Origin of the sequence: Halobacteriovorax sp. RT-2-4 (genome assembly GCF_047085445.1) — a bacterium.
In the GTDB taxonomy this organism is placed as follows: Bacteria; Bdellovibrionota; Bacteriovoracia; order Bacteriovoracales; family Bacteriovoracaceae; genus Halobacteriovorax_A.
In genome coordinates this window covers 57672-113935 of the sequence record NZ_JBKIXY010000001.1, presented here as the reverse complement: position 1 = coordinate 113935, position 56264 = coordinate 57672, and the positions used below count along the sequence as shown (strand labels likewise).

Sequence of the window (56264 nt, the reverse complement as noted above, 5' to 3'; positions counted from 1 at the left end):
TGATTTCTTCACAAGCGAATATGGCAAGGATTCAATTAAACAACTTATATTTCAAAGAAAGAATGAGTACTTCTCACATATGCAGCACTCAACTTTTATGGATGATATAAAATTATTAGAAAATAAATTTAATGGAACAGCGCTTCGTTTTGGAAATATCGACGACCATCACAATTATATTTATTTTCTAGATCAAGAATACACTCCTTCAGCAGATGATCATACTTATGAGCTTCTAATGTATGAGATCTCTTGTGAAGCAAGAAAACTTCTTACAGATGAGAATGTGACAAAAAATCAAATTAGAGACTTATTAAAGCTTGATAAGATTCTTCCAGGATTTGAACTAGATGATTTTGTTTTCAATCCTTACGGATATTCTTTAAATGCGATTAAAGATGATAACTACTTCACTTGCCATATTACTCCGCAAGAAGAGTGCCCATATATTAGTTTTGAAACTGATATTGATATGAAAGAAATTGCAAGTGTTCTAATCGATGCCATGGAACCAATTTCTTATGACTTCATCGAGTTCTGCCCTAATCAAGACGGGACATGTGGTTTAAATGTTAACCCAGGTGAATACAAGGCAAAGACGCAAGTTGAAAGCTTCTTAAAATGTGGATACATCATGTACTTTTCTCATTTTTACAAGCTACGTACAAACCGCTTAAAACCTTACAAATTACTTTAATTAATTTAAATATTTTAGGAGACAACTATGCACAGTAACCTATGGATTGAAGAAAGATATAAAGATTTTTACGGAATGAGATATAAAGTAGAGAACGTTCTTTACTCGAAAAAAACAGAATTCCAAACGGTAGACGTTGTAGAAACAAAAGGGCATGGAAAAATGCTTCTTAACGACGGTCTAGTAATGGTAACGGAAAGAGATGAAATCGCTTATCACGACATGATTTCTCACGTTCCATTATTTGTTCACCCTAATCCAAAAAACGTTCTCGTTATCGGTGGTGGTGACGGTGGTACAGCAAGAGAAGTTCTTCGCCACGCTTCTGTTGAGAAGTGTACAATGGTTGAAATTGATGGCGCCGTATGTGAAGCATGTATGGAATTCATTCCACAAACTGCTGAAGTACTTAAAGGCCATCCAAAATTAGACCTTATCATCGGTGACGGTGTTAAATTTGTTCAAGAAACTACTGAAAAGTTTGATGTTATCATTATCGACTCTACTGATCCAATCGGTCCAGCGGCCCCTCTATTTGGTCCAGAATTTTACACAAACGTAAATAAGTGTCTTGCAGATAATGGTATCGTTGTTTCTCAAGGTGAATCACCTTGGTTTGAAGCAGAGATTCAAAAGAGTATGCTTGGTGTTTTAAATGATATTTTCAAAAATACATTTATCTATAACTTCTCTAACCTAACTTACCCAGGTGGACTGTGGTCATTTACTTTTGCAACTAAAGGCGACACTCACCCAATTAATGACTTTAGAGAAGAAGCAGTAGCAGAATCTGGACTTGAGTTCTCTTACTACAATGCAGGACTTCATAAGGCAGCTTTCTATCTGCCAACATTTATGAAGAAGAATCTTGAAGGTTTAATCCAAAACCCATAAGGACTTAGTTCATGCAGTACTGGCTCTTTAAAAGCGAACCTGATGCTTTCTCAATTGATGACCTTGCAAGAAGACCGAAACAAACGGAGTCTTGGGATGGTGTGAGAAATTATCAGGCACGTAACTTCATGAGAGATGAAATGAAGCTTGGAGACAAGGTCTTCTTCTATCACTCAAGTTGTAAGGAGCCAGCAATTGTGGGACTTGCTGAAGTTGTCAAAGAGTCTCATCCAGATAAAACTCAATTCGATGAAAAATCAAAGTACTTTGACCCTAAGGCCACGACTGATAATCCTCGTTGGTTTCTTGTGGATGTAAAATTTGTCGAAAAATTTTCAAAAGCACTAACCCTTAAAGAGATGAAAGCAGATCCTCGCTACGATGAGATGCCTCTTGTAAAGAAGGGTTCTCGCCTTTCAATCATGCCTATTCCCAAACAAATTGCGAGCACTATTTTAAAAGATATTTCTTAGAAAATTTTAAAGACTAGAGTTTGTAAAAACTCTCTTCCAAAGGTTGTATAACTAAGGAATAAAGTCACAAATGACAAGATAAGCCCTATTGTAAAAAAACTAAGAATAACAATTCCTGTTCGTCCAATAAGAGCTTTAATAGGTTGTTTATAATAGAGAGAAAGATGTGAGAGGTCGTTATGGCCATGAACACCACCAAATTTATACTCCTGCACACTTGATTCTTGTGTACTATCGGCAGCACTTAGATCGACATTTGATAGGTCCTGAATTGGCATTTCCCGTTACTCCTCACATCAGCTTTGTCGCTGACATGAGAAGTATCGGTAAAAAGATTAAAATATTTTAATATATGAATTATTGAATTATTTGAGAATCTAAATTTTGAGCGTTAGTAGCTGAAATCATTGTATTTTCTTTTACGATTTCAGAGTCTGCATCAACGTCTTCATCGTCTAGAAAGTCAGAAAGAGAATTCTCCTCACTGCCAATAGTTTCTTCAACTAAATCCATTTTAGTTGCAATAATTTCGCTAGCGGCCTCGATTTGTCCTCTTACTTCTTCTATTTCACAAGCAATGTCTTGCTTTGAATCTAGGAAAGAGTCCATTTCATCACGACATTTAGAAAGCTTCTCAATAAGCTCATCTTGATTTCCACGATATGTCTCTTCTAGGTTTGAAAGTAGGCCAATAACATTATTGAAGAATTTAGCAAGATTGCGACTTAGTCCTTCAAGTTCGCTACTACTTTGAGTCATTTCTGAGTCATTTAGAAGACTTGCTTGAACATCAACGCGAAAGCTAAGTGTTTTAAGTTGAAAGATGATATCTTTCATATCTTGGAATTCACTCATGAACTTTTCAAATGTTTCCTTGAACTTCACATCCCCTTGCTCTGCTTGAAGTTGTGCATCTTTTTGCTTTGGTAGCTCTTTAATGAACTCAAGACCTTTCTCTCTTAACTCATTAACTGCATCAACGATTGATTCCATACCCTTATGGCCATCATTAACAACAAGCAGCTGGTCCTTGATATCTTCCATTGTATTTTGAAGTTCAATCGTCATTAGTTCATATTCAGAGATTTGTTCTTTTTGACCAGAAACAATATCCATTTCCTGAGAAAGTTTAATCTGAAGAGACTTCTTACTATCTTTCAAATCCTTGATATCATTTTTTAGTCGATCAACTTCTAAACGAAGTAACTCTGAATCATTAAAGAGTCTTACTTTTGCGTAATACTCTTTGATCATTGGAATCATAGCAAAGATAGCAAAAGCAATGGCAGCAACCATGAAGATTAAGTTATATAAGCTTCTTGTGATGAGCCAATTGTAAATTAATACACCATGTGTCATTAAAGACAGTGTACATATAATGAAATAATTAGTTTTAGATGTTGGTGATTTAGCTGTTTTGGTTGAATTCTTTTCAAATTTTAAAGACATGTTATCGATCCCTGACAAACTTTCTTTTAATAATACAATAATTATCAAACACTAAAGTAAGTAAGTCAATTATCAGGGACCGATAATTTTACAATGTAACTAATAAGTTACGGCCGTTTTATTTAAGATAAGTGTAACTCTTAAGGCAATCCTCATAGAAGTCTACAAGTGATACACCATCACGTGGACGAATGCGGCCACGAGAAACTTGGCGATCGATATAACGCTTAACCTTAAATGCCATAAACTCTGGGTTATATTGCATTGTTGAAAGAACCTGACGAGCAGAGTTTCCTTCAACTGTTTCTTCGATATAGAATCCTTTTGGATCATCGCTATCTGCATAAACGTGAACTTCATTTACACGCCCAAATAAGTTGTGCATATCACCCATTACATCTTGGTAAGCACCTGTTAGGAAGATTCCAATACGGTACTCCTCACCTTCAGTTAGTTGATGTACAGCAATTGTTTTCTTAAACCCTTCATCTGGGTCATAGAAGCGATCAATCTTACCATCACTATCACAAGTAATATCAGCAAGTGTTGATCTCTTACCAGGCTTTTCATTTAAGCGAGTCAATGGAACAACAGGTAGCACTTGCTCAATTGCCCAACTATCACATGCAGATTGGAAAACTGAAAAGTTACAAAGGTATTGGCCACTTAAAGTATTTTCTAAATCTTCCATTAGCTCTGATTGAAAATCTTCTTCTGGAACTAATGTACTAATTTCCTTTAAGATGCGAAGGTGCATTGTCTCAATTTTTGCACGCTCTTCAAGCTCTAGAATACCAAGTTTGAATGCATGAATTGAATCCGACTTAATCTTCATTGCATCGTTATATGCTTCTTGCCAATTTTTAGTCTTTGCAAGAACTTCACCAACTTGTCTCATTTCTGTAACAAGGTTATGCTCACCAGTTTCTTGCTTAGTTGAAAACTCAATTTTTGTATTATCGATTTCACCGATAATATTAGTGATAACACAACTGTGGTGTGCAGTAATTGCACGGCCACTCTCAGTAATAATATGTGGATGCTCAACACCCTCAAGATCACAAACAGACTTTAGTCCATAAACGATATCAGTAATATAATCAGTGATTGAATAGTTAATTGATGAATCATTTGTCGAGTTTGTTCCATCGTAATCAACACCAAGTCCACCTCCAACATCAAAGTACTGCAGAGGAGCTCCAATCTTTTGCATCTTACAATAGATGCGAGAACCCTCTTCAATTGCTTCTTTAATCGAGCGAATATCAGTGATTTGAGATCCAATATGGAAGTGGAAAAGTTTTAGCATATCAAGACGATCATGCTTTTTTAAATATTCAATAGCTAAGATAATTTCAGAAGTCGTTAAACCAAATTTGGCCTTATCGCCTCCACTTGATTCCCATTTACCACGGCCTTTTACAGACATGCGTCCACGAATACCAATAAATGGAATTACTCCATGCTCCTTGCCTAACTCTACAAGCATACGAAGTTCAGAGAATTTTTCAATAACAACAAAAACCTTGCGTCCTAGTTTTGCACCAAGAATAGCAAGCTTTAGATAATCACGATCCTTGTAACCGTTAAGTACAGTAAGAGAATCAGCATTATTATTATATGCAAGTGCAGATAAAAGCTCAGGCTTTGAACCAGCTTCTAGTCCATAATTATAACGAGAGCCTGCATCAACGATTTCTTCTACAACTTCTCTCATTTGGTTTACCTTAACAGGATAAACACCAAAGAATTTTCCGCGGTAATCTTCATCATCAATTACCTTTTGAAAGGTATTATTTAAAAGCTTAACTTGTGAGCGTAAAATATCATGGAAACGAATTACTAGTGGTAATTGAATCCCTTGTTCTTTAGCTTCTTCAATAACGTCATTAATAACAATTCCAACATTCTTATTTGGATTTGGAGTTGCTTTAAGTTGTCCGTTTTCTTCAATTTTAAAATAACCGTTACTCCACTTACTTACGTTGTAGAGGCGATCAGAATCTTGAATTGTCCAAGTCTCATTTGTCATTACTTAAATTTCCTTTTCTTATTAAGACTTCGTTTTACTAGTCAGTAGTAGGATCATCTCTCTTACAACTTTCGCAGCAAAAACAGAACTATTCCCAGAAGAGTCAATCTCAGGGGCAAGCTCAACAATATCACAACCTACTATATTCTTTTCTAGTAGGATTTTAACAAAACTGATGAATGAATGGAAATCCTCTCCACCAGGCTCAGGTGTTCCTGTTCCCGGAAAGAAACTTGGATCAAAATAATCAAGATCCAGAGTTAAATAAACAGGACGATCTGCAGGAATCGCACGAACTCGGTCTAAGAACTCTGCGCGAGACTTTGCAATTGTTCCATGCTCATTCATATAATCATATTCTTCTTTCGTTCCAGAGCGAATCCCATATTGAATGAGGTTATGCTTTGGACCAAAGTGATCAAGACTTCTTTTAATAATTGAAGCATGTGAGTAATGGTAGCCTAAATAACCATCACGAAGATCTGCATGCGCATCAAGATGAATAAGCATTAGATCGTCAAAATCATGAAGGTACTTTTTAATTGGTGCATAAGAAATTGAATGTTCTCCACCAAGAGTCATAATCTTAATATCATTTTCTTTTAAATTAATATGATCGAAGTTTTTTTCGAAACAAGCAGTTGCAACTTTCCAACTCTCTTCTTGCTGATCAGCAACAGGAAGGTTTCCAAGATCATAGAAAGTGCAATCTTCAGTCGAAAGATCGAGATATGGTGAATACGTTTCAATACCGTCCGAGACTTCTCTTAAGGCATCTGGCCCAAGGCGTGTTCCTTTTCTAAAACAGGCCGTTCCATCAAAACCAAAACCAACAAGGTTGACGCTGTGAGGCCTAACTTCGTCAGTAACAATTGCCATATCATAAGGGGTACTTGGAGCCTCTAGGCCCGCTAATTTCCATAAGTTCTTTTCCATAGGCTACTAATAAATCCTAATGGAATTTCAGTCAATTTAAATTGATATGAAAGTGTAAAAAAGTGGCCCCTAAAGGCCCATTAAGTAACTAAAATGACTAAACTTTAATCAATTCGGTTCTTTCTGGCCGTAACGTCCGATCGAGTCATTGGAGCATGGAAAACAGCGAAGTCAATTGACTCACGAAACATCTTCCAATACTTCTTATGATTGCGGTTATCACTTGAAGGAAGTTCAAGTGTGTAAGTAGGAATCTTTCTCTCATTTCCAGCGTAATTCCCTAAGCTTCCAGGAAAGAAAGGATAATTTTTTACGCGGTAACCATTGGCCTTTTCACTCATTGTATTTAGAAGCTCTTCTGCCTTTAGAGCAAGGCCATCTTCTTCATGAATATGATTTGAAACAACCGGTCCATCATAGTCGAGAATAGTTAGAGGTGCGTGAACAGTAATGATCTTATTTGGGTTATAACGAGCAATAATATTTACTTGGAATATTGTTTCCTGCTCAGAATTTGCCACCTTACCAGGGAACCTTCTTTTAGCAGCTCCGTAGCGAGTTTTCCAAAGATGAAGGGCCTTATTCTCCCAATCTTTAGTTGGAAAATTTCTGTTAGGATCAATGCCACGAGAATTTGTTCGAGTTGGTCTTTTCTTAAAGAATGAATCAGGAGAAACAATTGGAACAACTGCCACAAGATTATCCTTAAGCTTTTTTTGACCTTCAATTGTCGCTACTTCGTGATAGAGATGGTGAAGGATATCAAAGCAGAATTTAATTGGAGTGATTTCATCACCATGCACACCACATAGAACTAAAGTCATATTCTTAGGTTCTTGCTTGTGTTCTTCTTCATCACCAAAAACAGTCCACATAATAGGACGGCCCTGATGAGTATCTCTTACATGAATCCATTTATATGAATCACAATGAGACTTACCCCAACCATATTTTTTAAACTTGGCATCAATATCGCCACAAAAAGACTCAACGCGCTTTGTATTCTTTACTGCTGAAAATTCATTCTTATGTGAGTGGTCAGTAAAATTGAACTTATCACTTTTAACATCATTTTTCGGGTGCTCGATTTTCTTTCTGGCCACTTCCCCCTGATGATCACTATGCTCAGCACTATTGGTAACAACAACTTCCTTATTGAGTTGGCCATTTTCAATAACCTCAACACCAGAGCAAGAAAGTAAAAAGATAATTAATGAGAATAAAATTGTGTAATTAAATTTTGATAATCGATTCATAGCTACCATTAAGGCCAAATTAGTATAGTGTTATAATATCATATATAATTTATAGATATTCAATATTTTAGTGAGATATTACGCAATATGGAAAGTCTAAACTTACTCATCTTAACCACGAACCCAAAGCTTTATGCTTGTGTTCAACTCGAAGCAGCGATCACAGAAGCAACTCATTCGTGCCGATTCAGTGATCCTTACTCCGTAAGTTATGAAGAGTTGGCCTGGGCCGATCTCGTGATTAATCGTAACACGGGACTAAGCTATAATGATGATGACCTTGAAAAATTGGCCACACTTAGCAATAAAAAAGTCATCAACCCTATCACTTGTTCACGAATCCTTAGAGATAAGTATAAACAATGGCCGTTTTTTAAGGAAGTTCTAGCGCCTTCACATTTAATACAAACCTATTCACTGCAACAAGAGCCTCATTATTGTGACACGCAATCGAAGTGGATTATTAAAACGACTAGAGGCCTACAGGCAAAGGGAGTTTTTCCTTCAACAGATATTCTAAAAGATCGACAAGAGTTACTGCGTAAGGGAGATCTAAATTATATTATCCAGCCTTATATTGAGTTGTGTGCAGAATGGCGCGTGCTGCTTTTTAAAAATATTCATTCTAAAAGAATTCAAAAGCTCGTTATAAAGAAGACGCCTAAGGCAAGTGAAGAAGCATTTCACATTCTAAACTTTGCCGCTAGTAACACAATTCTAGTTAACGAAGAGAATGTCCCAATTAAGGTTTTAGAATTGGCCACGAGCGTTTCAAACGCCTTAGATTTCTACTTCATCAGCATTGATATTCTTGAGACCATAGATGGCCAATATAAGCTTGTTGAAGTGAACGGATGTCCCGGAATGAGTCACAGCGATGAGCTACTATTATCTTCCCAATACCGTTCAACGATGGCCCAATACTTCGTTGAAAAAGTCATAAACCACTGAAATTATATTAGACTCTCCAAATTTCTATATCATTCTTCAATTTTTTGTTTGATTAACAAAACTTTTGACGATAAGATCAAATGAGGAGACAAGTAAATGTATATTTGTATTTGTAACGCCATTACACAAGATATGCTCGATAATGCGATAAAGCAGGGACAAACAGAGAAAGAGGTAATCAACAGCCTTGGAATCGGTAACTCATGCGGTGTTTGCTTATTAGAACAAGTCTCTGCCGGTCTTGCTAAGAAGAACCTCAAATCGAATCAAAATGAGCAAGGCAATGAGGTTAAGAATAACTTAACTCCAGTCAAAAAATAAAATCCTTGAAACACATCCCAATCTTCTATAGCATTAATCCATAGTAAATTAATGAAAGGGATTAATCATGAAAGGTGATCAAGACGTAATCAAAGCATTAAATAATGTTCTTACAAAAGAATTAACGGCCATTAATCAGTATTTTCTTCATGCAAGAATGCTTGAAGACTGGGGACTCGATAAGATTGGCCATCTTGAATACAAAGCAAGTATTGATGAGATGAAATATGCTGATGAAGTAATTAAGAGAATTCTATTCTTAGAGGGACTTCCTAATCTTCAAAAGCTTGAAAGAATTAGAATCGGTCAAAATGTAAAAGAGATCATCGAAGCTGATCTTGAAACAGAAGCTGAAACTGTACCATTACTTAAAGAAGCAATTGAACTTTGTGAAAAGAAGCAAGATTATGTTTCTCGCGATCTTCTTTCAAAGATTCTTGACTCTGAAGAAGAGCACGTGGATTGGTTAGAGACTCAACTATCTTTAATTGAAAAAGTTGGTATCGAAAATTACATGCAATCGCAAATTGAAATGAAAACGGGACACTAGTCCAAAATGATAAAAGCCTCGCAAAGCGAGGCTTTTCTTTTATCTGTATGGCAGACTATTCGTTTGTTTCTTGTGGACTTGGAAGTCTTGCAATCATAAGAATTGGAATAATCAAAAAGATACTTCCAAGATAGTAAGGTGCTGCCGAACTATAGCGCCAGTAAACAAGAGAGGCAACAATTGGCCCAATCACTCTTGCTAATGCTCCAAGCGATCTAAAAACACCAATAACATGTCCCTGACTCTGTGCCGGAGAATACATTGAAACAAGCGAAGTTAGACAAGGGATAACTAAAGATGATCCCACTGCTAAGAAAAATAAACCTGCGTAAACTAACCAAGAAGATTGTGCAAATCCAATAAGAATAAGACCCGGGATAATTGTCACAAGGCCTTGAAGTGCCATACGCTTCTCACCTACAGTATGTGCCTTACGGCGAACATAACCACCTTGAACAAGAGCTAAGATTAAACCAATAAAGATAAACATATAAGCATTATCCATTGATGAGTAACTTAGTCTTTCTGCTGCAAGGAAAGTTAATGTAAACTCCATCCCACTAAATGCTAGTAAGAATAAGAAGTAACCAAAGTTTGTAAGGTTAACACCTTTGTACGGAAGAGGCTTAAAAAGAGTAATTGGGTTAGCACTTCTTTCACTTTCATGTTTTCCGCGCTTCGCTTCAGGAAGTGTTTCATCAAACTTATTAAATAAATTAATTAAGTTAAATAACGAAAGAACACCAGCGACAATTGCGGCCATTGAAAAAGGATTTACACCATAGTCAGCAAGAACTGGATAAAACTTTGTTAGATCAAATAGAGAAAGAATTCCACCCATTGCTGGCCCAATAATAAAACCTAGGGCAAAGGCAATACCGATTGTTGCCATTCCTTTAGAGCGGTTCTTATTAGTTGTCACATCGGCCACAACAGCAGTTGCTGTTGAGATATTTCCACCCATGATCCCACCAATGAATCTTGCAATAATTAGGATTGTAAAATTACCAGCAACGGCCCATAGGACATAACTGATAAAAAGACCAAACACAGAAACTAGCAGAACTGGCTTTCTTCCAATACGGTCTGAGATCGTTCCCCAAATAGGTGCTGCAACAAATTGTAACAGAGAATAAAGTGCACCAAGCGCACCACCAAAAAGAACGATGGCAGAGAAGTTACTTGCTCCCCCTGCTTGTGTTAGCGTATCAATCGAGCCAAAGATTGCTTTTAAGAAAACGTTATCGGCATCAACTGTTAAATAATACTTAGCAAGTGCTGGAAATAGAGGGAAGATAATTGAGAATCCCACAAGATCTAAGAATAATGTTAAAAAGACAATTTTAAGCGACTTCTTAGCATTATCACTTAATGGCTCTGATTCCATTGTTTGCTTTGGCATATCCATGTATTTTTCCTCTTCTATTTGGTATTCGATTTTTTCAACTTCTTTTGGATTCTCACAAAGAGTTTCAACGTAATTAGCAAAACCCTTGGCCCAATTTTCGTCGTCATTTAAGCATTCAATTGCATGAATGTGAGTACCATACTCTTCAACTTCTTCTTGTAACTCAGTTCCAATCTCATCAATCGTTTCTAAACAATCCGCAACGAACGCTGGACAATAAACAGCAATATTCTTTGCACCAGCTTTTGCAAGGTTGGCCGTATACTCATCTGTATAAGGAGTTAGCCACTCTTCACTGCCAAAGCGAGATTGATAAGTCATATGAATCTTTTCTGGATCAATCCCTACGACGCCTCTCTTGATTAACTCGAAAGTTTCAAAACAGTGTTGATAATATGGATCTTTCTTATAGATGACTCTCCTCTTTGGAATCCCGTGAAAAGAGATAACGAGATCATCGATATTTTCATTGGCCAACTTCTCATTGATCTTTGCAACCGAATTATCAATAAAAGCATGTAGACGATGAAAGTTTGTAATGACTTCAAAGTTTGGAATCCTAACCTTAGTTTCTAAAAGCTTTCCAAAGAAATCGATCCCACTTGCAATTGTCGATTCCGAGTATTGTGGAAACATTGGAATAACAATTAACTTTTGAGCTGGATCTCTTCTCTCATCAAGCTCTTTTTCCCACTTAGCATAAACGTCTGCAACTTTTGGCTCACAAAGTAGAAACGCGTGCTCAACTTCGATATGCTTAGGCGTTAGCTCATTTACTCGATGGGTAAACTCACGTGTGATTCTAGTTAGAGGAAATTCACTTCCCTCCCATATTCTACTATAAAGAGCTGCCGACCTCTTTGGCCTAAAAGGTAGAACAAAGAGATTTAAAATGATTTTCCAAACTCGTGGATCAATATCCACAACTCGTGGATCGGCCAAGAACTCTTTTAAATATTTTCGTACATCTGAAGTTGATGGTGACTTTGGAGAACCAAGTTGAACAAGAACAACTTTAGTGACCTTGTGCTCACCTTTTTTACCAACTGGAAATGTTAAATGATCATGACGCATTGCCATTGTTCCTTGATAATGTTAAATTAAGTAAATATAACCTATCAAAATAATTCAAGAGAGTCGATAAATGTCAGCATCGAAAAAATCTATCAAGAAAACAGAAACAAAATCAAAGTCAAAACCTAAACAATCTCCAAAAGGAAGAAATGTAAAAGAGCTAGACGCATTTGCTCTTGGTTCGGCCAACACTGAATACCCGGATACTTATGCTCCAGAGGTCCTAGAAGCTTTTGACAACAAAAACCCTGGAAGTGATGCATGGACTACTTTTGTCTGTACAGAGTTCACTTCACTATGCCCAAAAACAGGACAACCAGACTTTGCTCGTATCTATATTAACTATATTGCGGACAAGAAGATGGTTGAATCTAAATCATTAAAATTATACCTATTTAGCTTTAGAAATCATGGTGATTTCCATGAAGATTGTGTGCAAAAAATTTGTGACGATTTAAACAAGCTAATGAAGCCAAAATACGTTGAAGTTATTGGTGAATTTACGCCAAGAGGTGGAATTTGCATCTATCCATATGCCTCAAATTCCAACAATAAGAAGATTTATAAGGATATTCGTGCAAAAAGGTTTAGCGAATATGCTCCAGGTAAGTATACAATGGACTTATCTAAAATTTATTAATTTAGCGTAAAATGAGGAAAATATGAGCCTTGGAATTACTGAAAGTTTAATTATCCTAGCTATTATTGTTCTACTGTTTGGAGGTAAGAAGCTTCCAGAACTTGGAAAGTCTCTTGGAAAGGCCATCACAGGCTTTAAGCATGGACTTAAAGAGGAAGATGAGCAGAATAACACTAATACTGCTAGTAAAATCGAAGACCAATCAAATAACGAAAATAAGAATAGCTAGTTTCTAGCTCTGTAGAACAGTTATTACCTGCTTAAGGGTAAATGGTTTTGGTAGAATACCACTAACACCTTTGCCCTTAATCGTATCAGAATTAATCGAACAATCACCTGTTGCAAGAATAAATGGAGGCATCTTCTCCTTAAGAACACCTTGTGCTCTTGTGGCCAATTCCATTCCATTTAATTCGGGCATTTGATAATCAGAAATAACGTGTGAATAAGTATGCTCACCTAGTGCACTTAAGGCAGCACTAGCATCAGCACATGCATCGACTTCATAACCTTCCATACGAAGAGCGTCTTGCAAGAGCTCCAGTATCTCTACTTGGTCATCAACCAGTAAAATACGCTTTACTTCAGGATTCTGTGACATCGTCATTGTTTCAATCATATATGTGCTCGCTTTCGTTTAAACAAAAATAAAAAAACCTATCTTTCGATAGGTCTTTTTAAAACACAATATTTATTGATTCAAGTAAATTATTCTATAATTTCTAAAACAGATCTTTTTTTCAACTTAGTTGAAGCAGCATTAAGAATTGTTCTTAGTGCGCGAGCTGTTTTCCCTTGCTTCCCAATAACTTTACCAAGGTCAGTTTTATCAACCTTAAGCTCGATAACTGTTGTTTGTTCACCAACAATCTCGTTTACTTCTACTTGCTCTGGCATATCAACTAATGCGCGACTAACTGTATTGATTAAGTCTTTTAACTCACTCATCATGAACTCCTTCTACAAAAATGCCGTTTATGCTTTTTTAAATGAAAAACAAAAAATTACTAGTTAAGAGTAACTTTGTTCTTCTTTAGAAGTGTTCTTACAGTATCAGAAATTGTAGCACCTTTACCAACAAGCTCAGTGATTCTCTCAGCTTTAACGTCGATAAGGTTATTTTCTTTAAGTTGTGGGTTATATTGACCTAACTTCTCGCTGAATTTTCCGTCTCTTGCATTTCTTGAGTCAGCTGCAACGATTGTGTAAATAGGCATGTGAGTTCTACCACCGCGTTGTAATCTAATTGTTAACATTAAGTACTCCTACATCAATTTGTAACGCTTATAATAAATATATTAAATAATTCCTAAATAAATAATTGATTTTAAAAAGATAAGCAATATCTTTTTTCAAATTTTTAATTAGAACGGTAATGTATTAAAATATATACCATATGACAAGCAAAGAAAGCGAAAGTGCAAAATTTATCGACCTTCACGGCCATTCGGGACCGAATAAAACGACCTCTATTGAGGATTTCTGCATCTATTCCTACTCACCGCAAATCAATGACTTACCTGTAGATGGTCAATATTATAGCGCCGGAGTCCACCCATGGAAGCTCTCTGATGCCTTAACTAGCTTTGAAGAGGTAAAGAAGCTGTGTCGCTTAGACAATTGCCTTATGGTTGGAGAAGCAGGCCTGGACCGTGCCATTGAAACAGATCTTAGAGAACAAGAAAAAATCTTTAGCTGGCATATCGAGTTGGCCAATGAACTTGGAAAGCCTCTAATTATTCATAATGTGAGATGTCTATCTGATATCTTTCGTCTTCATAAATTCTATCAAGGACATACTGCCTGGGTGCTTCATGACTTTAACGGCACGTTCAAGGATTTGAATGACTGTCATGAGCGCCAGATTTATACAAGCCTAGGTCCACGCTTCTATGAATCCTCTAATGCGAAAATACGCAGCACCATCTTGAATAATAAAGTGGACTTAGAGTATATCTTCTTTGAAACTGATGATCGTAGCGATGTGGAGATTTCTCATATTTATGAAGAGTTTGCCACTAGACAAGAGCTCGAGCTAACAGATCTAAAGGAAAGAATTTGGCACAACCTATCTCGCCTTCTTGGCAGAAATTTAACGACTTAATAGAATTCAAGGCCCTTCTTGCGCCAATGGTTGGTTTATCACATGTCGCCCTTAGAGATGCACTAAGACCTTACTTTCCAAGTGAGATGAAGACCTTGTGGGCCACAGAGATGTTAAATTCAAGAAGGCTCCCTGACCAAATTCTAGGTGAAACTCCTGAGACATTTAAAAGTGAGCTCGACTACGGCCTCTATCCGCAAATTCTTTGCAACGAAGAAAGATATATTGAAAAGGCCATCCCTAAGCTTGAGAGCTGGGGAGCAAGTGCAATCGATATCAACATGGGCTGTCCGGTAAAGAAGGCCTTAAAACACAATTACGGCGTCTCTTTAATGGGAGATACTAAATACGCGGCAAGTGTTGTAGAGATGGTTAAAAGACATGCCACAGTACCTGTTTCGGTAAAGCTTAGGGCGGGCCATCAAAATGACAAGAGCTTTCTTTTAGACTTCTGCCATGCCCTTAAAGAAGCTGGTGCCGATTGGCTTATCTTACATCCAAGACTTGCGGCCCAAAAAAGAAAGGGTGTCGCTGATTGGGAACAAATTAAATACTTACAAGAAAGTATCGATCTTCCTATTATCGGGAATGGAGATATTCAAGATCACGGCGATATTTCTCAAATGCTTATAGAGACAGGTTGCCAAGCAGTAATGCTAGGTCGCTCTTTAACGGCCAAGCCCTGGTTAATAACGCAGTTTGCGGCCCAGCAAGGCCATGAACTAAATGAATTTCAACAGCAATTTCTAAGTGAAGACCCTTATCTTCATGCTAGCTACTATGGTGAGTTTGTGAAGGCTTACGTGAACGCTTGTTTTAAATACTTTGATAAAAAAGCAGCACTTAAACGCATTCGCTTCTTTTTAAAAGTCGGACATGTATGGCTAAACTTCGGGCATAGCTTTACAAAAAAACTCTTTGCACTAGAGACGGCCAAAGAATATAACGATGCCATTGATCTTTATATGAGCAACTCATCGTTAAAAATTTCACAAAGAACAAACTTACGTTATTAGTGCTCGCAGTGGTTACAGCGACATAGTTTGATATTAAGTAAGTGTGCTGCAATAAGAGCTAGACCACCAATAATTGAGGCAACAACTTCTACAGTACCAATTGAATGTGCATGAGTGTGCATATGCATATGACCAGCATGCTCTGCTAGGAAGTACTGGTTAAAGTGACCAACTAAAATAGTGGCCATACCAAGAATTCCAATAAAAAGTGGTCTTCTATCATTATGAACCTTTAGATTTTTTATAAAAGCGTAAAGACCAACAGGCACAATTATAAAAATCGCAAGACTATGAATTAATGGATTTTCGAAATAGCTAGCAAGTGAAGGAACAAAAATAATCAATAGCGGGATTGCCATGCAATGTAGGCAACATAGGACAGAAACAATCAGTCCTGCTCGATCCGCTGATTCGTCATATTTTGTTGTTTTTACTTCTTCCATTTCGTTGTCCATAAGCGTCCAATTGATTGATATAAGTATATATAGAGAATTCTGTGACTCAAAGCAAGTAAATATTAAAAAAATACCATCATTAAAGTGTTGAAAATACTTTCTAATACGTTACACTTTATAACGTAATATTATTTACGTGTATCAAGATAATCTTGCTACAGGGGGAAACAATGAGTGGTTTAGACGATTTTTTAAAAAAGAAGAACAAACAGGCCAAACATGCGCTAACGTCATCAAGTGATGAGATTGTGAAAAAGTGTAGACACCTGTTAGAAAGAATTCAAGAAGAAGGTAGTGAGAAATATGATGAACTCTATGCTCACTTTCGTTTTCGCTATGACAAAGTAAATGTACAAAAGCATAAGGTTGAAAAATTCTTTGAAGAGCTTCAACAAGAACTAGATCGCCTGGGTAAAGATCCAATGAAAGTTCTAGCTGAATACGACAAGCTTATTGAAAAAGAATTAGAGGCCATTGGTCATATTGAAACATATCAGAATGTTAAGAAGTCGACAAAGAAAGCAATTAACAGAGTTGCAAAGGCCGCAAAAGAGATGTCAGATGATGTTGAAGAAGCGGTAAACGAAGTTAAACGAACGACTAAGAAAGTTGCTAATGATCTAACAAAGAAAGCACAAGATGCTAAGAAAGAAGCTAAGAAGGTTGTAAAGAAAGCGACAAAGAAAGTAGCTAAAAAAGCAGAAAAGAAGGTTGCGAAAAAAGTGGCCAAAAAGACTGCGAAGAAAACTGCAAAGAAGACAGCAAAGAAAACTGCAAAGAAGGTAGCTAAAAAGACGGCCAAAAAAGTTACCAAGAAAGTTGCGAAGAAAGCAGCAAAGAAAGTAGCTAAGAAGACGGCCAAAAAAGTTGCCAAGAAAGTTACGAAGAAAACAGCAAAGAAGGTAGCTAAGAAAACAGCAAAGAAAGCTGCACCAAAAAAAGCAGCAAAGAAAGTAGTCAAAAAGACTGCAAAGAAAACGGCAAAGAAAACGGCAAAGAAAAAATCAAAATAAAAAACAAGGCCCTCACTTGAGGGCCTTTTCTTATAAAACTCTACTCTTCAAAAAATAAAACTTTATCACTATTTCGCAGCATAAATCCCTTTATGTGATCATTCATATCAACAAATAACTTAAATACCTTCTCTTCCTGAGGAAGAGAGCTATCAAATGCTTTATTAAATAACTTGATATTCTTACAAACTACAGATGATGCATAATAAGTCTCTGAAGTTTCATAATAATTAAATGTTCTATCCTCACCTTCACCGCTATAGTTACCAAGATAAAAGCTAACTGAAGAAATACTTCCTGACTCTTCTTGTTCGGCCGTATAACAACTCGTTGAAGATACTGTTGCTAAATCAACAATTCTTAAAGTTTGTAGACCAGCTACTGCATAAAAATTAAATGCACTTACTAAAATTACCAAAGCTAATTTCATAAACTCTCCTAAATATTTTTTCTGATATTTAGCATGGTCGATGAAACATAAACACTCCCCCCTGAAGTATTTACCATAAGCTATAGGAGCGCGTGAGCAATAGAGAAATAGATAATGATTCCCGTAACATCGCAAATTGTTGCAACAAACGGAGTCGAGGCCGTGGCCGGGTCAAAGCGAAGCTTCTTAAGAATAAATGGCAGCATTGAACCCACAAGAGTTCCCCACGTCACAATACAAACAATACTGAAGCCAACGATCATGGAAATTCGAGCAAAGTTTAGGCCGTAAATTTCATTTGCATGAGGCCAAAAATAAATTCTTAAAAAACCAAAAACCCCTAGAATAAGCCCCATGAAAAGTCCTGAGCCGATTTCACGGAAAAAGACTCTGACAGTATCAGAATTTTTAACTTCACCAAGAGCAAGGGCGCGAATAACAAGTGTAGAAGCTTGCGAGCCCGAGTTTCCACCTGATGAAATAATTAAAGGTATAAATGTTACAAGAGCAACGGTTTGAGCAATGGCATTTTCAAAGTGAGTCATGGCAGTTGCCGTTAACATCTGGCCAATAAAGAGAATGATAAGCCAGCCTAGACGCTTTCTTGCCATTTCAAAAAAACCAACTTCAAGATAAGGAGCATCAAGAGACTCAACGGCACCGATCTTTTGCATATCTTCTGTCGTCTCTTCTTCTACCGCTTTAATGATATCATCAACTGTAATGATACCTTTCATACGAAATTCTTCATCAACAACAGGAAGAACAACCTGGTCGTGACGGGCAAACACACGCCCAATCTCTTCCTGGTCCATATTATCGGGGATCGCAATTAGATCCTGTCCACTACTCATAAGCTCTGATACTTTTTGACCATCACGTGCACCAAAGAGCTCTCGCAAAGAAACCACCCCTAAAAGCTTTTGAGAAGCATCGATAACATAAGTATAATAGATCGTTTCAACATTACTCAGCGTTTGAGTACGAATATAACGAATGGCCTCTTCCACCATCATATTTGCACGCAGGCGAATATAATTGGAGTTCATTAGACCACCGGCAACGTCTTCGGCATAGGCCATTAGGGCCATTACCTCAACACGCGCATGCTTTGCTAAAAGAGATAGAGTTTCTTCTACTTGGTCTCGATCGAGAAGTTGAAGAATATCGGCCAAGTCATCATAGGCCAAGTCATTTGCCCAACGTCTTTTAAGATCGCGGTCAAATTGTTCAAATAAATCAGCTTGGTAGTTTGAATCAAGAGAGTCAAAGAAGTCCAATGCCTCTTCTTCAGACATACTATTAAAAGTTGAGAGACGCTCAGACTCAGAAAGAGAAGGCCAATCTTTAAGGGCGATACCAATTTTAGTAAATTGCATCGTGTTCTCAATTTCTGGATGAGTTTCGTTTGTCATTTAGTTTGCTCCCACAAAGTACTAATCGACATTCTAAGTATAAACTTAAATAAAATTAGCTAGTTAGATTTTATAATTTAACTGGAACTTTCAAAAATGGTGCCCCATCCTCTTCATTAAAGATAAACTCTCCCCCATTCATATTATACTGAATACTAGGAATCAGTAGCCTTGGAGCGCTTAAGTGTGCATCCCTAGTTGTTCGAAAGCTTAAGAACTCATCTTTAGAAGTACTTGCCTTGCATTGTATATTATTACGCTTTTGTTTTCCTACAGTAGTCTTAAACATAATCTCACGTCCACCAGGCCCATAATCATGACCGACGTAGATGGTACAATTATCATCTAAGGCATAGATTTTTTGTATGGATTCATAAAGGTCATCCGCACTGCCTTTAGGAAAATCACAACGCCCTGTTCCCATATCAGGCATGAAGATCGCATCTCCTACAAATAATGCTTCTTTATTTACATATAAGCTCATACAAGCAGGCGTGTGACCAGGTGTTTCAATAATTTCAACTTCAAGATCATCTGCAACTTTAAAAGTTTCTCCTTCTCGTGTTAATAAATCGAATTGAGAGCCATCCTCTTTAACTTGTGAACGGTAAGCTTGATTAAAGACAACTTGTACCTGCTTTATATTTTCATGAATGACAATTTTTGCATTTGGATAAAATTTCTTTAGGCTCGATGCACCAGATAAATGATCAGCATGAACATGAGTCTCAAAGATATAAGTTAGCTCTAAATTATTTGCTTTTAAAAACTCGTCGATGAGTTCGACTTCTTTTGTTGACACAGATCCACTAGCGTAGTCAAAATTTAAAACGGGATCAACAACCACTGCCTTCTTTGTTGCCAAAGAGTAAATGATATAAGTCAGAGTATTAGTGTCTTTATCAAAAAAAGAGTGGATCAACATTTAAAATTCTCCTAATCCTTGAGGCATATTTACATTGTGCATCACAAAATGAAAATCACTTAAAAATTCACTTAAGTTTTGGTGATTTAAGGATTATAATCCATTCAAATAACATTTTAAAATTTTTATTAAATTAGACAAAGGAAATGTATCAATGTCAGCATTACGCTTTTATTTGACTAACTCCGTTGCTAAAAAGCAAGTAATGGGAGTTACGGGACTTCTTCTATGTGGTTTCCTATTATCACACATGCTTGGTAACTTTTTACTAATGGTTGGAGCAGACGCTTTTAACAAGTACGCTTACACGCTTACTTCAAACCCGCTAATCTATGTTGCTGAAGCAGGTCTTCTAGTAATCTTCTTAACTCACCTCTTTATGGCCCTGAAACTTACGATGGAAAATAAAGCAGCTCGTCCAGTTAAGTACTACATGAAGCAACCAACAGGACGCGGAGCAACTTTCGCATCATCGACTATGCCTTACACAGGTATGCTAATTCTTTTCTTCATCATCATGCACTTAATTAACTTTAAGTATGGTGCTGTATATATGACGACATTAAACGGAATGGAAGTTCGTGACCTTTACAAAACAGTAATCGTATACTTTGCTTCTCCTCTTAATGTGGGAATGTATGTAGTTTTCATGATTGTACTTGGAATCCACGTATCTCACGGATTCTGGTCGGCCTTTCAATCAATTGGATTTAACCACCCTAAGTATATGCCAGCAATCAAGTTTCTATCGAAACTATATGCTGTTGTCTTAACTGTTGGATACTCTACAATTGCAATTTGGTGTCACGTTAAGGGAGGAATGTAATGACTAATATGAATATCAAAAAAATGGATGGAAAAGTTCCAGCTGGTGACGATATCACTAAAGTATGGACTCAACATAAATTTAACATGAAGCTTGTTAACCCTGCCAACAGACGTAAGTTTGAAATTATCGTTGTTGGTTCTGGACTTGCTGGTGCATCTGCTGCTGCAACTCTTGGAGAGCAAGGTTACAATGTTAAGTGTTTCTGCCTTCAAGACTCTGCACGTCGTGCTCACTCGATTGCAGCTCAAGGTGGTGTTAACGCTGCTAAGAACTACCCAAATGATGGTGACTCAATCTGGCGTCTATTTTATGACACTGTAAAAGGTGGAGACTACCGTGCACGTGAAGCTAACGTTTATCGCCTAGCTGAAGTTGCAAATAATATTATCGACCAATGTGCGGCCCAAGGTGTTCCTTTTGCTCGTGAATACGGTGGGACTCTTTCTAACCGTTCATTTGGTGGTGCTCAAGTATCACGTACATTCTATGCTCGTGGACAAACTGGTCAACAGCTACTTCTTGGTGCTTACTCTTCTCTAATGAAAGAAGTTGGACGTGGTAAGGTTCAAATGCTAACTCGTCGTGAGATGGTTGACCTAGTTATGGTTGACGGTCGCGCTCGTGGTATTATCACAAGAAACGTAATCACTGGTGAATTCGAAAAGCACGCAGCTGATGCCGTTCTAATGTGTACAGGTGGATACGGAAACGTTTACTACCTATCAACAAACGCAATGACTTCAAATGGTTCAGCAGCTTGGAAAGCTTATAAAAAAGGTGCAATGTTTGCTAACCCATGTTTCACTCAAATTCACCCAACTTGTATTCCAAGACATGGTGAAAACCAGTCGAAACTTACTCTTATGTCAGAGTCTCTAAGAAACGATGGACGTGTTTGGGTTCCAAAGACTCCAGGTGATCACAGAAAAGCAGCTGAGATCCCAGAAGAAGAAAGAGATTACTACCTAGAGAGAAAATATCCTTCATTCGGTAACCTTGTTCCTCGTGACGTTGCTTCAAGAAATGCAAAAGAACAAATTGACCAAGGTAAATCAGTACGTGCCGGTGAAGAAGCAGTTTACCTAGACTTCCAAGCGGCGATTGAGCGTGATGGTGAAGAAGCGATTAAAGAGCGCTACGGTAACCTATTTGATATGTACGAAAGAATTACTGATGAAAACCCATATAAAGTTCCAATGAGAATTTACCCAGCGGTTCACTATACAATGGGTGGTTTATGGGTTGATTATAACCTACAAACAACAGTTCCAGGGCTATTTGCTCTTGGTGAAGCAAACTTCTCAGACCACGGTGCAAACCGTCTCGGTGCATCTGCACTAATGCAAGGTCTAGCAGATGGATACTTTGTTGCTCCATTTACAGTTCCTAACTACCTAGCAAGTGAAAAACTTATGGGTAATAAAGTTGGAACTGATCACCCAGAATTTGACAAGGCACTTACTGACTCAAAAGAAAGATTCTCTAAGCTACTTTCAATCAATGGAACAAGATCAGTTGAGTCAATTCACAAGGAACTTGGGCAAATCATGTGGAACCATGTTGGTATGGCAAGAGATGCAAAAGGTCTTCAAGAAGGGATTGATAAAATTAAAAAACTTCGTGAAGTGTTCTGGAAAGACGTTAAGGTTACAGGAACAGCAGATGGAATTAATATCGAGCTTGAAAAAGCTAACCGTCTTGCAGACTTCCTAGAGCTTGGTGAGCTAATGGCACGCGACGCTCTTGAAAGACCAGAATCATGTGGTGGTCACTTCAGAGAAGAGTCTCAAACAGATGAGAACGAGGCCCTAAGAAATGACAATGACTTCTGTCACGCAGCTGTATGGGAATACACTGGTGAAGCTAGTGAGCCAATTAGAAACGTGGAAGAACTAGACTTCCCTAACGTTCCACTAACACAAAGAAGTTACAAATAAGAGGTATATGATATGAGTAGCAATAATAATATGACACTTCATTTAAAAATCTGGCGTCAAAAGAATCGTGAAGATAAAGGTCAAATGGCCGACTATACTTTAGAAAACGTTTCTCCGGATGCTTCATTTCTTGAAATGCTAGATCAGTTAAACGAAGAACTAATTCCACAAGGTGTTGAGCCAGTAGCTTTCGACCACGACTGTCGCGAAGGTATTTGTGGTATGTGTTCTCTAATGATCAATGGTCAAGCTCACGGGCCAGAAGCTGAAACAACAACTTGTCAGCTTCACATGAGAAAGTTCTCTGATGGTGATACGATTGTTATCGAACCATTTAGAGCAAGAGCTTTCCCAGTAGAAAAAGACCTTATGGTTGATCGTAGTGCATTTGATGAAATCATCGCTGCTGGTGGTTTCGTATCTGTAAACACAGGAAATGCTCAAGATGCAAACGCTATCCTAATCCCAAAAGAGCAAGCAGACCTAGCAATGGACGCTGCAGCTTGTATTGGTTGTGGAGCTTGTGTTGCTTCATGTAAGAACGCTTCTGCGATGCTTTTCGTATCGGCCAAAGTTTCTCAAATGGCACTTCTTCCACAAGGACAAGCTGAAGCTTCTCAACGTGTTCAAAACATGGTTAAGAAGATGGATGATCTTGGATTTGGTAACTGTACTAACGAAGCTGAATGTGAAGCTTCATGCCCGAAAGGAATTGAAATCACAAATATCGCTCGTATGAACAGAGAGCTTCTAAAAGCTGCTGTAACATCTAAGACGACACCAACTGTTTAATTTAATAAATTAAATTCAAATAAAAATAAGGGCCTACAAATGTAGGCCTTTATTTATTGAATGCTCCTTTTTCACAGCGTAGAATATCCAAAAGGAGCATTTATGAAATTAATCGTCTCTCTCTTTATGACTACACTTACTCTCGCTTTATCTCCAGGAGATAAGGCCCCAAACTTTACTCTTGAAAACCAAGACGGAAAGCAGATTACACTGGCCTCTTTTAAAGGCAAGAAAGTTATTCTTGAGTGGTATAACGAAGGCTGTCCCTTCGTTAGAAAACATTATGATTCACTAAATATGCAGCAGACACAGAAGCTTGCAAAAGATAGCGGCCATTACTGGCTTACAATTAATTCATCTAATATTGGAAAACAGGGTTATATCAGAAACGCCGCTGCTGCAAAGAATCGCCTACAGGTCGAAAAATCAAATGCTTCTCACCTTCTGATTGATACAGACGGAACTGTTGGTAGACGCTATAATGCAAAGACAACGCCAGAGATTTTCATCATTAATGAAAGCGGTATAATTGACTATATGGGGGCCATCGACAGTATTCCTTCGGCCGACAAAAGTGATATTCAAAACGCTCGAAACTATGTTAAAAACGCGCTAGAACAACTTAAGAACAATGAGAAAGTAAATCCAGCGAGAACAAAACCGTATGGATGCAGTGTTAAATATTAATGTTTATTTATAACGAAAATACCCAATTATTTATAAAAAAGATTCGTCTTATGGCCTGTGATATATTCGCGGGAATTGGTCTCTCTTTTAAGCGCTCACGCCTCCACTACAAAGGAGTGATGTACCCGCTTACATTTGTTGTAAATGACTCTGACAAAATCCTAGGCTTCTACGATCCACTTATTTATCAAATTGGAATCAATAGGTGCTTTCTTACAATTAACGATGACAAGCTTCTAGAAAATGTTCTCAAGCATGAGCTTGCCCACTTCTTAGTTCATATTGAATGTGGCATACACGAGCAGGCACACGGTATCGAATTTAGAGGTATTTTTAAACGCTTTGGCTGGGATGATAACTTTTCAAAGTCGCAAGTAAACTTAAGTGCCTTTGTAAAAAGCAATGATAATATCACGGCAAAGATTCAAAAGCTTCTGGAGCTTGCTAAGTCAGAAAATGAATTTGAGGCCAAACTTGCTGCCAAAAAAGCAAATGATCTCATTCAAAAACACAACTTGGACAAACTTAAACTTAATCATCTAGCACGAGATGATTTTGATATGAAAGACTTTGAAGATACTTATGTCAGACGAGTCGCCTCTTTTAAAAGACGCAACCTTCTTCACGATTGCCTCTACGATATACTTAAGGAATATGCAGTCTCTCCAGTCTTCAGCTCTGGACGTGGCGGGGGCTACCTCGAAATTATTGGGGCCAAAGAAAATGTTGAGGCCGCTCACTATATCTATGACTATACAGTAAATGCAATGGAAGGACTTTGGAAGCAGGCCAAGAAAAACTCAAATTTAAAAGGTGTTCGTGCTCGTAATTCTTATTATAAGAGTTTTACGAAATCGTTCCTAAGTGAACTTAAAGGTCATCAGAGCAAGCAAATAAGCTCACGTGAACTAATCCATATTAAAGGTCTTGCCGAGGCCCATCGAAACCGAGTCTACCCTCGTGTCTCATCGCAAACAAGTCAGGCAACTAGCTTTGATGCAAATGCATGGAATCTTGGCGCTAAGGCCGGTAAACAATTTAAAATGGGTAAAGGAATTGGACAAAAATCCTCCACAAAACTTCTAACTAACTAAAAATTGATACGGAATAATCTTTCTAAAATTTCTTAATATTTTGGCCAATAAACCGATATGCTTGATGTTAAGCGGAGATCTAATGGCAAAGATAGCAAATTCTAAAAAAATTATTAAGGGGTTTATTACTCAATGTACGATGGTTTTTAAATCATATGATTATCATGTCGTTGAATCAAAAAATAAATCCAATCTTTGGCACTTTAGCGTTTCTAAAGACGACAAGAAATATGTAGTCTACTGTACAAACTCTCTTGATAAGGTTCAAGGGATTATCAAAATTGCTCTTAAGAAACTTCCTACAGACACAAAACTTGTTGTTATTTGTGATAACTTCTCTCAAGAAGATCGAACTAAGGCCGACTCTAATTCCTACACGATTACAGATTTAGGAACGATTAAAAAATATGGAGTTGATTTACTAGAGGCCAAGCAACGTGAGACCTTAGCAAGAACGAGAAGGGCCGCTTAATTAAACACTCTTTTTATCAGCACCGTAGATCCACTTATGCTGCTGTCCGATGACTCTAAATGGTCCACCCTCTAACTGATTCCAATCCTGAATATCGATAAATCTTTGCATTGGAAATTCTTCACTTGGTTCAAAACACGGTGTTAGCACCCAAGGAAAATCAATTGAACCTAAACTCTCCTCAAGCTTACGATAAGCTCCTAGAGTGTAGTCAAAGTCCTTACGATCAGCAATAACGGCCTTTAGCTGAAACTTTCCATTATAGTTTTGAGCAAGCTTTTCAATAAGTGAAAGACGAGTCTGTACACCTGTCGAAGGTGTTTTTAGATCAAATGAGATGTAATCAAGGTTTTCAAATACTTCATCAACAACTCGTGTCCCTGCAGCTTCAAGATTAAGCTTAAAGCCTTTTTCTTTTAAAAATTTTGATAGAGCAACAACACTTGGAACATGCTTAGGATGAAGAGGGTCTCCACCTGTAATTGAAATCCAATTTATTTTTCCCTGATAAGACTCTTCTAGTATCTTTTCAAAAATCGACTCAATCGAAGTTGGCTCAATATCAAAACTCCAAGTATCCATTGAATCACAATTAATACAACCAACGGCACAACCTTGAAAGCGCACAAAGACCTGAGAGCGTCCAACAAAGACTCCCTCTCCTTCTGTAGCACGGTAAATGTCGTTAATAAGATACTGCTGCATTGAAAACCTTCTTAAAGGGTATTTATATAGCATAAGGCCTTAAAATGTCATATATTTAAAAGTAAATCGAGTAATTGCTACATGAAAAATCGCAAAAATGGCCCAAGGGAAGAAATATGATTGATATAGATGAACAGTTTCGCGTCGTCATCGCTGATTTACAGGCGGGAAAAAGGCCCAACTGCACTTATACAAAAGAAGATTTCAGTGTTTTTAAGCTACGTTTTCAGGAGCTAAATCGCGAAGAAAACTGGGATGCACTTATCCCCCTACTGTGTTTACTTGATAATACCATTACTCTTGATCATATTATCTACCCAGAGATTATGGACTGCCTTGCACTTTGCCACGATCCAGAAGTCCTTACTCTGTGTTTAGGCGTTGCCAGAAAGCAGATAATAGATGAATTCCACAAAAGAGGTGAAAGACTACCTTTTGACTTCTTAGAGGCACTTGAAAAACTTATTGGCCATCAAGACCCTGAGGTCTTTGAATGGACTCTGCGCCTTATTGAATCCCTTGGTTCACAATCAATTTATTTCAAAAAGGCCGTATTAGAAGCAAAACCAGGCTTCTTTGCACGATTTAACCAGCATAAGAAGGCCTGCGTGGAAATAATTGAGCTACTAGAACGTCGCTGGAAGTAGTGTGCTACAATTAGTTTATGGAAAGAAAGTTTAGCGCCAATGAGAATTTTGAATTACTAAAGAACGAACGTAATATTGCAAATAGGCAGATGTATCAAATGCAGCCTTCGCAAGAAGTTCAGGTTCAGATCTTTCCAGACAAGAGCGTAACACCGGCCAAATTCATTCCAAATAAAACCCTGCCTGGAACTTTTAGGGCCCATCCAACAACGATAGCGGCCATGAGAAGCGATCTCTTTGCCAATATGTATGACGAAGCCTTTGAGGAATTAAGCGCACTAATCACATGTTCAAGCTGTCAAAATGAGGTAGATAAGCAGTTTTGGAAGTTTTGCCCTCATTGTGAAGCAGCGTTTCCTAAAAACTAGATCTAAACTGTTGAAATTTCGTGACAAAGTAATCCTTTGTAAGAAAAATACCTTTTACTAACACTTTCCCGACCAGTAAATTCTTTCTACAACACACGAACACAATATTTGTTGTGCGTAATTGTTTTGCCTAAGCGCAAATTAAAGGTTACAAGCAACTTGTTTCACTGGAAGAAACACGGCACAAGGGAGTCGAAATGAACAGAGCTAACTCGTATCTATCGGACAAGCAAATAGCTGCACTAAAAGATGCGCTACTTGCTGACAAAGAAAGAATTCTTAACAAAAACAGTGAGAAAGAGCAGTATTGCATGGACAAGAACGAACTACTTGACCCTCTAGATGAGGCAGTAGCTAACGTTCAAACATCGCAGGAAATTCGTTTCAGAAATCGTGAAAACTTCTACGTAAAGAAAATCAATAAAGCACTTACAAAAATCGAAAAAGGTGAATATGGCCTATGCGATGAGTGTGATATTGAAATTGGTTACGATCGTCTAATGGCGAGAAACACAGCGGAACTTTGTATTTCATGTAAAGAAGAAGCTGAGCACGAAGAGAGATCAAACGTATACTTAAAACGTTCAAAGTCTCTTGGAAAAACAATTGCTGAAATTGGAAAAAGATAATTAAAAAAGCCTCGCATCGCGAGGCTTTTTTATTTGTTTGAGCTACTTTCTAAAGTAGCTAATACTTAATAACTCGAATTCATCTGCAATATGATATTGTCCAGTTGAATACTCCGCAGAGTTAACTAGATTTGATGTGACGATACTCTTTCTTACATCTTTAATTTCATCTCTTTCAACGTTAAAGTATAAAACGTAAACCTTAGATGAGAGTTTATCAACTTTCTTAGGCGACATCCCCTGCTCACCCAAGAGCTTTTGTAGATCGACAATATTTTTCTGATCAATAGAAACTATCAATTTATCACTAGCAATTGACTGGCAAGCTCCTTTGCTATCTTGAGCAAGTCCAATTCCTGAGAAAGTTAACTCAGTATTCTTATTTACATTTGCTCTAAGACAATAATCGACTTTATCGTAAGAGATACGAAAGGCCAAAGAAAGTCTTGGTCCACATAATCCGAACGAATGAATCATATCAATCTTGTCTGCCGCAAATTTTTGTTCATGTAAGTACTTAACAACGTGGCCTAAAATCTCATCACGATTTGTATTAATACTTACCTGATCATTAAAGGAAGCTATTTTAGTGCGCCCCTCATCTTCCTTGTACCAACAAGTGTCGTTATTAACAGAAGTTAATGCTCCGGCGTAAATAAATTTACTAAGTAGTAATGAAAATAAAGATATAATTATTTTGTTCATAAACTTTCATCGGTATTTAAAGCGCAATATTTAGTGTAGACTTTAGTCATGACAGGCAATCAGTTGGAAATTCAATTAATAGAGAAAGTTACTCGGTCATTTTACGAGAAGGCCATTAATGACGTATTCATCGGCTATCACTTTCGAAAGATAACTGCTAATAGCGCTCCACTCTCAAGCATTGATGATTTTCAAGAGCATCTCGTTAATATAAATGCTTTTTGGCAGGCACAATTGCTAGGAATAAAATTTCCTCGTCCTGCGGCACACTTACTTGAGGCACATGAGTACTTAAATATTCATATGGGAGAGCTTGGTCGTTGGGTAATGCTTTTTAAAGAAACATTAAATGAATATAGACAGCAATCCCCTGAGTTTATCAATTCTTGGGAAGTAAAAATTGATGCATTCCAGACGGGCTTTAAAAAGTACTTCTTTAAGGCCTGATAAAGTATAGAGCGTAACGGAGATCGATATGTTAAAACTTGAAACTAATTTTCAAAACTTAACACTTAACTCATTTCCAACTAAGCTAGCACTTATGTGTATCTTACTACTTGTTGTTGGGCTTGGAAGTTACTTAACATTCAATAATAAGCTTGCTCAAAAAGATCTACTTCTATTTCTCTTCACACCCATTGTCGTCTTATCCTTAATAAAATACCGACACTTGGAAATGAGCAAACCGAGAAATACTGCAAGATTAGTCGCTCGCTCATTGCTAAGAAAACAAATCACACAATTTGGACTTGATGAAATTGAACGTGTAGAGCTTTTGAAAACCAAAGGCGCCACAGCTTCTAATCATGCAATTCAAATACGATTAAATAATAACAAGAGTTTTCAAATCACAAGTAGTGACTTTATAGGTGCTAATAAAAAACTAGAACAATACTATGAAGAGATTAGGCAGTGGTTAAAGTAAGTGAGGTTTAATTACACTCTTGTCTTGTCTTAGGACTTTTCGCCTTATAAACCTGTTTAACAAAATCAACAAGAACAGGCTCATCTGCAACGTCATCAAAGAGCCAATTACGAGCATAATATTGACCAAGCTTATAAGCGGCCAAACATGCTTCATTAGATGATAAGTACTGGACAACAATCATTTCAACTAGTCTCACCTTAAAGCGCTTAGGAGAGCCTTCAATACAGCCGGCCGGATAATCCTTGCAGTCAAGGTGTCTCTCCTTCTCCTTCACACTAAGGCGAACTTCTTCAATTGTATTGTCGAATTTATAGGCCATATCAAACATTTCCAAAGGCGTATAAATATCCTTTTCAGAACATGAGGAAGTAATAAGTGAAGTTAATAGAAGAAAGAAAATGCTAATATGTTTAAACATATTAGCATTTTATCATTTAACGGCGTCTGCCGCGAGAAGTTTTTGAAGTACGAGAAGGTGTACGTCCACCTGTGCGAGATGTTGATCTCGTCGTCGTTTTTGAAGTCTTTTTCTGTGGTGCTGGCCCACGTCTAGCAACTTTCTTTGCAACCTTTTTGGCTCCCGATTTCTTTGCCATCGACTTAAGAAAGATTGGATCAATCTTCAAAGTATCTTGATTCTTAATGGCATCATTAATTTGCCCAATAAGTTTTTGATCTTTCTTAGTTACAAAGTTATAGACACTTCCGGCCCTTCCAGCACGACCTACACGTCCCGAACGGTGAATATAATAAACTGCTTCAAATGGAAGATCGTAATTTAGTACCCATTGCAGAGTCTTAATGTCGATCCCACGGGCCGCCATATCAGTAGTGATAAGAATACCACCAGTTGATTTAAACTTTTTAAAATTCTCACTTCTTTCTTTTGCAGTAATATCACCATGAGAAACATAAAGGTTTTTATGAAGTTTTGCTTGCTTCATATAGTTATAAACTTCTACCGCCTTCTCTTTTTGGTTAACAAAAATAATCCCACTGCCCTTTGCTTCTTTTTTAACGAAAACATCAAGCATGGCATTCTTCTCTGTATATTCGAGAGCAATATTGAAAGTTTCAATAGTTTGAGAAAGTCCGTGTGAGCCAACTAGGCTTACTGATTTAAATTCCATACCTGAGAAGAAGTCGGCCTTTAGCATATCAAAGTCATCGGCCATCGTTGCAGAAACAAGGCATGCTTGGTACGAAGACGTAAGATGACGACGAATGGCCTTAAGCTCACGCATAAATCCCATATCAAGAAGCTGGTCGGCTTCATCAATAATTAGATACTCAAGTTCATCTAGACGGATCTCTTTTTTCTCAATCATTGATTTAATTCGGCCAGGGCCTCCAATAAGAATATCAAAAGTTTGTTTTTTAAGTGTACTTACCTTCTTGCCTTTTTCACCACCAAGGGCAAGACGAACACGCATCTTTGCATGGTGAGAAATCTTCTTACACTCATCAGAGACTTGCATCGCAAGCTCTTTAATTGGTAGAAGAATAATCGCGCGAGGCGAGCCTGCCTTTTGATTTTTTATGTCTGCTTCTGTTTCTTTTAGCTTTTGAAATAGTGGTAGAAGATAACTTAGTGTTTTACCACTACCAGTTTGGGCCTGTACTTGTAGGTTGTGACCTTCTAGAAACTGAGGAATTGCTTCAGCTTGTACTTCAGTTGGTTTTGTTAGTTTATTCTCTTTAAGGAAACCTGCAAATAGGTCCATATCAACAATATCAACAAATTCTTTTGTGTTTTTTGCCATTTTATACTCTCCTAAATAGACATATCCACTCACGGTCCCCTGGCCTAACGTGGACAAAATAAAAAAGGGGATCAATTTGATCCCCGATATTTAACACAATGTTTCTTAAATTAGAAGTGAAGTCTGAAGTTTACAGAGTGAATTGTCGAGATTTTCACACCTTTTACTTCAGAAGTGATTGGTTGCTTAAGAGAATACATGAAATCCATGAATCCAAGCTTAACTCTTGGAGTTAGAGTTAGGTGTTCAGAGTCAACCATCCCTCTTACTGTAACAGCTAGTCTCTCCTTCCAAACATGGAACATTAGATCAGTACCAGCATAAACTCCATCAGCAAAATCATAACCATCTCTCATGTGGAAACCTACGAATGGACGAAGTCTCATATTTGAAAGATTAAAGCTATAATCTGTGTGCATACGGTAGCCAATTTCTGGCTCATACAATGGAAGATAACCTTCATCATTTTCAATCACTGTTGCAAGAGCAATATCTTGGATCTTAAACATCGTTCTGAAATTTGATAGCCAGTGGAAACCATAAGTAATGTCGGCCATCGCATAAAGAGTCATATTTTGATCAAGGTTTTCAGTATCAATTACATCACCGTCACCAGCAATTGCATCTTGATCAAGAACACGTCTTACGTCAGCTCTATATAAACCATATAGAGAAAATGAACCGAAGTGTCTCTCATTCTTATAATCAAAGTTTAAACCAGCAGTAACGTCTGCCTTAACATATGCATCGATAATTGGAGCAGTTGAACCTGAACCAGCAAATGGAATAGCTTCACCACCAAGGGCATCTCTTAGGGCCGTTTCTTCTTCAGTACTTAAACCTAGTGTCGCTGCTAAATCTGTAACATTTTGGTAACCCGCTGTACCACCGATAATGTCATTTAATACACCTTGTGTGATTTTATCTTGAAGAACTGTTTTAAGTTCAGCATCACCAGGAACTGCAGAGATGAAAGTATCAATCATGATATCCTCTTCACCAATTCCAATTAGTGATCCAACATTTACACCTAGCCTAACACTTGGACTAATTGTCCCTTTAAAAGCATTAAATGATGGAAGTGGAACACCTACTTCTACATTCAGTCTAAGGTTTTGTTCAGTATCAGCATAAGCTGAAAGAACATCAGCAGCTGCTTGATCTGGGTCAGCAGCATCTGAAGCATCAGATACATCACCAACAAGTTCCATTAGATCCGTATTAGCATAAACAGACATATCAATAAGAAAGTCATGTCCTGGTTCTCTTAGAAACTCTTGAGTTTGGAATTTGTCTTCCATTAGGCGAAAGCGTTCCTGTACATTGTAATCTGCATCGGCCGCAAAAGCCACTTGTCCTGCTAAGAGCGTAGCAAACGTCGCTCTTACTAAAAAAGATTTTTTCATCTATTTGTCCCCTTCCGTGGTTAAATCTTCTTAATTCTCTTTACCAATATTAACACGGAATCAATTCTAAAAATTAGTAGGAAAATTTATATAATCCCTTTAAAATAAAAAGGAATTTAATTGAAAATTAACAAAGGTTGACTATGCAAGTTGGTTTTATCCACAGCAACTCTAACGAAAATCAAGAAATCACAATCTCAAATAAAGAGTTTTTTTTTAAAGAAGAAAATAATGAACTCATTATTTCTGAAAACGGTGGTAGCATAAAAGTTCATGTCGATGACGATTGCCTAGTTTTAAAATTAATTCAAAAAATACAAGACGCTAAATTACAAGATACTCCACTGCAAGAAGGATCAACTTACTTCATGGAGATTGGAGAAAAACTTAGCTACAAAAGTAGCGAATTTAAACTCAAGTCTCTATCTCTTGAAAAACAACTTCCTGATGAATTTGATATTGCCTCAGCAAATGATGAGGATGATCTTGAATTTGATGACTTAAGTAATTTTGCCACGAATGAGCAAGAAGAAAGCGTTGAAGAAATAAAGGCCCAAACACAAGGGCATACACCTTCGTTTGAAATGACAAGTAGTGATATGCTTAATAGAGATGAGTCAGATGACGAATCAGATAGCGATGAAGATGATATCTCCTTTGTCATTGATACAAATGGTGATCAGCCTTCACAACCTCGAATGAAAGAAGACACTGACTCCTTAAGTATTACTCAAGTTCTAAACGTTGCCCGTCTTCAAAGTGCAGAGGCAGAGCAAAGTAAGAAGTCGGTAAAATCTAATGAACACGTAAGCCGACCACTTACGAGTCAAAAAAAGAAGAAAGCGAAGAAGAAAAAAAAGAGTACTAAATCAACGAATAAAGACTCTGATCTAAAACTTGGTGTTGCCCGTGACTACGAAGGTGCGAAGATCAGAAAAGCACAACAAAAAAAGAAAAAAATTAAACAGTCTGAAGGAAAACTAGTAGGCCCTTTTACTCGCTTCGTTAGTGCATTAACACTCGTCTTTGCAACAACGATAGTTTCAACTCAGATTGATGTTGAAGCAATAGAGAGCCTAAGTGACAAACTCGCAACTCTACTAAATTCAGAAATTGCAAAATTTGTCGAATTTAGTGTAAGCCCAGATATTGCAAAAATTGTAATTGTACTTTTTGGTATTCTATTTATTTCAAATTTAATTCTAAGTGTTTCACCAACCCTTTTTATTAGTGGTGCAACAACAACAGGATCATTTCTTACAAAAAGAGCAAAAGCTGTTCTTAGAACTCCACTAGATCTTATTGCTCACCTTATTCCATTATTTGAGCTCCCTGTTATCTTTGATTCACCATCTCTTAAAGAATTGATCACTCAAGGGCGAATTACTTATCGTATAAAGGGATTTAAGTTCATCTCACTTATCAACTTAGCAATCTTTACAATGCTAGTAATTGGTTATCCTATTATTCAGGAAAGCTTTTCGGACACGCCTGTTCCTAAACAAATCAATGTGCCAAAAGAGCTAGGTAAACGACCGCTGAAAATTAAAGAGGTTTTAGTTTCAAAAAAATTCTCTCAGGAAAATATTATCTTAAGAATTGCAGGGCAAAGGCCAAGCTACTTTATCATCAATAAAGAAACAGCAAATACATATGTTTTAAAATTAACAGATGAAATGTCGTTTAGAAATTTTCAAAAAAGCTTTAGCTCAATTCCATTCTTCAAGTATCGCTATCCTTATTTAAGCTCTTTCTATAAAGATGAAAAATCGAGCTATTTAACGCGAGAAGATTTTGGAAAATTATTTTGGGCCGGAGAGATCATCAAAGGACGATCGACAAAAGATTTAGTTCATGTTGACCTACTTGCCATTGGCCAATCAAAGAAGGCCTTTGCAGAGTTTAAAATGAACTATAAGCAATATCGTAACTTAAATAAATTCACGTCTTTCTATAGAAGCAATCTTGATGAAGTCTATCTCTATATTTCAGATGACTCAGTTATGCAATTCTCAAAGGTTGGCGGCAATATGAAATCAAGTGAACTTGAAGGCCTAACATTCTTAGCAAAGCCAAAAGTTAAGATTGAATATATTGATAGTGTTGAAAAGGCATTTCTCGGTACAAATAAATCAATTTTAATGAGTCAACTTGACGAGATCAATCAGCTCGTTTCAATTAAGGATAACGGAGAGAACCGTGCTTCATTTACAAAATTTGCCCGAGATCTGGCCAAATTTTTACAAGGTAGCACAAATACTGTTGGACAAGAAGCAGCAAAAGAAATATTAAAGCTAAGTACTTTAAATAATTAAAGTTAGTAGAAATATTTCAACAGTCGAGTTACGACAAAGGGTGATCTATGCGCATTCAAGATCAAGTCAAAGAACACTTCAAATTCAAAGTTGTCCACGAAGATAAGAATTCAGGAGCAAGAGCAGGTGTTATCACTACTCCTCATGGTGAAATTCCAACTCCAGTATTTATGCCAGTTGGTACGCACGGTGCAATTAAAGCACTACCACCAAACTTCCTAAAGGATCTGGACACTAAAATTATTCTTTCAAATACGTACCACCTTCACTTATCACCAGGTTCAAAACTGGTTGAAAAAGCAGGTGGACTACATAAGTTTATGAATTGGGATCGTCCAATTCTTACAGACTCAGGTGGATTCCAGGTTTTCTCACTTCAAAGAAAGGCCATTAAAGAAGAAGGAGCTGAGTTTAAGGACCATAAAGGTAAATCAATTATGCTCTCTCCAGAGACATCAATTCAAATCCAACAAGAGCTTGGATCAGATATCATGATGGCCTTTGATGAGTGTATTCCATACCCAGCGACTCGCGAGTATACAAAGAATTCAATCGATCGTACTCACCGCTGGCTAGATCGTTGTATTGATGCTTGGACAAATCCAAAGCAGGCCCTTTTTGGTATTATCCAAGGTTCTACTTACGATGATTATAGAGATGAGTGTCTTGATGAACTTGTTAAGCGCGATCTTCCAGGTTATGCCATTGGTGGTGTATCCGTAGGAGAAGGGCCTGAGCTTATGGAAAAAATCGTTAAGTACACAGGGCCTAAGATGCCAAAAGATAAACCACGCTACGTTATGGGCGTTGGTAATCCAGAAGACCTATGTATGATCTGGGAATATGGAATTGATATGAGTGACTGTATCATTCCAACAAAATTTGCACGTGGTGGAACGCTATTTACGAAACGTGGAAAGATTAGAATTCGTCACAAGAACTATCGTCGTGACTTCTTCCCTATTGAGCCAAATTGTAAGTGTTACTGTTGCCAGAACTTCACTCGTGCCTATGTTAAGCACCTTTTTGATTCAAATGAGATCCTAGGACAAGTTCTAGCGACAATGCACAATATTGAATTCTATAAGAATATGGCAGAAGAAGCTCGTGAAGCAATTTTAGATAATCGCTACAACGAGTGGAAAACTGAATTTTTAAAAAATTACAATAAAGATGATGGTGCTAAAAACTAAAAAATAAAACCATATAGAGGGACATTTCGGTGTCCCTTTTTCTTATAAACTTTTCACATTTCTAGACCCAAAAAATAATCTAAGCTAAAACCCTACTATGGGGAAGATCAAGATAATTCTTATACTTACATTGATATTGTTTTCTAATCTAACAATGGCCAAACGCTACGTTGGTGGAGATGAATGGAGTAGGCCAAGGGTTACAAAGAAGCTCTTTCAAACACTTGATACAAACACAAAGAGCTTAGTTCTTCGTACCGCCAAGGTCGTTAACAAAATAAAGAGAAAAATTGGAACTGCTTTTCTTTACCAAGAAGAACTTGAGCATTATATCTTTCTCACTAATTATCATGTAATAAGTGGCGAGAAAGAATGTAGCGAATCCTCCCTTTTACTCATTAATGAAGGCCACAATAAGATAGTAGCAAAGTGTGATCGTGTTATAAGCATAGGCTCAATTAAATCAGGTAGCGATTATCTTTACTTTCGAATTAAGAAAAGTGAGAAGCTAAACTTTCTCTCAAAACTTCCATCGCTTAATACTAAATTTTCAAATCCTGTAGCTGGAGATCCTCTCGTAACTGTTGGTTTTGGTGGTGGCAAGGCCGATCTGAGAAGGTATGATGCTAAGATAGCACAAGATACTGACTGCATTTATCTTACAGGGAATATGGATATTAGATTCAACAAGGATAAGGTAAGAGATGTTTTCTTTACTGCCTGTGATGCTCAATCCGGAGATTCCGGAAGTGCTATTATGAATCGAGATACAGGAGAGATCATCGGACTCTTCTTTGGTGTAGCTGATCAAAATAGAAAGAATCCTCTATCAACCCAAGAGATTTGGGATAACCTAGGAAGCGATTACTTAGAGTTTTACACTAACTCTTCCATGTCAATTGATCTAAGAGCGATTTCTTTGAAATAAAAAAGGAGCACTTAGTACTCCCTTTTCTTTATTAATTAATTATTTGCTTGATTAACAGCGCTTGAAATAATTTTGGTTAGCTTTTGTAGATCTTCAAATTTCACATTATGGAAAAGAGAAATTCTAAATTGATTCTTTCCTAACTTTCTGTACGAATCAATTCCGTTAACTGCATTTTGTTGCTCAAGTACTTTAATGAGTGCTGCAGCTTCATACTTATCATCGATATTAATCGTCGCAACAGAAGTTGAACGATACTTCTCATCAGAAACGTATGTCTCAAGAAAGCTTTCTTCCTTTGCCCAGCCGTAAATCATATCAGCTTTCTTGCGTGCAAGTTCTACTGCATTCTTTTCTCCGCCTTGAGAATTCATAAGCTTTACCTGCTCATTTAAGTAGAAAAGAGTTGAGATACTTGGTGTATTATAAGTTTGATTCTTAAGAGAGTTATCAATAGCAACAGTCCAATCCATAATACCAGGAATATAGCGATCAGTCTTTGCAATCTCTGCAGCACGCTTTAGTGCTTTCGGTGACATAATAGCGACAAAGAGACCACCTTCAGATGCGAAAACTTTTTGCGGTGAAAAGAAATAGCAGTCTACTTTAGTTAGATCAAGAGGAATTTGCCCTGCACCACTTGTTGCATCCACAGCGACAAGTGTCTCATCATTAACACTTGGGATTGTCGTCGTTTGAACACCTGTAGAAGTTTCATTAAGAGTAAAACAAATCATGTCAGCATCAGCATGAGCATCTGAGCCTTGTGGCTCACAACCTTGGCCATACTCACTTGCAATTTCCTGTGCTTCAATCCATGGAATTGCATGATGTGACTTAAACCATTTATTTGAGAATTCACCACATGTGTAGTGAACACTTTTTTTATTAACGAGACCAAGACCGATCATATCGAAAAGAAAAGTTGCTCCACCGTTTCCTAAAACGACTTCATAACCTTCAGGTAAGTTGTAGAAATTTTTTAATCCCTCTTGTACTTCTTTTACAAGATTTTTCACTGCCGGTTTTCTGTGAGAAGTCCCAAGTAGCGTTGCTTTTGTATCAGCAAGTCTTTGAACGAATTCAGTTGGAACAAGTGATGGCCCAACACCAAAGCGTGGATCACTAGGAATTAATTCATTAGGTATCTTATAATTTTCGAACATATTTAAAATCCTTTTTAAGTTTCTTTAAATCTCTTGGCATTTTAAATAAAATGCCAGTATTTGGAAACAAATAAGAAGTTGTCAAAGCTTGAAAACTTCTTAACAATTATTACATGAAAGCAGCCCATTCTTTACTTCTGTGCATTATATGCATACTTCCATTTTCTATAAAGGCACAGGAACTTAATATTCCTGGCGAGTTCTCACTTGGTGTTGGGAATTTGACGAAATACGTCGGTAAAATTCAAACCGATATTGATGGCGGGAGAAATTACTTCACTTTCAATCCATTTATCAGGGCCAATTATCGCACAGATATTGCTTGGGAAAAAAAGCTAAATATTGAAACAGGTTTAACTCTTCCAAAATCGAGTGAAGATAGTGCAGTAACTGTTACAAACCTTTGGATTCATGCACTTATCGAACACACCTTCAATCAAAGCTTTAGAGTACAAGCAGGAGTTGGTATTTTCTTTACCTACACAGCAATGGATGGAAAAATGCAAACTCTTGGCAATGGAACATCAACACAACAATTCTACACACCGGATGATTACCAAACAGCAGTTAATAATATTGTCATTCTTGGTGCAGATTACCTCTTCAATAAGACTTACTTTGTAAATGGACAATTAAGCGTCTTCAACCTTGAAGATGGTGATGAGCGCGCATTTAGTTATGCATTATCTCTTAACTATACTTTTGGAAATAATTAATGAAATTTATAATAAGCTTACTTCTTTCAACATACACCTTAGCATTTACGATCAACGCAAATATTCCTATTCGCTTTGCAAGTCCAGAAATTCGTGTCGATATAGCGGATAATGCTTGCGCAAATATTACAGACTCTGCTGATGAAATCATGGATATGGTAGAGATTGCAGTTAGTGATTATTGGAATAAGATTGCGACAAGTAGTTTACACCTAAAAGGTGGCGATATCTTAACGGTTAACAATGATTATACAACTGAACAAATCTGTGCTGCAGGAGAAGCTGGTTGTGTCAGCCAAGTACCAAGTACTAACACACAGATTCTGATCGTTTGTAATAGTAATAATACAGTTTTTACTTCCACAGGAATTTTAGCTGTAACACTACCAAATAATCTAAACGGAACAGTTATCCAAGGCTCTGTCATTGGCCTAAATGACATTGCAGGAACTCGCTACAACGACCAGACAAGGGCCCAGAAGATTGCTCTTTTTGCCCATGAAATCGGACATGCCTTTGGCCTTGGCCACTCTTCAAAAGAAAGCTCACTTATGTACTTTAGAAACCTCACAGGTAGAGAAACGATTGGGCAAGACGATTGGGATGGTGCCACTTACCTTTATCCTAAGGAACAAATACCAATGTGTGGCTCAATTGCACCGATAAAAGATAGTGCCAAGTATGATGGCCATATTTATGAGGATATTGAGAAAAAGATAAGTACGGAATTTTCTGAACACCCGCCAGCAAAGGATTCCGCCGCCTTGATCGCAGGGCTGTGCATGCTATTATTGGTCTTAGTTTCAACAAAGAGATTTGCGCAAGCAAAAATTTATTAACAAAAGATAATATTTACTAAAGTATTATCACTAAGTACCGATAATCACATTATGGAATCAAAGTCAGGTAAATTTATTATTGGAATTCTCATTATTTTCTTATTTAAGATTGCTGTTGCAGATAATATGAGGGATTCCAAGTCGCAAAAAGTAACAATTTCAGTTCTTAAGTAAGTGCTAATTTCGTAAAGTGCTCTCCTCTTTTGACGTAATTTGCATACTGATCAAAAGAAGGAAACGCTGGAGAAAATAGAACGACACTTGTGCTAAAGCCTGCTTTAAAAATCTCATCCAAATTTTCAAAATACTCAGATTCAATTTCAAAATTTGATTCACTTAGAACCTTTCCAGATTCACCAAAGAAGAGAATCTTCTTAATCTGACTCTTAAAAGGAAGAAGCTTCTCAAGCTGGTTATCACCATGACCACGAAGCTGACCGCCAATGATCAGCTCAACTTCCCCTAACTCCTTCACACCGTTTAAGGCCGTAAGAGTTGCCTCCCAATTTGTGGACTTGGCATCATTAAAGAAATAGCGTCCTTCTTGCGTGTGTCTTATCATCTGCAAGCGGTATTCCACACCACCAAAGACTTCACAGGCATTTTGAAATGCCTTGATATTGCCAGTAAAGGCATCCCACATAAGATAGACAAAGTATGTATTGACGAGATTGTGTTCACCGTAGATTTTAAGTGAACCAATATCAATAACCTCAGAAAGCTCTTCTTTAACCTTAGCAATAGAGAGATCAAGTTGATGCTCGTTGCGAATTGGGTATTCATTTTTAACTTCTAAATTATTCGGTAAGAATCCAATTCCTTCATTGGCCATATTCTTAAAGATTTCGAATTTATCAAGTGCATATGATCTTAGATCATCATAGCGTTCACCGTGGCTGAAAGTCAGGTTTAAGATTCCCGCAACATCACACTGAAATTCTTCAATGAGATTTAGTTGAAAACTTGAAAGCTCTAGAATAATACCTTGGGCAGGTTCACGCTCTCCACTCATGCGCTCATAGATATAGTCACAAAATGGTGTTCCAATATTACCACCAACAAAGTAGTCACCAGTTGGATCCTGCTTGCCACATTCTTCAAGGAAAGAGACAACTGTTGTCTTACCATTTGTTCCTGTCACTCCAAGAATTGGTGCATCAGCAAATTTATAAGCAAGTTCAATTTCACACCATATTGGGCATGATGCTTTTGAAAATAATGGCAACTCCTTAGACATCCCCGGTGAGAGAATAATCAGATCCATCTCCCCTAGCATATCGGCAGCTTCATCTTGAGGAAGTCTCGCCTTAATACACGTCGAATCTTCAAAGGCAGGCCACTTATCAATAGGTCCTTGATTAACTAAATAAATATCCTTACCTAGGAAGGCCAGCAAGCGAAGTGCTGAAACTCCAGAAACCCCAAGGCCTACAACAGCTATCTTATTATACTTATTTAACGATTCATTGATGATCATATGACTATTACCTTCCAAAATATGGATAAAAGTGCTACATTGCTGTGCATGAATTATCAGCAGCTTTTTTTAAATCTTGCCACTATTTTAAGGCCATACACTAAGCTATGGCAAAGAGAAGTTCTCCAAGCATGGCGCGCTGGAGAAATCGACGAGCTGTATCCTGAAGAATTCCTCACACCTCTAAAAAAGCTTACTCACGAAGAACTCTATGAGATGGACTGTCTTCGCGATTACTCGAAATTAGAAGATGGCCCCTTAAAAACTTTACTATGCTCTCTTAGAGAAAATGAAGTTTATGAAACGGTGGATGAAGAACTCATTCGCGGCGTGGATGAGCTTCCGAGTTGGGCATTTAATAAAGTTAAGGGAAAGAAGCAAGACGAAATTTTAATCATTGCAAATTTTCTTAAGAAACTTAGAAATAAGGAAGGCGATTTTAAGCATACTGTTGATATTGGCGGTGGTGTTGGTCATCTTTCGCGCACCCTTGCCCACTACTTTGGCATGGAAATGATTAGCCTTGATATTAATAGTGAATTTCAAGAAATTGGAAAAAATCGTTTAAAAAAGTACCCAAGGCCAGACCTGGCAAAGGACGTAAACTTCATCAATCATGATTTTAGTATTGATCTTGATGGAGATGAGAATGCGCGTATTTTTTGTAATGACTCTTTCTCCCTAGGACTTCACACTTGTGGCTCTCTTGCGGTTAAGCATATGCAGGTGGCAAGTAGAAATCAAACTCGTGGACTTCTAAATTTTGGTTGTTGCTATAATAAACTTGAACCAAGTAAGCATATTAATATTTCAAATTATGCAAAAGAAATTGGGCCACTAGAGCTTGAGAGTAATAGCTTAACTTTGGCAACTCGCGGCCATCAAAGCATGAGCCTCGAAGAATTCGAGCAAAAGAAAAAAGTTAAGAACTATCGCTATTGCCTTCAAATCTACATTGATAGTGTACTAGGAAGTGATATTGATGTGATCTCAATTGGTGATGCTCATAAAAGACTCTATGCTAAATCCTTTAGTGAATACGCTATTTCAAAGCTAACAGAAAACAATATTCCAATTAATTTAACAGCACAGCAACTTGATGAACTCTATGCAAAAAATCAAGAGTTATTAGAAAAGCTCTTCTTTGCCAATATTGTTCGCTGGCAGTTTGGCCGTGCTCTTGAGCTTTACCTTCTCTATGATCGTGCTATCATGTTACAAGAGCGAGGCAAAGAAGCAAAACTAATGGCATTCTTCAATGAAGTAGAGTCCCCTCGAAATATTGGAATTTGGTATCATGAACGTAAGCAATCATAGAGATAAAAAGACAGTACTTATCACGGGCGCAACAACAGGTATGGGTAAGGCCTTTGCTGACTATTTTGCCTCTCTTGGATACGACCTCTATCTTCATGGCCGAAACCTTACTCTTCTCGATCAAAATGCTAAAGAGTACCGAGAGAAATACCAAGTAAATTGTGAGATCATTATTAAGGATCTGTGCGAAAGTGAAGCTTGTGAATACGTAATCTCTAAGATCAAAGAACCTTTGTCATACCTTGTTAATAATGCAGGCTTTGGAGTAGCTGGAAAATATCCTGAAACAGATATTGAAAAACAAGTAAGCATGCAAAGAGTACATGTCGAAGTACCAATGCGCTTAAGCCATCACTTTTTACAGCAAAAAGAAGAACTTAAAATAATCAATATCGCTTCACTCTATGCCTTCTTCCCTGTTCCAAGACAAAGTGTCTATGCGGCCTCAAAGAGCATGATTCATTCATTTAGCTTGGCCCTAGGAAGAGATCTTAGCGGGACAAACAAACAAGTTATTTCAGTTTGCCCTGGACTTGTTTACACTCAATTTCGAATTAACCAAGGCAAGGCCGAAAAGCAGCACTTCAGTGGTATTTCATCAGAGCAAGTGGTGAATGAGACGATAGGCGCACTTAGCAAAAACAAATTTTATATTGTCCCAGGTTTTCTAAACAAAATCTTCAAAACCCTATTAACCACTATACCTCACACACTTACACTGAGAATAATTGAGCGCGTCAACACAGGGCGTGGTTACTAAAAATACCTTACACCTCTAGTCAGATATACATTTCCCTATTAAACTAGGGCCCACACAACACACAAATTTTTGAAAATTAAGAGGACTCCATGCAAACAACAACTGTTAATATCAATGATATTAAACTTAATAGTGAATACCTAAGAACAAATACTGATGTTGATACATTAAAAATCAGTATCGAAAATATTGGTCTAATTAATCCTCTAACAATTAATAAAGATAATGAATTACTAGCAGGTGCTAGAAGATATCAAGCACTCAAAGAACTCGGTATTGAAGAGATTCCTGTTCACGTAGTTGATAGACAAAGCCTTGAGCAAGAACTTATTTCAATTGATGAAAACTTAGTGAGAAGACCACTTGATAAACTTGAATTTGAAAAGTGCCTTAATCGTGGGCGCGAAATATTTGAAGAGCTTAATCCGACAGCGACTAAGATTGAAGTTGATGTAATCGCAACAACAACAGAAGAGAAGAAGCTGGAAAAAGCTAAAGAAGAGCAAGATCAAGATTCATTTGCTGCCATTACTGCACAAAAGACTGGTCTTTCAAAGAGTGTTATTAAAGGAGCAATCAAAAGAGATGCTCTTGCTTCAGAACATGTTAAGAAAGCACGCCAGCTTGGTCACATCAATGCAAGTGTAACAAATGAAATCATCAAATTAGACAAGGAAGTGCAAGATAGCGTTCTTCCAATGATTGCAGATAAGACAGTAAAAGAAGTAAAGCAAATCGTTGCAGCTGCAAAACGAGGTGGAGTTCAAGAAGCAGAACAGGAAATGGAGACAATGGAGCCATTACCAGCTGAATACGCACACCTTAGAAACCTATCAAAGAGAATGAATAAAAACCTTACTCGAATTCTTTTAGAAGAATTAACTTATGAAGGTAAAGAAGCAGACTCAATTATGAAAGAGCTTAGAAAGATGCAAGAAAATCTTGAGCGCTTTTTTAACATGGGAACGACATCAAATCATACATCTTCTGCAGAAGTACAAGATGAAGATATCGTGGCGGAGCCTACAGTTGTACTTGAAGAAGGACAACAAGAGTTCAATCCTGAATATTCTCTTTAATAAAAACCACTTTACAAAAAATTGACAATATAACGCTTTAAGCAGATGACGAATTACTTGGTCATCTGTTTAAAGTTTCGTTATGATTATTGTCATGAAATTAATCAAAGAAAACACTCTCTTCATTATGTGGATTGTTGCAGTACTTGCAACAGCTGGCTCGCTATTTTTTAGTGTGATCATGGAATTTGTTCCATGTGCACTTTGTTGGTGGCAAAGAATTGCAATGTATCCTCTTGCGGCCATATTATTAATTGGCTTCTATCAAGATGATAAGCGCAGCATACTTTATAGTGCACCATTCATTTTTGCAGGCTGGCTCATTTCGATTTATCACAATCTTGTCCAGCTTAAAGTCATTCCTGAAAGCGCTAGCCCATGTGTTAGTGGTGTGCCGTGTTCAGAAAAATGGATTAATTGGTTTGGTTTCATCTCAATCCCAATGCTGGCATTCTTTGCTTTTACAATTTTATTATCACTATTCTTATTAGAAATTTATAACAACAAGGAATTTTTAAATGCAAAAAAGTCATAAGATCATAGCTGCGATTATTACAGTTATTGCAGTATTTGCTATTAGTGCAACATTTTACAAGAAACAGCAGGCGGCCAAACTAGGCTTTATGGCCAATGAAAACCACAAGCTATTTGTACGTGATTACTCTCCATCAATGGGACCAGATAATGCAAAGGTTGTTCTCGTAGAATTTCTAGATCCGGAATGTGAATCATGTCGTGCGTTTTCTCCATATGTAAAAGAAATCATGAATAAATATGAAGGTAAGGTAAAACTAGTCGTTCGCTACGCTGCATTTCATAAGAACTCTGCATATGCAATCTCAATTTTAGAAGCCGCAAGAAAACAAGGAAAGTATTGGGAAACACTTGATCTATTATTTAAAAGTCAGCCAGCATGGGGAAATCATCATAACCCGAGACCAGATCTTATTTGGAACTACCTTACAACTCTTGATTTAGATATCGACAAAATTAAGAGTGATATGCATGATCCAAAGTTTATGGAATGGATTAGACAAGATGCTGAAGACGGTAAGGCCCTTGGAGTTCGTGGTACACCAACATTTTTTATCAACGGCAAGCCACTAGAGCGCTTTAGCTACCAACAACTTGAATTACAGATCCGAGAAGAATTAAATAAATAACATGCATACATTTGCCAACTCCCACTTTCTAAAATTAATTGAAGATAGTGGGAGTGCATGCCCTCAAAGAGGCTGGGAGCCTGTCCACATTGAGGGAGAAAATAATCAACTCATCTCCTATATAAAATCTCACAGCTATGGTGAATATATCTTTGATTGGGCCTGGGCAGATCTTTATCACCGTATGGGAATTGAATACTACCCAAAACTAATTCATGCCATCCCTTTTACACCAGTAAATAATAGTAAATTCACTCAAGAATTTGATAGTAAACTTCTAACGAAGTCTTTTGATATGTATCAAGGACTCGAGCTATCAAGTGAGCACTACTACTTTACAGATGAGAGCTATCTTGAACTTAAGGAGCTTGGTTTTTTTAAGCAAATCACAACACAGTATCATTTTATTAACGAATTCGAATCGTTTGACGACTATCTTTCTAAACTTAAAAAGAATAAAAGAAAGAGTATTAAGAAAGAGCGCAAGGCCTGTCACTCTTACGATATTGAGATAAAAAAAGTTTTCGCTAAAGAGCTTTCATCAGATGAGCTTAAGCAAATTTATGGTTTATATCTAACAACAATTGATAAGAAATCGGCTTACGCCTATCTTACACTTGCCTTCTTCTTAGGTTTAAACACACTAGATAATTGTTTTTTTCACCTCGCCTATAAAGAAGACTCAATTATTGCAATGGCGCTCTTTTTTGAATCTGAAACAAAACTCTACGGACGCTACTGGGGAATTCACCCTCTACACCAACACAATTTCGAATTTCTCCACTTTGAAATGTGTTACTACAAAGCAATTGAGTATACGATTGAAAATAACCTAGCGATCTTTGAAGCTGGTGCTCAAGGAGAACAAAAGCTCTATCGTGGCTTTAGGCCAGTGGAGATTGAGTCATGGCACCATTTAAAAAATGTACAATTACATGAAGCGATTGCCAATCATGTACATAATCAAAACTTGAGTGTGAAAAAATATCATGAGGATTTAAAGGGACTACTTCCTTTCAAAAGTAGTCCCTAAGTTTTTAATTAATTGTAAACTGAGAATCTTTATAATCAATCTTTAAGTCTTTTTCTTCTAGGTCATGTGCCATTATCTCTTTTGATAAAGGCCTAGTAACGAGTCTGTTAAAGATTGATGCCAGAGGTCTTGCTCCATAGGCTTCGCTATACCCTTGCTCATTAAGTTTCGCACGTACACTTTCAGATAGATCAACTTTAAGTTTACGTCCAAGAAGTCTCGAGTTAAGTAAGCGTACTTGCTTATCAATTAGCGAGTTCATAATTGAGCGATCAAGAGCATTGTATGTCAGAACAGCATCAAGACGTCCCAACACTTCTGGTTTAAATGCCGTTTCTACTTCTTTCGCATTTGTAGTGACAAGAATAATCGTATTTTTAAAATCAATCGTGCGACCTTTGTTATCTGTGAGCCTTCCATCGTCGAGAATCTGTAACAAGATATCGCCAAAATCATGATGGGCCTTTTCAATTTCATCAAATAGGATCACTGAATAAGGGTGACGTCTTACTGCTTCAGTTAGAACACCACCCTCTTCATAACCAATATAACCAGGGGCCGCTCCAATGAGCTTACTCACAGAGTGTTTTTCACTAAACTCTGAGAGGTCAAAGCGAATTAAGTTATCTTGTGTATCAAACAAGAACTCACAAAGGGCCTTTGCTGTTTCCGTCTTTCCCACACCACTAGGACCTTTTAGGAGGAATGAACCTAGTGGTCGAGAAGGGTCAGTAAGACCAGCGTGGGCCGACACAATGGTATCAGCTATTTCAGTCAAGGCTTCCTCTTGTCCGTAAACACGAGACTTTAAGAATCCTTCAAGCTGTAATATTTGCGCTTGTTTAGATTTAAGGATTTTCTCAACAGGAATCCCTTTTTGTCTTGAGATCACAAGTGCAATATCCTTTGTCGCTAGAACCCAATCATGATGGCAAGCTTCTAGTTCTTTTTCAACTTCAGGAAGTTGAGAATATTTAATCATTGATGCCTTTTCATAGTCCTGATTTCTTTCAGCTGCCTCAAGCTCAAAATTTAAGCGATCGCGCTGATTCTTTAACTCGGAGACTCTTTTAAGAGAAAGAACTTCTTCTTCCCATGTACTTTTTTGTGCATTGAAAGTTTTTTCTAACTCTTCGACTTCCTTAGCAAGCTTTTCATTATCCTTATCAATCTGCATATTAACTTTCTTAGAACGAATATCCGCTTCTAATTCAACCAGCTTAGCAGGCATAGCTTCGGCAGAAAGTTTAAGAGCACTTGCTGCTTCATCAACTAAGTCAATTGCCTTATCAGGAAGGTTCTTATCCGTAATATACTGATCAGATAAAATGACAGAGTTATAAATTGCATCATCAGAGATCTTAATTCCATGGTGGATTTCTAGCTTCTCACGGATACCCATTAATATTTCAATTGCATCTTCTTTTGAAGGCTCATTTACAGGTACCGCACGAAAGCGCCTCTCAAGTGCACTATCACCTAGAATATACTTTTGATATTCTTCATCAGTCGTTGCACCAATACAATTTAGCTCACCTCTTGCTAGAGCTGGCTTTAAAAGATTGGCCGCATCCATCGCGCCATCTGTCTTACCAGCACCAACTAATTGGTGTATCTCATCGATAAATAGGATTGAAGTGGCCGCATTTTGCTTAATATACTTTAAAAGCTTTTGTAGACGTTCTTCAAATTCACCACGAAATTTTGTTCCGGCCATCAAGGCCCCCATATCAAGGGCATAGACAGTTTTACCTTCTAGTACATCGGCGACAGTCCCTTTAACAATCATTTCAGCAAGGCCTTCAACGATAGCTGTTTTACCAACACCGGCCGGCCCAACTAAAACAGGGTTATTCTTTCCACGACGTCCTAGGATTTCCATCACGGCACGAATCTCTTTAGAGCGACCGATGACAGGATCAAGCTTGCCTTCTTGGGCCATTTCATTCAGGTTCGTCAGGAAGGCAGGAACCTCTTCTTCGTCTTCATTCATAGCAGAGTTAAAGACATTCGGATCGATATTGAGACTGGAGAGGGTTGTCACAATATGCTTTAGAAGATCAGTTTCTGTTACTTCCTGACGGCCTGATTGAATAGCATTGGAAGATGCCAATGTTAGCCACTTACTTAGGCCAGCAGTTGGTCTAACATTATCAAGTGAAACTTCTTGAGAAGCTTGAGGTAAGCGCTCAACTTCGGCCTTAATATCTTTTAATTTATTCTTTAGTGCTCTTGATGAAAAAGAAGAAGGATTTTTCACCAGCCCGTAAGCAAGGTGCCACTCAGATAGTTGAGTATTCTTCTTTTCCATAAGAAGAGATTGGGCAATATCGAGACTGCCTGCAACGATTGAATCGTACTTATTCATAAAAATTCCTCCACGCAATTTTATGGGTATAAACACCTAAAATTATGAGGTATTTTTCCCCTTCTACTATAAAGATGGGACGTGTTTTATAATTGTCAAGGTAACCAAAATATTTTTTTCGAAATAAATGAGATTATTATGAATAAATTTTTTCTTCAGATTTTTCTAATCCTAGTTTTAATTTTAAAGGCACAGGTATTTGCCCAAAAACTACCACCTCTTGATCTAAGCTCACCACGATCGACGATGAATTATTTTTTAAAGTCAATGAAGGCCTACAAGCTTGGAAATGAAAGAGGACTCGATCAAGCAATACTTGCGCTTGATGGCCGCCATATTCCAGAGACAGTAAAAGATTTTAAGCTTAAAGATTTCTCACGAACTCTAATCACTATTTTTGATCGTATTGAATATATAGATGTAAAGAAGATCCCACGAAAGGTAGATGATGGAGTTTGGTACTACCGTAAAGAAGTCGTCCAAGTAGAAAATAAAGATCACAATGTTGAGATATCAATTCGCCAAGTACAACGTGGCGATAAGATGGTGTGGCTATTTACAAAGGAGACGATGAACTCCCTTCGCTTCTATGACCTCTCTCTTAAAGGTAAAAAAGTTGCTAAGGATGTCGTTTACAGCCAATCCCCTAAGGATCGATTAAAAGAATACCTTCCAGCATGGACATTTCATCAGCGCTTTCTGCTTTTAAATATTCACTGGATTCTGCTTCTTGTAATTACTCTTTTAAGCTTTATCGTTGACCGAATCATTCGCTACTATATTGCAGCAAAAACAATTTCAATTTTAAAGAAAAGAAATATCACTTTTACAGAGAAACAACAAAATAGACTAACCTCTCCTTTTGGTAGTCTTGCTTTTGCCTATGTGTTTCAAACGCTAGCAACATGGATTGATCTCCCTGCAGATGCACTCGTTCTTGTTGTTAAGGCCTGTGATATTGTCATGGCAATCTCTGTGGTATTTATTCTAAATCAACTTCTCACTGTTATTTGTCTCTATCTAGAGGACAAAGCACGTGAAACAGAAAATAAATTTGATGATATTGTCGTTCCACTTATCAGAAAGACTGCCAGATTTTTTATTTACGCAGTTGGAATCATCTTCATTGGAGATGCACTCGAGCTAGATATGAAATCAATTCTTGCTGGTATGGGGATTGGTGGTATCGCCTTCGCTCTTGCTGCCAAGGATACAATCTCTAACCTATTTGGTTCATTTACAGTTCTCTTTGATAACCCATTCACAATTGGAGATTGGGTGAAGATTAATAATGATATCGAAGGTATTGTTGAAGAAGTTGGTATGCGCTCAACTCGTATCAGAACATTTCACAACTCCCTGCTATCAGTTCCAAACGGAAACCTTATCAATGCCAATATCGACAACCTTGGACGCAGAAGATATCGTCGCTTTAATACAACTCTAGGTATCGATTACGCGACTCCTCCAGAAAAGATTGAAAACTTTTGTGAGAGTATCCGTCAGATTATCGTTGCTCATCCAATGACAAGAAAGGATAACTTCCAAGTATATTTTAATTCAATGGGAGCAAGCTCTCTAAATATTCTTGTCTATATGTTTTGGGAAGTTCCAAGTTGGGATGACGAATTAAATGAAAAGCATAAATTCTTATTAGATATTTTAAGAGCGGCCAAGAAGCATGGTATTAACTTTGCCTTCCCGACCCAAACTCTTCACGTTCAACAAGACCCAGGCGTAACTTATACGCCAGAAAATGTGGACTTCAGTCGTTCTCAGCAGGTTGCAAGTGAGCTTGTGAGCGATAGGTGGAATGCACCTAATCGCTCTTCACAATTTAGACTTAAATAAACTTCTATAATGGCCTTAGAGTTAAGACTTTAGGGCCTGATTTCTTCATTAAATCAAAACTAAAGATTTGTGTACGATACTCATCATTCATAAAGCGTTCTCTCTGATTATCATAATAAGGAGAAAGCATATGCCCAGAGTTTCCTAATGGAAGGATCCCGTAAGAAATATCGACATTAGCAAAGTCAATTAGTCGACGAGTACTTGGTCCTGTCACCGGAGTGTGTCCTGCTTCACATGAGACACGACGAATATGGTTGATACTATTGATAGATCCGTTGGCCTCATATGGGCCCTGATTGAATATTTTCGCAAGAAACTCATTTTTTCCAAATGGGTGAGGCATTGTTAGCTGATGAATAAGTCCCCAGCGCCACTTGCTGACATCATCTCCAAGCTCTTGCTTTAGATAGTTCACGGCCTCTTTAAATGCCATTGAAATGACCTGGTCACGATCTTCAATTGGTGCAGTCTTTTCAATATCCCACCAAGAGTTATCTGGCATTTCAAGTAAGCGGTAATAATAAATCCAAGAGTTAATGGCCTTACAATACTTAACGTAGTCCTCACCCATCTCATCCATTAGAAGCTTACGAATACGCATATTTGTTTCATGAAATATTGTCGGTCCAACCTGTTCTTTGCGAGAATGACCTTTCCAATCCATAAAGAATTTTAAGGCCTCTTCTTCAAGAGCAGTCATTGGATATTTCTTTAGCGCATTATTAATAATTTTTTGCATCCTACGATTATTCGTACTGAAGCTTGCAGTTTGAACCATCTTTTGAGAATCCATATCCCAATTATCTCGAAGCTCAAGTGACTTTAAAATAGTATTATAGCGATTATCTGAATGCCAACCACCACGGTGATAGATACCACTTTTCATTGTCTTTGGTGCATCATTAGCGGAAACAACAAAACCATTTTCAGGATTAATCTCATGAGGTTTCTCATCAAATGTATAGACCCCTAGAATCTTGCGATCAGGTGTTTGAACAAGATCTGATTCAAATGGATGTGATCTTTTGTAACTATCCCCCATGATAAGTCTTGCCACATTCCCATCAGCATCCGCATAGACAATATTAAGGCCAGGTGACTTAACGATACTTGTGGCCTTCTTTATCTCTTCAAAGTTTTTTGCACGGCCAAGACCATAAAATCCCTCAATAGGCTTGTTACCTTCTTGAAAGAAACTGAAGTGGGCCGCAATATTCTTTGCGTCTTTGTTTACGGCCTGAACGATCTCATTAACAACAGGACCCTTCTTACTCCACTTGATTTGGAAATCGATTGACTCTTCTCCCTTCACTTTAATCAAAGAGTCTTCAACTCGTACAATTTCAAAATCATCTTCTAACTGATAAAGATCAACATCATCTGTGTAACTAATAGTTAATCCCCAACCAAGTTTTCGATTGTGGCCCATGGCCGGAAATGGAATAAGTGGTAGGAAGTGGCCATACATATGAAAGCCCTCTTCCTTATTCTTAATATTTGCTTCATACCAAATATTAGGTGCAGAAAAATTGATATGCGGATCACTTGCTAGGATTGGTTTTCCAGACTTCGTCTTCTTTCCAGAGATCGCCCAAGCATTTGAGCCAGTAAAAGTACCAATTCCTTTTAATAATGATTCGTAGTCAATAAAGCTTGCATCAACGACACGTCTTACACGCTTAGAGAAATCAACCTCATTATTAGCAAAGAGATACTTAAAATCACGATGCTTAACATTTGCCATAATATTTTGATAAGCAACTTCATTTCTCATAAATGGCGAAAAGCTATAATTTAAGTAAACGAAGACACCATAGATATCTTCGATATCAATTTTCTTAGGCTTTATTCCCAGTAAGAAAAATTCAATCGGCCTAACATTATTTTCAAGATAGTAGTTATAGCCGGCCATAAAAGACTCAAGATCTTTTCTCACAACCGGATCAAGAGAGGCCAAGATGCCATCACGAATATACTTAGAGTTTAAAGTACGAAATAATTTATCAACAGCGACAAGATCTGGCCCAAGAATTTCTGCAAGTCTTCCCTGGCCAGCACGACTAATTAGCTCATATTGAAAGCTTCGATCACCGGCCATTGAAAAGCCTAGAGCATAATTCATATCGTGACGAGAGTCTGCTTCGATATGAACAACTCCTTCATGATCACGGTAGATCTTAGTGAGACCATTTAGGCCATCAACTTTAAGACTACCATGCATTACTGGAAAAGATCCCAATAGCATAAAGTAGACGCTTGCTATGATTAATATAAGAAGGCCTGCAATAATACTTAGAATCTTTTTCATGATGTTCTCTTAATTTTTAAATAAATTATTACTCTTAACTAATTCAACGACTTCTTCTGGAAGCATTTTTTCCCAGCCGCTCTCGCCGCTTGAGATCATCTCAATAACTGTACGAGACCAGATTCCTGATGCTTCATGATCATAACCTTCAAGATCGACAATTAACTTATTTTCACGAAGATACTTAACAAGAAACTCAAGAGACTTGTCATAAGTTACATCAGCAAAGCTTAGGCGATTTTTTGCATCATTATCATCTGCACATGGATAAAGATACAATTTAGTATTAAGGCCAAATAATTCACCTAATCCACCTAGGATCCCAAATGAAGTATCCTCATAATGCTTGATATTTAAAATCTCATTTAAATTATAAGTGTTAGTAATAAATGCAATTTGATTCTTAGCAATTGGCTGTAAGAACTGATTGAGTTCGAAGTAAGAAGCGAAATTTGTAATTAAAACTTTTTGCTTAATTTTTGCAAGTAAATCAACACGAGCTAAAAAATCAGCGTTATCAATTGAAGATGAACGAGAAAGTAATTTTGACATTGAGATCTCAGAAAGAGTCACAACATTCTCACACTTCTCACTTGTGCATAAAAGCTCACGCCCTACTTTAAGCGCATCAACATTTCCCTTTGTTGGCGGCCTAAAAGAGCCTCTTAAAACAACAAGTGGCTTTCGATATAAGTAATCTTTGATTTGAACAACTTTACCATTCTCATCAAACATAACAGCAGAAGTAAACTTTCTCTTAACAAGTTCTAAAGAAAGAATACGAGGATCAACTCCATCAAAGGCCGGACCTTTAACGTCAATCATATCAATCTTAAGACGACTAGCAGATAAGTTATCCATTAGAGATGAAACAAGATGAGATGAATCATTTGAATTATAAAAACAGCTGTGGATCATATTCACACCAAGAAAACCAATGGCCTCTTGTTGCTGAAGATTTTCTTGATCAAGCATATTAACGTGAATGATTAAATCAGAAGGAGCTGCCCCTGCTTGATGTTGGAAACGTACACCAAGCCAACCATGACACTCTCCGCGACCAGAGTAACTTTTTGCTGCAACAGTATCAGCAAAGCAAAAGAATTTTGTTCCCTCTTCTCTTTGATCTTTAAGACGCTTGTACATTTTTGTGAATTCTGTCTCTAACATCGTATGTAGACGTCCTTGAGAAACATAACGTCCAGATGTCTCGACACCGTAAATAGCATCCGAAATTTGCATATCATAAGCAGACATCGTCTTAGCAACAGTCCCCGCTGCACCGCCAGCTCTAAAGAACTCACGAGCAACTTCTTGTCCTGCACCAATTTCTGCGAAACTGCCGTAAATTTTATTATCTAAATTAATTTGTAATGCTTTTTGTTTTGCTGATAGAATTTGGCAAAAATCCATAGTATAAATCCTTAAAATTTTTTAATTATAATAACAGCTTAGGACTCTATATGGCAAAAGAACACGACACGAATCTCTTTAAAAAACACATCTTTATTTGCAAGAGCTGTAAGAAGAATGATTGCCCTATGCTTGATGATGCCATGGCATTAAAGAGCGAGTTAAAGACATATTTCAACGAAAAATATGGAAAAGGTGTCGTTAGAGTTACTTCAAGCGACTGCCTTGGAAAATGCCGTGAAGGTATCCATATTGTCAGTTATCCAGAGGCAAAGTGGTTTAAAGATGGCACTAAAGAGTCGGCCCAGAGCCTAAAAGACTACGTAGATTCAAGCATTTAGAGTAAGTTCACAAAAAATTGACTTAGTTTTATCAAATATTATCCGATAATAATGATATAATTTCCTTAGGAAAGGAACCAAGGAGTGATTATGTGGATTCCTGTTATTATCGTTGGTATTTTAGTTGGAATTGCTTCAGTGAAAGAGAAGCAGGCCCGCGAGAAAAGAGCTAAGGCCTACATCCCTATTAAGGTCAAATAAATTTAGTTTTTGGCAAATTGAACGGCCACTTCTTTAGCGAAATACGTTAAAATCATATCGCATCCAGCGCGCTTAAAGCTCGTAAGCATCTCCATTGCTACGGCATCACCATCAACCCAGCCATTTTGAGCTGCTGCTTTAACCATGGCATATTCACCAGATACATTGTAAGCGGCAACAGGTAGATTAGTGCGCTCTTTCATTTTAGCAATGATATCTAGATAGCTAATACCTGGCTTAACCATTAAGATATCTGCCCCCTCTGCTTCATCAAGCTCAATCTCACGTAGAGCTTCGATAGCATTGGCCGGATCCATCTGATAAGTCTTCTTATCACCTGCTTTAGGAGCACTATCCAGAGCGTCTCTGAAAGGCCCATAGAAGGCTGAAGCATACTTGGCCGTATACGACATAATTTGTGTATTTGAGAAACCTTCACTATCCAAGGCCTCACGGATAACAGCAATTCTTCCATCCATCATATCTGATGGACCAATGATATCACTTCCCGCTTGGGCCTGAGCAAGTGCCATCCCTGCTAGAATATCCAGAGTTTCATCATTTAAGATCTCACCTGTTTTTTCACAAACAAGTCCATCATGACCATCACTTGAGTATGGGTCCATGGCAACGTCAGTCATGATAAGCATATCAGGACATGCGTTTTTAATATCTTTGATTGTTTTTTGTAGAAGCCCATTTGGATTCTTTGATTCTGTTGCAAAACGGTCTTTAATAGAATCATCAAGCGCAGGAAAAAGAGAAACGCATTTAATGCCAAGGTTCCAAAGC

At 37.5% G+C, this 56264-nt stretch carries 60 protein-coding genes (2 of these 60 cut by a window edge); 36 read left to right on the top strand and 24 right to left on the bottom strand.

Features of this window, described 5'->3' with window-relative positions; all coding sequences use genetic code 11:
* The 3 genes in view from ACMAYL_RS00560 to ACMAYL_RS00550 are tightly spaced (at most 27 nt apart) and all read left to right on the top strand, a layout consistent with a single transcriptional unit that may run on beyond the window.
* On the top strand, window positions 1-697 hold the 3' portion of the coding sequence (locus tag ACMAYL_RS00560; RefSeq protein ID WP_103217050.1) for an adenosylmethionine decarboxylase. The gene continues 236 nt to the left of window position 1, outside the view; the window shows 697 of its 933 coding nt (coding positions 237-933); its start codon lies beyond the left edge, outside the window; the stop codon is at window positions 695-697.
* Between the two features lie 27 nt (window positions 698-724).
* On the top strand, window positions 725-1591 hold the full coding sequence (gene speE, locus ACMAYL_RS00555; protein ID WP_103217049.1) for a polyamine aminopropyltransferase: 867 nt from the start codon (window positions 725-727) through the stop codon (window positions 1589-1591).
* 11 nt (window positions 1592-1602) lie between these two features.
* Entirely contained in the window at window positions 1603-2064 is a 462-nt protein-coding gene (locus ACMAYL_RS00550; RefSeq protein WP_103217048.1) for an EVE domain-containing protein, read from the top strand.
* On the opposite strand, the gene ACMAYL_RS00545 is transcribed toward ACMAYL_RS00550, so the two are convergent.
* From ACMAYL_RS00545 to ACMAYL_RS00525, 5 genes are all read right to left on the bottom strand, one after another.
* A complete protein-coding gene (locus ACMAYL_RS00545) occupies window positions 2061-2342 on the bottom strand; it encodes a hypothetical protein (protein WP_103217047.1) in 282 nt (93 codons plus the stop codon). The two genes, ACMAYL_RS00550 and ACMAYL_RS00545, sit on opposite strands and share 4 nt — an antisense overlap.
* Window positions 2343-2421: 79 nt before the next feature.
* Complete coding sequence (locus ACMAYL_RS00540; protein WP_146037782.1) at window positions 2422-3423, bottom strand: hypothetical protein; 1002 nt, start codon at window positions 3421-3423, stop codon at window positions 2422-2424.
* A gap of 208 nt (window positions 3424-3631) precedes the next feature.
* Window positions 3632-5545, bottom strand: a complete 1914-nt coding sequence (gene speA, locus ACMAYL_RS00535; protein WP_103217045.1) for a biosynthetic arginine decarboxylase — start codon at window positions 5543-5545, stop codon at window positions 3632-3634.
* A 21-nt stretch (window positions 5546-5566) separates the two neighbouring features.
* Window positions 5567-6481, bottom strand: a complete 915-nt coding sequence (gene speB / locus ACMAYL_RS00530; protein ID WP_199177519.1) for an agmatinase — start codon at window positions 6479-6481, stop codon at window positions 5567-5569.
* Between the two features lie 104 nt (window positions 6482-6585).
* Complete coding sequence (locus ACMAYL_RS00525; RefSeq protein ID WP_412469462.1) at window positions 6586-7737, bottom strand: M14 family zinc carboxypeptidase; 1152 nt, start codon at window positions 7735-7737, stop codon at window positions 6586-6588.
* Window positions 7738-7824: 87 nt separating this feature from the next.
* On the opposite strand from ACMAYL_RS00525, the gene ACMAYL_RS00520 reads away from it, so the two are divergent.
* The 3 genes from ACMAYL_RS00520 (at window position 7825) to bfr (ending at window position 9559) form a co-directional block, all read left to right on the top strand.
* Window positions 7825-8688 (top strand): ATP-grasp domain-containing protein, encoded by an 864-nt coding sequence (locus ACMAYL_RS00520; RefSeq protein ID WP_412469461.1) that lies wholly within the window; start codon window positions 7825-7827, stop codon window positions 8686-8688.
* A 96-nt stretch (window positions 8689-8784) separates the two neighbouring features.
* On the top strand, window positions 8785-9009 hold the full coding sequence (locus ACMAYL_RS00515; protein WP_103217042.1) for a bacterioferritin-associated ferredoxin: 225 nt from the start codon (window positions 8785-8787) through the stop codon (window positions 9007-9009).
* A gap of 67 nt (window positions 9010-9076) precedes the next feature.
* Window positions 9077-9559, top strand: a complete 483-nt coding sequence (bfr, locus tag ACMAYL_RS00510) for a bacterioferritin (protein ID WP_103217041.1) — start codon at window positions 9077-9079, stop codon at window positions 9557-9559.
* A gap of 55 nt (window positions 9560-9614) precedes the next feature.
* Here bfr and hemH read toward each other — a convergent pair whose 3' ends face one another.
* Window positions 9615-12047, bottom strand: a complete 2433-nt coding sequence (gene hemH / locus ACMAYL_RS00505; RefSeq protein ID WP_412470568.1) for a ferrochelatase — start codon at window positions 12045-12047, stop codon at window positions 9615-9617.
* A 64-nt stretch (window positions 12048-12111) separates the two neighbouring features.
* Between hemH and queF the strand changes: the two genes are divergently transcribed.
* A complete protein-coding gene (gene queF / locus ACMAYL_RS00500; RefSeq protein WP_392992166.1) occupies window positions 12112-12681 on the top strand; it encodes a preQ(1) synthase in 570 nt (189 codons plus the stop codon).
* 22 nt (window positions 12682-12703) lie between these two features.
* Entirely contained in the window at window positions 12704-12910 is a 207-nt protein-coding gene (locus ACMAYL_RS00495; RefSeq protein ID WP_103217038.1) for a twin-arginine translocase TatA/TatE family subunit, read from the top strand.
* 3 nt (window positions 12911-12913) lie between these two features.
* Here the strand turns inward: ACMAYL_RS00495 and ACMAYL_RS00490 are convergent, their stop codons facing one another.
* The 3 genes from ACMAYL_RS00490 to rpsP all read right to left on the bottom strand — a co-directional run bounded on the left by ACMAYL_RS00490 (window position 12914) and on the right by rpsP (window position 13937).
* Entirely contained in the window at window positions 12914-13300 is a 387-nt protein-coding gene (locus tag ACMAYL_RS00490) for a response regulator (protein ID WP_412470567.1), read from the bottom strand.
* Window positions 13301-13389: 89 nt separating this feature from the next.
* Complete coding sequence (locus ACMAYL_RS00485) at window positions 13390-13629, bottom strand: KH domain-containing protein (protein WP_392992169.1); 240 nt, start codon at window positions 13627-13629, stop codon at window positions 13390-13392.
* 59 nt (window positions 13630-13688) lie between these two features.
* Window positions 13689-13937, bottom strand: a complete 249-nt coding sequence (gene rpsP, locus ACMAYL_RS00480; RefSeq protein ID WP_392992170.1) for a 30S ribosomal protein S16 — start codon at window positions 13935-13937, stop codon at window positions 13689-13691.
* Between the two features lie 140 nt (window positions 13938-14077).
* Between rpsP and ACMAYL_RS00475 the strand changes: the two genes are divergently transcribed.
* Both ACMAYL_RS00475 and ACMAYL_RS00470 read left to right on the top strand, forming a co-directional pair.
* Entirely contained in the window at window positions 14078-14785 is a 708-nt protein-coding gene (locus ACMAYL_RS00475) for a TatD family hydrolase (protein ID WP_412470566.1), read from the top strand.
* Window positions 14740-15801: a tRNA-dihydrouridine synthase family protein gene (locus tag ACMAYL_RS00470; RefSeq protein WP_392992172.1), complete on the top strand. Its 1062-nt coding sequence runs from the start codon at window positions 14740-14742 to the stop codon at window positions 15799-15801. Before ACMAYL_RS00475 ends, ACMAYL_RS00470 begins: the two co-directional genes overlap by 46 nt.
* Here the strand turns inward: ACMAYL_RS00470 and ACMAYL_RS00465 are convergent.
* Window positions 15798-16244, bottom strand: a complete 447-nt coding sequence (locus tag ACMAYL_RS00465) for a MerC domain-containing protein (protein WP_412469459.1) — start codon at window positions 16242-16244, stop codon at window positions 15798-15800. The two genes, ACMAYL_RS00470 and ACMAYL_RS00465, sit on opposite strands and share 4 nt — an antisense overlap.
* 182 nt (window positions 16245-16426) lie before the next feature.
* On the opposite strand from ACMAYL_RS00465, the gene ACMAYL_RS00460 reads away from it, so the two are divergent.
* Window positions 16427-17269, top strand: a complete 843-nt coding sequence (locus ACMAYL_RS00460) for a hypothetical protein (protein WP_412470565.1) — start codon at window positions 16427-16429, stop codon at window positions 17267-17269.
* Window positions 17270-17309: 40 nt separating this feature from the next.
* Here the strand turns inward: ACMAYL_RS00460 and ACMAYL_RS00455 are convergent, their stop codons facing one another.
* The 3 genes from ACMAYL_RS00455 to ACMAYL_RS00445 all read right to left on the bottom strand — a co-directional run bounded on the left by ACMAYL_RS00455 (window position 17310) and on the right by ACMAYL_RS00445 (window position 20039).
* A complete protein-coding gene (locus ACMAYL_RS00455) occupies window positions 17310-17699 on the bottom strand; it encodes a hypothetical protein (RefSeq protein WP_392992177.1) in 390 nt (129 codons plus the stop codon).
* 80 nt (window positions 17700-17779) lie between these two features.
* Window positions 17780-19114 carry a magnesium transporter gene (mgtE, locus tag ACMAYL_RS00450; RefSeq protein WP_103217031.1) on the bottom strand — a complete coding sequence of 445 codons (1335 nt, stop codon included), beginning with the start codon at window positions 19112-19114 and terminating at the stop codon, window positions 17780-17782.
* Between the two features lie 70 nt (window positions 19115-19184).
* Entirely contained in the window at window positions 19185-20039 is an 855-nt protein-coding gene (locus tag ACMAYL_RS00445) for an MBL fold metallo-hydrolase (RefSeq protein ID WP_412469456.1), read from the bottom strand.
* Window positions 20040-20193: 154 nt separating this feature from the next.
* Here ACMAYL_RS00445 and ACMAYL_RS00440 point away from each other — a divergent pair, with 154 nt between their 5' ends.
* The 6 genes from ACMAYL_RS00440 to ACMAYL_RS00415 all read left to right on the top strand — a co-directional run bounded on the left by ACMAYL_RS00440 (window position 20194) and on the right by ACMAYL_RS00415 (window position 25850).
* Window positions 20194-20865 carry a succinate dehydrogenase cytochrome b subunit gene (locus ACMAYL_RS00440; RefSeq protein ID WP_103217029.1) on the top strand — a complete coding sequence of 224 codons (672 nt, stop codon included), beginning with the start codon at window positions 20194-20196 and terminating at the stop codon, window positions 20863-20865.
* Entirely contained in the window at window positions 20865-22805 is a 1941-nt protein-coding gene (locus ACMAYL_RS00435) for a fumarate reductase/succinate dehydrogenase flavoprotein subunit (protein ID WP_412469455.1), read from the top strand. Before ACMAYL_RS00440 ends, ACMAYL_RS00435 begins: the two co-directional genes overlap by 1 nt.
* Before the next feature lie 30 nt (window positions 22806-22835).
* On the top strand, window positions 22836-23597 hold the full coding sequence (locus ACMAYL_RS00430) for a succinate dehydrogenase/fumarate reductase iron-sulfur subunit (RefSeq protein WP_103217560.1): 762 nt from the start codon (window positions 22836-22838) through the stop codon (window positions 23595-23597).
* A 102-nt stretch (window positions 23598-23699) separates the two neighbouring features.
* Window positions 23700-24284 (top strand): redoxin domain-containing protein, encoded by a 585-nt coding sequence (locus tag ACMAYL_RS00425; RefSeq protein WP_412470564.1) that lies wholly within the window; start codon window positions 23700-23702, stop codon window positions 24282-24284.
* Window positions 24285-24334: 50 nt separating this feature from the next.
* Window positions 24335-25378, top strand: a complete 1044-nt coding sequence (locus ACMAYL_RS00420) for a DUF2786 domain-containing protein (protein WP_158246800.1) — start codon at window positions 24335-24337, stop codon at window positions 25376-25378.
* Between the two features lie 82 nt (window positions 25379-25460).
* Window positions 25461-25850 carry a hypothetical protein gene (locus ACMAYL_RS00415; RefSeq protein WP_103217026.1) on the top strand — a complete coding sequence of 130 codons (390 nt, stop codon included), beginning with the start codon at window positions 25461-25463 and terminating at the stop codon, window positions 25848-25850.
* Here ACMAYL_RS00415 and ACMAYL_RS00410 read toward each other — a convergent pair whose 3' ends face one another.
* Window positions 25851-26555: a 4Fe-4S cluster-binding domain-containing protein gene (locus tag ACMAYL_RS00410; RefSeq protein WP_412470563.1), complete on the bottom strand. Its 705-nt coding sequence runs from the start codon at window positions 26553-26555 to the stop codon at window positions 25851-25853.
* 116 nt (window positions 26556-26671) lie between these two features.
* Between ACMAYL_RS00410 and ACMAYL_RS00405 the strand changes: the two genes are divergently transcribed.
* The 3 genes from ACMAYL_RS00405 (at window position 26672) to ACMAYL_RS00395 (ending at window position 28199) form a co-directional block, all read left to right on the top strand.
* Entirely contained in the window at window positions 26672-27202 is a 531-nt protein-coding gene (locus tag ACMAYL_RS00405) for a hypothetical protein (protein WP_103217024.1), read from the top strand.
* 17 nt (window positions 27203-27219) lie between these two features.
* Window positions 27220-27570, top strand: coding sequence for a hypothetical protein (locus tag ACMAYL_RS00400; protein WP_412462523.1), 351 nt, complete (start codon window positions 27220-27222; stop codon window positions 27568-27570).
* Window positions 27571-27767: 197 nt separating this feature from the next.
* On the top strand, window positions 27768-28199 hold the full coding sequence (locus tag ACMAYL_RS00395) for a TraR/DksA family transcriptional regulator (protein ID WP_103217022.1): 432 nt from the start codon (window positions 27768-27770) through the stop codon (window positions 28197-28199).
* Between the two features lie 42 nt (window positions 28200-28241).
* On the opposite strand, the gene ACMAYL_RS00390 is transcribed toward ACMAYL_RS00395, so the two are convergent.
* Window positions 28242-28904, bottom strand: coding sequence for a hypothetical protein (locus tag ACMAYL_RS00390; RefSeq protein ID WP_103217021.1), 663 nt, complete (start codon window positions 28902-28904; stop codon window positions 28242-28244).
* 48 nt (window positions 28905-28952) lie between these two features.
* Between ACMAYL_RS00390 and ACMAYL_RS00385 the strand changes: the two genes are divergently transcribed.
* Both ACMAYL_RS00385 and ACMAYL_RS00380 read left to right on the top strand, forming a co-directional pair.
* Window positions 28953-29351, top strand: a complete 399-nt coding sequence (locus ACMAYL_RS00385) for a hypothetical protein (RefSeq protein WP_412462522.1) — start codon at window positions 28953-28955, stop codon at window positions 29349-29351.
* 28 nt (window positions 29352-29379) lie between these two features.
* Window positions 29380-29829 carry a hypothetical protein gene (locus tag ACMAYL_RS00380; RefSeq protein WP_103217019.1) on the top strand — a complete coding sequence of 150 codons (450 nt, stop codon included), beginning with the start codon at window positions 29380-29382 and terminating at the stop codon, window positions 29827-29829.
* Window positions 29830-29836: 7 nt separating this feature from the next.
* Here ACMAYL_RS00380 and ACMAYL_RS00375 read toward each other — a convergent pair whose 3' ends face one another.
* The 3 genes from ACMAYL_RS00375 to ACMAYL_RS00365 form a co-directional block, all read right to left on the bottom strand.
* Complete coding sequence (locus ACMAYL_RS00375) at window positions 29837-30250, bottom strand: hypothetical protein (RefSeq protein WP_103217018.1); 414 nt, start codon at window positions 30248-30250, stop codon at window positions 29837-29839.
* A gap of 16 nt (window positions 30251-30266) precedes the next feature.
* Window positions 30267-31595 carry a DEAD/DEAH box helicase gene (locus tag ACMAYL_RS00370; protein ID WP_412462520.1) on the bottom strand — a complete coding sequence of 443 codons (1329 nt, stop codon included), beginning with the start codon at window positions 31593-31595 and terminating at the stop codon, window positions 30267-30269.
* 110 nt (window positions 31596-31705) lie between these two features.
* Entirely contained in the window at window positions 31706-33001 is a 1296-nt protein-coding gene (locus ACMAYL_RS00365; protein ID WP_412462519.1) for a hypothetical protein, read from the bottom strand.
* Window positions 33002-33144: 143 nt separating this feature from the next.
* Here ACMAYL_RS00365 and ACMAYL_RS00360 point away from each other — a divergent pair, with 143 nt between their 5' ends.
* From ACMAYL_RS00360 to ACMAYL_RS00350, 3 genes are all read left to right on the top strand, one after another.
* The gene (locus ACMAYL_RS00360; protein ID WP_412469449.1) at window positions 33145-35316 is read left to right on the top strand and encodes a hypothetical protein; all 2172 of its coding nucleotides are present in this window, start codon (window positions 33145-33147) and stop codon (window positions 35314-35316) included.
* Between the two features lie 47 nt (window positions 35317-35363).
* On the top strand, window positions 35364-36509 hold the full coding sequence (tgt, locus tag ACMAYL_RS00355) for a tRNA guanosine(34) transglycosylase Tgt (protein ID WP_103217014.1): 1146 nt from the start codon (window positions 35364-35366) through the stop codon (window positions 36507-36509).
* A 97-nt stretch (window positions 36510-36606) separates the two neighbouring features.
* Window positions 36607-37437: a S1 family peptidase gene (locus ACMAYL_RS00350; RefSeq protein WP_412470562.1), complete on the top strand. Its 831-nt coding sequence runs from the start codon at window positions 36607-36609 to the stop codon at window positions 37435-37437.
* A 35-nt stretch (window positions 37438-37472) separates the two neighbouring features.
* Here the strand turns inward: ACMAYL_RS00350 and ACMAYL_RS00345 are convergent, their stop codons facing one another.
* On the bottom strand, window positions 37473-38603 hold the full coding sequence (locus tag ACMAYL_RS00345) for an aminotransferase class V-fold PLP-dependent enzyme (protein ID WP_412470561.1): 1131 nt from the start codon (window positions 38601-38603) through the stop codon (window positions 37473-37475).
* Between the two features lie 113 nt (window positions 38604-38716).
* Between ACMAYL_RS00345 and ACMAYL_RS00340 the strand changes: the two genes are divergently transcribed.
* Genes ACMAYL_RS00340 through ACMAYL_RS00330 form a run of 3 tightly spaced genes read left to right on the top strand, consistent with a single transcriptional unit; the run spans window position 38717 to window position 40332 of the window.
* On the top strand, window positions 38717-39319 hold the full coding sequence (locus ACMAYL_RS00340) for a hypothetical protein (protein ID WP_412470560.1): 603 nt from the start codon (window positions 38717-38719) through the stop codon (window positions 39317-39319).
* A complete protein-coding gene (locus ACMAYL_RS00335) occupies window positions 39319-40158 on the top strand; it encodes a matrixin family metalloprotease (RefSeq protein ID WP_392992198.1) in 840 nt (279 codons plus the stop codon). The genes ACMAYL_RS00340 and ACMAYL_RS00335 overlap by 1 nt, the downstream gene beginning before the upstream one ends.
* A 51-nt stretch (window positions 40159-40209) precedes the next feature.
* Window positions 40210-40332 carry a hypothetical protein gene (locus tag ACMAYL_RS00330; protein ID WP_255407609.1) on the top strand — a complete coding sequence of 41 codons (123 nt, stop codon included), beginning with the start codon at window positions 40210-40212 and terminating at the stop codon, window positions 40330-40332.
* On the opposite strand, the gene murD is transcribed toward ACMAYL_RS00330, so the two are convergent.
* Entirely contained in the window at window positions 40325-41635 is a 1311-nt protein-coding gene (murD, locus tag ACMAYL_RS00325) for a UDP-N-acetylmuramoyl-L-alanine--D-glutamate ligase (RefSeq protein ID WP_412469447.1), read from the bottom strand. The two genes, ACMAYL_RS00330 and murD, sit on opposite strands and share 8 nt — an antisense overlap.
* Before the next feature lie 48 nt (window positions 41636-41683).
* Here murD and ACMAYL_RS00320 point away from each other — a divergent pair, with 48 nt between their 5' ends.
* The 6 genes from ACMAYL_RS00320 to ACMAYL_RS00295 all read left to right on the top strand — a co-directional run bounded on the left by ACMAYL_RS00320 (window position 41684) and on the right by ACMAYL_RS00295 (window position 46987).
* The gene (locus tag ACMAYL_RS00320) at window positions 41684-42952 is read left to right on the top strand and encodes a methyltransferase (protein ID WP_392992202.1); all 1269 of its coding nucleotides are present in this window, start codon (window positions 41684-41686) and stop codon (window positions 42950-42952) included.
* On the top strand, window positions 42933-43712 hold the full coding sequence (locus tag ACMAYL_RS00315) for an SDR family NAD(P)-dependent oxidoreductase (RefSeq protein WP_103217007.1): 780 nt from the start codon (window positions 42933-42935) through the stop codon (window positions 43710-43712). Before ACMAYL_RS00320 ends, ACMAYL_RS00315 begins: the two co-directional genes overlap by 20 nt.
* Before the next feature lie 89 nt (window positions 43713-43801).
* A complete protein-coding gene (locus ACMAYL_RS00310; protein WP_412470559.1) occupies window positions 43802-44791 on the top strand; it encodes a ParB/RepB/Spo0J family partition protein in 990 nt (329 codons plus the stop codon).
* 94 nt (window positions 44792-44885) lie between these two features.
* On the top strand, window positions 44886-45326 hold the full coding sequence (locus ACMAYL_RS00305) for a disulfide oxidoreductase (protein ID WP_103217559.1): 441 nt from the start codon (window positions 44886-44888) through the stop codon (window positions 45324-45326).
* Entirely contained in the window at window positions 45310-45954 is a 645-nt protein-coding gene (locus ACMAYL_RS00300; RefSeq protein WP_233189690.1) for a DsbA family protein, read from the top strand. The genes ACMAYL_RS00305 and ACMAYL_RS00300 overlap by 17 nt, the downstream gene beginning before the upstream one ends.
* A gap of 1 nt (window position 45955) precedes the next feature.
* Window positions 45956-46987, top strand: a complete 1032-nt coding sequence (locus ACMAYL_RS00295) for a peptidogalycan biosysnthesis protein (RefSeq protein WP_412462514.1) — start codon at window positions 45956-45958, stop codon at window positions 46985-46987.
* Between the two features lie 4 nt (window positions 46988-46991).
* Here the strand turns inward: ACMAYL_RS00295 and ACMAYL_RS00290 are convergent, their stop codons facing one another.
* Window positions 46992-49355, bottom strand: coding sequence for an ATP-dependent Clp protease ATP-binding subunit (locus ACMAYL_RS00290; protein ID WP_412462513.1), 2364 nt, complete (start codon window positions 49353-49355; stop codon window positions 46992-46994).
* A gap of 138 nt (window positions 49356-49493) precedes the next feature.
* On the opposite strand from ACMAYL_RS00290, the gene ACMAYL_RS00285 reads away from it, so the two are divergent.
* Window positions 49494-51206 carry a mechanosensitive ion channel family protein gene (locus ACMAYL_RS00285; protein ID WP_412462512.1) on the top strand — a complete coding sequence of 571 codons (1713 nt, stop codon included), beginning with the start codon at window positions 49494-49496 and terminating at the stop codon, window positions 51204-51206.
* Window positions 51207-51210: 4 nt separating this feature from the next.
* Here ACMAYL_RS00285 and ACMAYL_RS00280 read toward each other — a convergent pair whose 3' ends face one another.
* Together ACMAYL_RS00280 and ACMAYL_RS00275 are read right to left on the bottom strand one after the other, a co-directional pair.
* Window positions 51211-53517: a penicillin acylase family protein gene (locus tag ACMAYL_RS00280; protein ID WP_412469444.1), complete on the bottom strand. Its 2307-nt coding sequence runs from the start codon at window positions 53515-53517 to the stop codon at window positions 51211-51213.
* 9 nt (window positions 53518-53526) lie between these two features.
* Window positions 53527-54930 carry a TonB-dependent receptor gene (locus tag ACMAYL_RS00275; protein ID WP_392992213.1) on the bottom strand — a complete coding sequence of 468 codons (1404 nt, stop codon included), beginning with the start codon at window positions 54928-54930 and terminating at the stop codon, window positions 53527-53529.
* 50 nt (window positions 54931-54980) lie between these two features.
* Between ACMAYL_RS00275 and ACMAYL_RS00270 the strand changes: the two genes are divergently transcribed.
* Entirely contained in the window at window positions 54981-55271 is a 291-nt protein-coding gene (locus tag ACMAYL_RS00270; RefSeq protein ID WP_103217000.1) for a (2Fe-2S) ferredoxin domain-containing protein, read from the top strand.
* A gap of 203 nt (window positions 55272-55474) precedes the next feature.
* Here ACMAYL_RS00270 and hemB read toward each other — a convergent pair whose 3' ends face one another.
* Window positions 55475-56264, bottom strand: the 3' portion of a protein-coding gene (gene hemB, locus ACMAYL_RS00265) for a porphobilinogen synthase (RefSeq protein ID WP_412462510.1). Its footprint extends 200 nt past the window's final position; the window shows 790 of its 990 coding nt (coding positions 201-990); its start codon lies off the right edge, out of view; the stop codon is at window positions 55475-55477.

Excerpts from the sequence above, each read along its gene's own strand:
- speE (WP_103217049.1), top strand. The coding sequence starts at position 725 with ATGCACAGTAACCTATGGATTGAAGAAAGATATAAAGATTTTTACGGA.
- ACMAYL_RS00550 (WP_103217048.1), top strand. The coding sequence starts at position 1,603 with ATGCAGTACTGGCTCTTTAAAAGCGAACCTGATGCTTTCTCAATTGAT.
- ACMAYL_RS00545 (WP_103217047.1), bottom strand. The coding sequence starts at position 2,342 with ATGCCAATTCAGGACCTATCAAATGTCGATCTAAGTGCTGCCGATAGT.
- ACMAYL_RS00540 (WP_146037782.1), bottom strand. The coding sequence starts at position 3,423 with ATGACACATGGTGTATTAATTTACAATTGGCTCATCACAAGAAGCTTA.
- speA (WP_103217045.1), bottom strand. The coding sequence starts at position 5,545 with ATGACAAATGAGACTTGGACAATTCAAGATTCTGATCGCCTCTACAAC.
- speB (WP_199177519.1), bottom strand. The coding sequence starts at position 6,481 with ATGGAAAAGAACTTATGGAAATTAGCGGGCCTAGAGGCTCCAAGTACC.
- ACMAYL_RS00525 (WP_412469462.1), bottom strand. The coding sequence starts at position 7,737 with ATGAATCGATTATCAAAATTTAATTACACAATTTTATTCTCATTAATT.
- ACMAYL_RS00520 (WP_412469461.1), top strand. The coding sequence starts at position 7,825 with ATGGAAAGTCTAAACTTACTCATCTTAACCACGAACCCAAAGCTTTAT.
- ACMAYL_RS00515 (WP_103217042.1), top strand. The coding sequence starts at position 8,785 with ATGTATATTTGTATTTGTAACGCCATTACACAAGATATGCTCGATAAT.
- bfr (WP_103217041.1), top strand. The coding sequence starts at position 9,077 with ATGAAAGGTGATCAAGACGTAATCAAAGCATTAAATAATGTTCTTACA.
- hemH (WP_412470568.1), bottom strand. The coding sequence starts at position 12,047 with ATGGCAATGCGTCATGATCATTTAACATTTCCAGTTGGTAAAAAAGGT.
- queF (WP_392992166.1), top strand. The coding sequence starts at position 12,112 with ATGTCAGCATCGAAAAAATCTATCAAGAAAACAGAAACAAAATCAAAG.
- ACMAYL_RS00495 (WP_103217038.1), top strand. The coding sequence starts at position 12,704 with ATGAGCCTTGGAATTACTGAAAGTTTAATTATCCTAGCTATTATTGTT.
- ACMAYL_RS00490 (WP_412470567.1), bottom strand. The coding sequence starts at position 13,300 with ATGATTGAAACAATGACGATGTCACAGAATCCTGAAGTAAAGCGTATT.
- ACMAYL_RS00485 (WP_392992169.1), bottom strand. The coding sequence starts at position 13,629 with ATGAGTGAGTTAAAAGACTTAATCAATACAGTTAGTCGCGCATTAGTT.
- rpsP (WP_392992170.1), bottom strand. The coding sequence starts at position 13,937 with ATGTTAACAATTAGATTACAACGCGGTGGTAGAACTCACATGCCTATT.
- ACMAYL_RS00475 (WP_412470566.1), top strand. The coding sequence starts at position 14,078 with ATGACAAGCAAAGAAAGCGAAAGTGCAAAATTTATCGACCTTCACGGC.
- ACMAYL_RS00465 (WP_412469459.1), bottom strand. The coding sequence starts at position 16,244 with ATGGAAGAAGTAAAAACAACAAAATATGACGAATCAGCGGATCGAGCA.
- ACMAYL_RS00460 (WP_412470565.1), top strand. The coding sequence starts at position 16,427 with ATGAGTGGTTTAGACGATTTTTTAAAAAAGAAGAACAAACAGGCCAAA.
- ACMAYL_RS00455 (WP_392992177.1), bottom strand. The coding sequence starts at position 17,699 with ATGAAATTAGCTTTGGTAATTTTAGTAAGTGCATTTAATTTTTATGCA.
- mgtE (WP_103217031.1), bottom strand. The coding sequence starts at position 19,114 with ATGACAAACGAAACTCATCCAGAAATTGAGAACACGATGCAATTTACT.
- ACMAYL_RS00445 (WP_412469456.1), bottom strand. The coding sequence starts at position 20,039 with ATGTTGATCCACTCTTTTTTTGATAAAGACACTAATACTCTGACTTAT.
- ACMAYL_RS00440 (WP_103217029.1), top strand. The coding sequence starts at position 20,194 with ATGTCAGCATTACGCTTTTATTTGACTAACTCCGTTGCTAAAAAGCAA.
- ACMAYL_RS00435 (WP_412469455.1), top strand. The coding sequence starts at position 20,865 with ATGACTAATATGAATATCAAAAAAATGGATGGAAAAGTTCCAGCTGGT.
- ACMAYL_RS00430 (WP_103217560.1), top strand. The coding sequence starts at position 22,836 with ATGACACTTCATTTAAAAATCTGGCGTCAAAAGAATCGTGAAGATAAA.
- ACMAYL_RS00425 (WP_412470564.1), top strand. The coding sequence starts at position 23,700 with ATGAAATTAATCGTCTCTCTCTTTATGACTACACTTACTCTCGCTTTA.
- ACMAYL_RS00420 (WP_158246800.1), top strand. The coding sequence starts at position 24,335 with ATGGCCTGTGATATATTCGCGGGAATTGGTCTCTCTTTTAAGCGCTCA.
- ACMAYL_RS00415 (WP_103217026.1), top strand. The coding sequence starts at position 25,461 with ATGGCAAAGATAGCAAATTCTAAAAAAATTATTAAGGGGTTTATTACT.
- ACMAYL_RS00410 (WP_412470563.1), bottom strand. The coding sequence starts at position 26,555 with ATGCAGCAGTATCTTATTAACGACATTTACCGTGCTACAGAAGGAGAG.
- ACMAYL_RS00405 (WP_103217024.1), top strand. The coding sequence starts at position 26,672 with ATGATTGATATAGATGAACAGTTTCGCGTCGTCATCGCTGATTTACAG.
- ACMAYL_RS00400 (WP_412462523.1), top strand. The coding sequence starts at position 27,220 with ATGGAAAGAAAGTTTAGCGCCAATGAGAATTTTGAATTACTAAAGAAC.
- ACMAYL_RS00395 (WP_103217022.1), top strand. The coding sequence starts at position 27,768 with ATGAACAGAGCTAACTCGTATCTATCGGACAAGCAAATAGCTGCACTA.
- ACMAYL_RS00390 (WP_103217021.1), bottom strand. The coding sequence starts at position 28,904 with ATGAACAAAATAATTATATCTTTATTTTCATTACTACTTAGTAAATTT.
- ACMAYL_RS00385 (WP_412462522.1), top strand. The coding sequence starts at position 28,953 with ATGACAGGCAATCAGTTGGAAATTCAATTAATAGAGAAAGTTACTCGG.
- ACMAYL_RS00380 (WP_103217019.1), top strand. The coding sequence starts at position 29,380 with ATGTTAAAACTTGAAACTAATTTTCAAAACTTAACACTTAACTCATTT.
- ACMAYL_RS00375 (WP_103217018.1), bottom strand. The coding sequence starts at position 30,250 with ATGTTTAAACATATTAGCATTTTCTTTCTTCTATTAACTTCACTTATT.
- ACMAYL_RS00370 (WP_412462520.1), bottom strand. The coding sequence starts at position 31,595 with ATGGCAAAAAACACAAAAGAATTTGTTGATATTGTTGATATGGACCTA.
- ACMAYL_RS00365 (WP_412462519.1), bottom strand. The coding sequence starts at position 33,001 with ATGAAAAAATCTTTTTTAGTAAGAGCGACGTTTGCTACGCTCTTAGCA.
- ACMAYL_RS00360 (WP_412469449.1), top strand. The coding sequence starts at position 33,145 with ATGCAAGTTGGTTTTATCCACAGCAACTCTAACGAAAATCAAGAAATC.
- tgt (WP_103217014.1), top strand. The coding sequence starts at position 35,364 with ATGCGCATTCAAGATCAAGTCAAAGAACACTTCAAATTCAAAGTTGTC.
- ACMAYL_RS00350 (WP_412470562.1), top strand. The coding sequence starts at position 36,607 with ATGGGGAAGATCAAGATAATTCTTATACTTACATTGATATTGTTTTCT.
- ACMAYL_RS00345 (WP_412470561.1), bottom strand. The coding sequence starts at position 38,603 with ATGTTCGAAAATTATAAGATACCTAATGAATTAATTCCTAGTGATCCA.
- ACMAYL_RS00340 (WP_412470560.1), top strand. The coding sequence starts at position 38,717 with ATGAAAGCAGCCCATTCTTTACTTCTGTGCATTATATGCATACTTCCA.
- ACMAYL_RS00335 (WP_392992198.1), top strand. The coding sequence starts at position 39,319 with ATGAAATTTATAATAAGCTTACTTCTTTCAACATACACCTTAGCATTT.
- ACMAYL_RS00330 (WP_255407609.1), top strand. The coding sequence starts at position 40,210 with ATGGAATCAAAGTCAGGTAAATTTATTATTGGAATTCTCATTATTTTC.
- murD (WP_412469447.1), bottom strand. The coding sequence starts at position 41,635 with ATGATCATCAATGAATCGTTAAATAAGTATAATAAGATAGCTGTTGTA.
- ACMAYL_RS00320 (WP_392992202.1), top strand. The coding sequence starts at position 41,684 with ATGAATTATCAGCAGCTTTTTTTAAATCTTGCCACTATTTTAAGGCCA.
- ACMAYL_RS00315 (WP_103217007.1), top strand. The coding sequence starts at position 42,933 with ATGAACGTAAGCAATCATAGAGATAAAAAGACAGTACTTATCACGGGC.
- ACMAYL_RS00310 (WP_412470559.1), top strand. The coding sequence starts at position 43,802 with ATGCAAACAACAACTGTTAATATCAATGATATTAAACTTAATAGTGAA.
- ACMAYL_RS00305 (WP_103217559.1), top strand. The coding sequence starts at position 44,886 with ATGAAATTAATCAAAGAAAACACTCTCTTCATTATGTGGATTGTTGCA.
- ACMAYL_RS00300 (WP_233189690.1), top strand. The coding sequence starts at position 45,310 with ATGCAAAAAAGTCATAAGATCATAGCTGCGATTATTACAGTTATTGCA.
- ACMAYL_RS00295 (WP_412462514.1), top strand. The coding sequence starts at position 45,956 with ATGCATACATTTGCCAACTCCCACTTTCTAAAATTAATTGAAGATAGT.
- ACMAYL_RS00290 (WP_412462513.1), bottom strand. The coding sequence starts at position 49,355 with ATGAATAAGTACGATTCAATCGTTGCAGGCAGTCTCGATATTGCCCAA.
- ACMAYL_RS00285 (WP_412462512.1), top strand. The coding sequence starts at position 49,494 with ATGAATAAATTTTTTCTTCAGATTTTTCTAATCCTAGTTTTAATTTTA.
- ACMAYL_RS00280 (WP_412469444.1), bottom strand. The coding sequence starts at position 53,517 with ATGAAAAAGATTCTAAGTATTATTGCAGGCCTTCTTATATTAATCATA.
- ACMAYL_RS00275 (WP_392992213.1), bottom strand. The coding sequence starts at position 54,930 with ATGGATTTTTGCCAAATTCTATCAGCAAAACAAAAAGCATTACAAATT.
- ACMAYL_RS00270 (WP_103217000.1), top strand. The coding sequence starts at position 54,981 with ATGGCAAAAGAACACGACACGAATCTCTTTAAAAAACACATCTTTATT.